The organism is Serratia sp. BIGb0163 (assembly GCF_024809935.1).
Taxonomy (GTDB): Bacteria; Pseudomonadota; Gammaproteobacteria; order Enterobacterales; family Enterobacteriaceae; genus Serratia; species Serratia quinivorans.
In genome coordinates, this window is record NZ_JANUDZ010000005.1 from 286,374 (window position 1) to 343,625 (window position 57,252).

General features: G+C 56.8%; 51 protein-coding genes, 6 tRNA genes and 1 other RNA gene (2 of these 58 running past the window's edge). 24 read left to right on the forward strand and 34 right to left on the reverse strand.

What is annotated here, in order from left to right; all coding sequences use genetic code 11:
- Window positions 1–520, reverse strand: partial view of an Nramp family divalent metal transporter gene (locus M2406_RS18545; protein ID WP_259190991.1) — the beginning only. It extends 713 nt beyond the left edge of the window; 520 of the gene's 1,233 nt are visible here — the first part of the coding sequence; its start codon is at window positions 518–520; its stop codon lies off the left edge, out of view.
- 378 nt (window positions 521–898) lie between these two features.
- Between M2406_RS18545 and M2406_RS18550 the strand changes: the two genes are divergently transcribed.
- Window positions 899–2,086, forward strand: coding sequence for a NupC/NupG family nucleoside CNT transporter (locus M2406_RS18550; protein WP_012146129.1), 1,188 nt, complete (start codon window positions 899–901; stop codon window positions 2,084–2,086).
- A 133-nt stretch (window positions 2,087–2,219) separates the two neighbouring features.
- On the opposite strand, the gene M2406_RS18555 is transcribed toward M2406_RS18550, so the two are convergent.
- The 3 genes from M2406_RS18555 to gltX form a co-directional block, all read right to left on the reverse strand.
- A tRNA-Ala gene (locus tag M2406_RS18555) sits at window positions 2,220–2,295 on the reverse strand.
- Window positions 2,296–2,355: 60 nt separating this feature from the next.
- Window positions 2,356–2,431 (reverse strand) — tRNA-Ala (locus M2406_RS18560).
- 260 nt (window positions 2,432–2,691) lie between these two features.
- Window positions 2,692–4,101, reverse strand: coding sequence for a glutamate--tRNA ligase (gene gltX, locus M2406_RS18565; protein ID WP_017893563.1), 1,410 nt, complete (start codon window positions 4,099–4,101; stop codon window positions 2,692–2,694).
- 292 nt (window positions 4,102–4,393) lie between these two features.
- Here gltX and M2406_RS18570 point away from each other — a divergent pair.
- The 5 genes from M2406_RS18570 to M2406_RS18590 all read left to right on the forward strand — a co-directional run bounded on the left by M2406_RS18570 (window position 4,394) and on the right by M2406_RS18590 (window position 4,986).
- Window positions 4,394–4,469: transfer RNA gene (locus M2406_RS18570), tRNA-Val, on the forward strand.
- Between the two features lie 40 nt (window positions 4,470–4,509).
- Window positions 4,510–4,585, forward strand: a tRNA-Val gene (locus M2406_RS18575).
- A 39-nt stretch (window positions 4,586–4,624) separates the two neighbouring features.
- Window positions 4,625–4,700 (forward strand) — tRNA-Val (locus M2406_RS18580).
- 7 nt (window positions 4,701–4,707) lie between these two features.
- Window positions 4,708–4,783: transfer RNA gene (locus M2406_RS18585), tRNA-Lys, on the forward strand.
- A 74-nt stretch (window positions 4,784–4,857) separates the two neighbouring features.
- Window positions 4,858–4,986, forward strand: a non-coding RNA gene (locus M2406_RS18590) — RtT sRNA.
- 267 nt (window positions 4,987–5,253) lie between these two features.
- On the opposite strand, the gene dhbA is transcribed toward M2406_RS18590, so the two are convergent.
- From dhbA to M2406_RS18610, 4 genes are read right to left on the reverse strand one after another with little or no spacing between them, the layout of a single operon-like run.
- Window positions 5,254–6,012: a 2,3-dihydro-2,3-dihydroxybenzoate dehydrogenase gene (gene dhbA / locus M2406_RS18595; protein ID WP_259190992.1), complete on the reverse strand. Its 759-nt coding sequence runs from the start codon at window positions 6,010–6,012 to the stop codon at window positions 5,254–5,256.
- The gene (locus M2406_RS18600) at window positions 6,012–6,866 is read right to left on the reverse strand and encodes an isochorismatase (protein ID WP_012146132.1); all 855 of its coding nucleotides are present in this window, start codon (window positions 6,864–6,866) and stop codon (window positions 6,012–6,014) included. Before M2406_RS18600 ends, dhbA begins: the two co-directional genes overlap by 1 nt.
- Before the next feature lie 3 nt (window positions 6,867–6,869).
- Window positions 6,870–8,498, reverse strand: coding sequence for a (2,3-dihydroxybenzoyl)adenylate synthase (locus M2406_RS18605; RefSeq protein ID WP_218216864.1), 1,629 nt, complete (start codon window positions 8,496–8,498; stop codon window positions 6,870–6,872).
- Window positions 8,499–8,506: 8 nt separating this feature from the next.
- A complete protein-coding gene (locus M2406_RS18610) occupies window positions 8,507–9,715 on the reverse strand; it encodes an isochorismate synthase (protein ID WP_259190993.1) in 1,209 nt (402 codons plus the stop codon).
- A 198-nt stretch (window positions 9,716–9,913) separates the two neighbouring features.
- Here M2406_RS18610 and fepB point away from each other — a divergent pair, with 198 nt between their 5' ends.
- Window positions 9,914–10,873, forward strand: coding sequence for a Fe2+-enterobactin ABC transporter substrate-binding protein (gene fepB, locus M2406_RS18615; RefSeq protein ID WP_259190994.1), 960 nt, complete (start codon window positions 9,914–9,916; stop codon window positions 10,871–10,873).
- On the opposite strand, the gene entS is transcribed toward fepB, so the two are convergent.
- On the reverse strand, window positions 10,860–12,128 hold the full coding sequence (entS, locus tag M2406_RS18620; protein WP_012146136.1) for an enterobactin transporter EntS: 1,269 nt from the start codon (window positions 12,126–12,128) through the stop codon (window positions 10,860–10,862). The genes fepB and entS overlap by 14 nt on opposite strands.
- 135 nt (window positions 12,129–12,263) lie before the next feature.
- Between entS and fepD the strand changes: the two genes are divergently transcribed.
- Genes fepD through M2406_RS18635 form a run of 3 tightly spaced genes read left to right on the forward strand, consistent with a single transcriptional unit; the run spans window position 12,264 to window position 15,162 of the window.
- Entirely contained in the window at window positions 12,264–13,337 is a 1,074-nt protein-coding gene (gene fepD, locus M2406_RS18625; protein ID WP_012146137.1) for a Fe(3+)-siderophore ABC transporter permease, read from the forward strand.
- A complete protein-coding gene (gene fepG, locus M2406_RS18630) occupies window positions 13,337–14,362 on the forward strand; it encodes an iron-enterobactin ABC transporter permease (RefSeq protein ID WP_012146138.1) in 1,026 nt (341 codons plus the stop codon). Before fepD ends, fepG begins: the two co-directional genes overlap by 1 nt.
- Window positions 14,359–15,162, forward strand: a complete 804-nt coding sequence (locus M2406_RS18635) for an ATP-binding cassette domain-containing protein (protein WP_218216869.1) — start codon at window positions 14,359–14,361, stop codon at window positions 15,160–15,162. The genes fepG and M2406_RS18635 overlap by 4 nt, the downstream gene beginning before the upstream one ends.
- Before the next feature lie 75 nt (window positions 15,163–15,237).
- Here M2406_RS18635 and M2406_RS18640 read toward each other — a convergent pair whose 3' ends face one another.
- The 3 genes from M2406_RS18640 to fes are packed head-to-tail and all read right to left on the reverse strand — an operon-like array spanning window position 15,238 to window position 20,766.
- Window positions 15,238–19,182: an enterobactin synthase subunit F gene (locus M2406_RS18640; RefSeq protein ID WP_259190995.1), complete on the reverse strand. Its 3,945-nt coding sequence runs from the start codon at window positions 19,180–19,182 to the stop codon at window positions 15,238–15,240.
- A 32-nt stretch (window positions 19,183–19,214) separates the two neighbouring features.
- Window positions 19,215–19,421, reverse strand: a complete 207-nt coding sequence (locus M2406_RS18645; protein WP_017893570.1) for an MbtH family NRPS accessory protein — start codon at window positions 19,419–19,421, stop codon at window positions 19,215–19,217.
- Window positions 19,396–20,766, reverse strand: coding sequence for an enterochelin esterase (fes, locus tag M2406_RS18650; RefSeq protein ID WP_037410468.1), 1,371 nt, complete (start codon window positions 20,764–20,766; stop codon window positions 19,396–19,398). Before fes ends, M2406_RS18645 begins: the two co-directional genes overlap by 26 nt.
- 327 nt (window positions 20,767–21,093) lie before the next feature.
- Here fes and M2406_RS18655 point away from each other — a divergent pair, with 327 nt between their 5' ends.
- On the forward strand, window positions 21,094–23,373 hold the full coding sequence (locus M2406_RS18655) for a TonB-dependent siderophore receptor (RefSeq protein ID WP_115184121.1): 2,280 nt from the start codon (window positions 21,094–21,096) through the stop codon (window positions 23,371–23,373).
- 52 nt (window positions 23,374–23,425) lie between these two features.
- Here M2406_RS18655 and M2406_RS18660 read toward each other — a convergent pair whose 3' ends face one another.
- The 3 genes from M2406_RS18660 to budA all read right to left on the reverse strand — a co-directional run bounded on the left by M2406_RS18660 (window position 23,426) and on the right by budA (window position 27,665).
- A complete protein-coding gene (locus M2406_RS18660) occupies window positions 23,426–25,021 on the reverse strand; it encodes an ABC transporter substrate-binding protein (RefSeq protein ID WP_012146144.1) in 1,596 nt (531 codons plus the stop codon).
- A gap of 139 nt (window positions 25,022–25,160) precedes the next feature.
- A complete protein-coding gene (gene alsS / locus M2406_RS18665) occupies window positions 25,161–26,846 on the reverse strand; it encodes an acetolactate synthase AlsS (RefSeq protein ID WP_115184119.1) in 1,686 nt (561 codons plus the stop codon).
- 39 nt (window positions 26,847–26,885) lie between these two features.
- Window positions 26,886–27,665, reverse strand: coding sequence for an acetolactate decarboxylase (budA, locus tag M2406_RS18670; RefSeq protein WP_012146146.1), 780 nt, complete (start codon window positions 27,663–27,665; stop codon window positions 26,886–26,888).
- Window positions 27,666–28,044: 379 nt separating this feature from the next.
- On the opposite strand from budA, the gene M2406_RS18675 reads away from it, so the two are divergent.
- Window positions 28,045–29,004: a LysR family transcriptional regulator gene (locus tag M2406_RS18675; RefSeq protein WP_259190996.1), complete on the forward strand. Its 960-nt coding sequence runs from the start codon at window positions 28,045–28,047 to the stop codon at window positions 29,002–29,004.
- Here the strand turns inward: M2406_RS18675 and eutC are convergent.
- Together eutC and M2406_RS18685 are read right to left on the reverse strand one after the other, a co-directional pair.
- The gene (gene eutC, locus M2406_RS18680) at window positions 28,983–29,774 is read right to left on the reverse strand and encodes an ethanolamine ammonia-lyase subunit EutC (protein WP_259190997.1); all 792 of its coding nucleotides are present in this window, start codon (window positions 29,772–29,774) and stop codon (window positions 28,983–28,985) included. The two genes, M2406_RS18675 and eutC, sit on opposite strands and share 22 nt — an antisense overlap.
- Window positions 29,771–31,156 carry an ethanolamine ammonia-lyase subunit EutB gene (locus tag M2406_RS18685; RefSeq protein WP_259190998.1) on the reverse strand — a complete coding sequence of 462 codons (1,386 nt, stop codon included), beginning with the start codon at window positions 31,154–31,156 and terminating at the stop codon, window positions 29,771–29,773. Before M2406_RS18685 ends, eutC begins: the two co-directional genes overlap by 4 nt.
- 140 nt (window positions 31,157–31,296) lie before the next feature.
- On the opposite strand from M2406_RS18685, the gene M2406_RS18690 reads away from it, so the two are divergent.
- Together M2406_RS18690 and M2406_RS18695 are read left to right on the forward strand one after the other, a co-directional pair.
- On the forward strand, window positions 31,297–31,845 hold the full coding sequence (locus tag M2406_RS18690; RefSeq protein WP_259190999.1) for a nucleotidyltransferase family protein: 549 nt from the start codon (window positions 31,297–31,299) through the stop codon (window positions 31,843–31,845).
- A gap of 59 nt (window positions 31,846–31,904) precedes the next feature.
- The gene (locus tag M2406_RS18695) at window positions 31,905–32,381 is read left to right on the forward strand and encodes a FlxA-like family protein (RefSeq protein ID WP_012146151.1); all 477 of its coding nucleotides are present in this window, start codon (window positions 31,905–31,907) and stop codon (window positions 32,379–32,381) included.
- 21 nt (window positions 32,382–32,402) lie between these two features.
- Here the strand turns inward: M2406_RS18695 and M2406_RS18700 are convergent, their stop codons facing one another.
- The 3 genes from M2406_RS18700 to M2406_RS18710 all read right to left on the reverse strand — a co-directional run bounded on the left by M2406_RS18700 (window position 32,403) and on the right by M2406_RS18710 (window position 34,899).
- Window positions 32,403–33,104, reverse strand: coding sequence for an RES family NAD+ phosphorylase (locus M2406_RS18700; RefSeq protein ID WP_017893579.1), 702 nt, complete (start codon window positions 33,102–33,104; stop codon window positions 32,403–32,405).
- Window positions 33,097–33,858 carry a hypothetical protein gene (locus tag M2406_RS18705; protein ID WP_017893580.1) on the reverse strand — a complete coding sequence of 254 codons (762 nt, stop codon included), beginning with the start codon at window positions 33,856–33,858 and terminating at the stop codon, window positions 33,097–33,099. Before M2406_RS18705 ends, M2406_RS18700 begins: the two co-directional genes overlap by 8 nt.
- 120 nt (window positions 33,859–33,978) lie before the next feature.
- Complete coding sequence (locus M2406_RS18710; protein ID WP_259191000.1) at window positions 33,979–34,899, reverse strand: LysR family transcriptional regulator; 921 nt, start codon at window positions 34,897–34,899, stop codon at window positions 33,979–33,981.
- Window positions 34,900–34,994: 95 nt separating this feature from the next.
- Here M2406_RS18710 and M2406_RS18715 point away from each other — a divergent pair, with 95 nt between their 5' ends.
- Complete coding sequence (locus M2406_RS18715; RefSeq protein WP_115184115.1) at window positions 34,995–35,987, forward strand: bile acid:sodium symporter family protein; 993 nt, start codon at window positions 34,995–34,997, stop codon at window positions 35,985–35,987.
- A gap of 34 nt (window positions 35,988–36,021) precedes the next feature.
- Here the strand turns inward: M2406_RS18715 and M2406_RS18720 are convergent, their stop codons facing one another.
- From M2406_RS18720 to zipA, 3 genes are all read right to left on the reverse strand, one after another.
- Window positions 36,022–36,237: a DUF3820 family protein gene (locus tag M2406_RS18720; protein ID WP_012146156.1), complete on the reverse strand. Its 216-nt coding sequence runs from the start codon at window positions 36,235–36,237 to the stop codon at window positions 36,022–36,024.
- Window positions 36,237–38,258, reverse strand: a complete 2,022-nt coding sequence (ligA, locus tag M2406_RS18725) for an NAD-dependent DNA ligase LigA (protein WP_259191001.1) — start codon at window positions 38,256–38,258, stop codon at window positions 36,237–36,239. Before ligA ends, M2406_RS18720 begins: the two co-directional genes overlap by 1 nt.
- Before the next feature lie 78 nt (window positions 38,259–38,336).
- Window positions 38,337–39,335, reverse strand: coding sequence for a cell division protein ZipA (zipA, locus tag M2406_RS18730; protein ID WP_012146158.1), 999 nt, complete (start codon window positions 39,333–39,335; stop codon window positions 38,337–38,339).
- A 221-nt stretch (window positions 39,336–39,556) separates the two neighbouring features.
- Between zipA and cysZ the strand changes: the two genes are divergently transcribed.
- The 5 genes from cysZ (at window position 39,557) to crr (ending at window position 44,457) form a co-directional block, all read left to right on the forward strand.
- Entirely contained in the window at window positions 39,557–40,318 is a 762-nt protein-coding gene (gene cysZ, locus M2406_RS18735) for a sulfate transporter CysZ (RefSeq protein WP_135345096.1), read from the forward strand.
- A gap of 184 nt (window positions 40,319–40,502) precedes the next feature.
- Window positions 40,503–41,471: a cysteine synthase A gene (gene cysK, locus M2406_RS18740; protein WP_259191002.1), complete on the forward strand. Its 969-nt coding sequence runs from the start codon at window positions 40,503–40,505 to the stop codon at window positions 41,469–41,471.
- A 395-nt stretch (window positions 41,472–41,866) separates the two neighbouring features.
- Entirely contained in the window at window positions 41,867–42,124 is a 258-nt protein-coding gene (gene ptsH, locus M2406_RS18745; protein ID WP_004936458.1) for a phosphocarrier protein Hpr, read from the forward strand.
- A 46-nt stretch (window positions 42,125–42,170) separates the two neighbouring features.
- A complete protein-coding gene (gene ptsI / locus M2406_RS18750) occupies window positions 42,171–43,898 on the forward strand; it encodes a phosphoenolpyruvate-protein phosphotransferase PtsI (RefSeq protein WP_012146161.1) in 1,728 nt (575 codons plus the stop codon).
- Between the two features lie 49 nt (window positions 43,899–43,947).
- Window positions 43,948–44,457: a PTS glucose transporter subunit IIA gene (gene crr, locus M2406_RS18755; protein ID WP_012146162.1), complete on the forward strand. Its 510-nt coding sequence runs from the start codon at window positions 43,948–43,950 to the stop codon at window positions 44,455–44,457.
- 75 nt (window positions 44,458–44,532) lie between these two features.
- On the opposite strand, the gene M2406_RS18760 is transcribed toward crr, so the two are convergent.
- The 10 genes from M2406_RS18760 to M2406_RS18805 form a co-directional block, all read right to left on the reverse strand.
- Window positions 44,533–45,855 carry an ATP-binding protein gene (locus M2406_RS18760; RefSeq protein ID WP_259191003.1) on the reverse strand — a complete coding sequence of 441 codons (1,323 nt, stop codon included), beginning with the start codon at window positions 45,853–45,855 and terminating at the stop codon, window positions 44,533–44,535.
- A 5-nt stretch (window positions 45,856–45,860) separates the two neighbouring features.
- A complete protein-coding gene (locus tag M2406_RS18765) occupies window positions 45,861–46,541 on the reverse strand; it encodes a response regulator transcription factor (RefSeq protein ID WP_012146164.1) in 681 nt (226 codons plus the stop codon).
- Window positions 46,542–46,750: 209 nt separating this feature from the next.
- Window positions 46,751–47,632: a cysteine synthase CysM gene (cysM, locus tag M2406_RS18770; RefSeq protein WP_259191004.1), complete on the reverse strand. Its 882-nt coding sequence runs from the start codon at window positions 47,630–47,632 to the stop codon at window positions 46,751–46,753.
- 82 nt (window positions 47,633–47,714) lie between these two features.
- Entirely contained in the window at window positions 47,715–48,803 is a 1,089-nt protein-coding gene (cysA, locus tag M2406_RS18775) for a sulfate/thiosulfate ABC transporter ATP-binding protein CysA (RefSeq protein WP_012146166.1), read from the reverse strand.
- Window positions 48,793–49,668 carry a sulfate/thiosulfate ABC transporter permease CysW gene (cysW, locus tag M2406_RS18780; protein ID WP_259191005.1) on the reverse strand — a complete coding sequence of 292 codons (876 nt, stop codon included), beginning with the start codon at window positions 49,666–49,668 and terminating at the stop codon, window positions 48,793–48,795. Before cysW ends, cysA begins: the two co-directional genes overlap by 11 nt.
- On the reverse strand, window positions 49,668–50,501 hold the full coding sequence (gene cysT / locus M2406_RS18785) for a sulfate/thiosulfate ABC transporter permease CysT (RefSeq protein ID WP_012146168.1): 834 nt from the start codon (window positions 50,499–50,501) through the stop codon (window positions 49,668–49,670). Before cysT ends, cysW begins: the two co-directional genes overlap by 1 nt.
- Window positions 50,501–51,523: a sulfate ABC transporter substrate-binding protein gene (locus M2406_RS18790; protein ID WP_112362323.1), complete on the reverse strand. Its 1,023-nt coding sequence runs from the start codon at window positions 51,521–51,523 to the stop codon at window positions 50,501–50,503. Before M2406_RS18790 ends, cysT begins: the two co-directional genes overlap by 1 nt.
- A 201-nt stretch (window positions 51,524–51,724) precedes the next feature.
- Window positions 51,725–52,624 carry a Dyp-type peroxidase gene (locus M2406_RS18795; RefSeq protein WP_012146170.1) on the reverse strand — a complete coding sequence of 300 codons (900 nt, stop codon included), beginning with the start codon at window positions 52,622–52,624 and terminating at the stop codon, window positions 51,725–51,727.
- A gap of 167 nt (window positions 52,625–52,791) precedes the next feature.
- Window positions 52,792–53,376 (reverse strand): RpoE-regulated lipoprotein, encoded by a 585-nt coding sequence (locus M2406_RS18800; RefSeq protein WP_012146171.1) that lies wholly within the window; start codon window positions 53,374–53,376, stop codon window positions 52,792–52,794.
- Window positions 53,377–53,509: 133 nt separating this feature from the next.
- Window positions 53,510–53,974, reverse strand: coding sequence for a DUF2919 domain-containing protein (locus M2406_RS18805; RefSeq protein ID WP_012146172.1), 465 nt, complete (start codon window positions 53,972–53,974; stop codon window positions 53,510–53,512).
- Between the two features lie 175 nt (window positions 53,975–54,149).
- Here M2406_RS18805 and M2406_RS18810 point away from each other — a divergent pair, with 175 nt between their 5' ends.
- Window positions 54,150–54,548, forward strand: a complete 399-nt coding sequence (locus M2406_RS18810; RefSeq protein ID WP_012146173.1) for a YgiW/YdeI family stress tolerance OB fold protein — start codon at window positions 54,150–54,152, stop codon at window positions 54,546–54,548.
- 43 nt (window positions 54,549–54,591) lie between these two features.
- Here the strand turns inward: M2406_RS18810 and M2406_RS18815 are convergent, their stop codons facing one another.
- On the reverse strand, window positions 54,592–55,017 hold the full coding sequence (locus M2406_RS18815; protein ID WP_012146174.1) for a GNAT family acetyltransferase: 426 nt from the start codon (window positions 55,015–55,017) through the stop codon (window positions 54,592–54,594).
- A 205-nt stretch (window positions 55,018–55,222) separates the two neighbouring features.
- Here M2406_RS18815 and amiA point away from each other — a divergent pair, with 205 nt between their 5' ends.
- The 3 genes from amiA to M2406_RS18830 form a co-directional block, all read left to right on the forward strand.
- Entirely contained in the window at window positions 55,223–56,122 is a 900-nt protein-coding gene (gene amiA, locus M2406_RS18820) for an N-acetylmuramoyl-L-alanine amidase AmiA (protein ID WP_112362325.1), read from the forward strand.
- A gap of 69 nt (window positions 56,123–56,191) precedes the next feature.
- Window positions 56,192–57,112 carry an oxygen-dependent coproporphyrinogen oxidase gene (gene hemF, locus M2406_RS18825; RefSeq protein WP_115184108.1) on the forward strand — a complete coding sequence of 307 codons (921 nt, stop codon included), beginning with the start codon at window positions 56,192–56,194 and terminating at the stop codon, window positions 57,110–57,112.
- On the forward strand, window positions 57,112–57,252 hold the 5' end (the start) of the coding sequence (locus M2406_RS18830; protein WP_004947732.1) for a YaiI/YqxD family protein. It continues 315 nt past the right edge of the window; only the first 141 of its 456 coding nucleotides appear in the window; it begins with the start codon at window positions 57,112–57,114; the stop codon falls past the right edge of the window. Before hemF ends, M2406_RS18830 begins: the two co-directional genes overlap by 1 nt.

Consider the following 57,252-nt stretch of genomic DNA (forward strand, 5'->3'; position numbering starts at 1 on the left):
ACACCAGTTCCACCATATAAGCCAAAGCGACAAACAGCAGCAGGCTGCCAATCACCCATTCCAAAGATTTTTGCCCACGTTGTTGCAACATCAGGATCAGGAAAGTCGCGATGCCGGTCAGGATCGCTCCCTCCAGCAAAGTCACGCCCAACAGCAGTTTGAAACCTATAGCCGCGCCGATAAATTCGGCCAGATCTGTGGCCATCGCAATAATTTCTGCCTGAACCCAATAAGCCCACACCGCCGGACGCGGGAAACGATCGCGAATATGCTCCGCCAGGTTTTTACCCGTGGCAATGCCCAGTTTGGCAGACAACAGTTGGATCAACATCGCCATCACATTGGCCCACACCACCACCCACAGCAGGGTATAACCAAAAGAGGCACCGGACTGGATATTGGTAGCGAAATTACCGGGGTCAATGTAGCCGATAGCCGCGATAAATGCGGGGCCCATCAGGGAAAGTTTGATCTTCCTGGATGAGCGCGGGGTGGTCTCAACCACGCGACTGTTCAGCATGTTCTGAACCCTTACTTCTAATAAGCCTGGGGTTATCTTATGTAAATGATAATAATTATCAAGTGCATTTATGGCGGTAATACTTATCTCTGCAATAGGGAAAAAACACGGATTTAACGAAAGGTTTAGCAGGTAGATGAACATTTTCCGCACTCTTCCGGGCCAGATTCAGAGCACAATCCGTCTTATAATCAAATTAGTGGAGGAATAGGAATTTCATATGACTTCATTAAGCTATTGATTTTTTATGCTTTACCGTAATAATTTAAGACGTTTCCCAGTATGAATTTCCATATTTGCAATAGACCTCTCGTTTTTAAACGTGGCGTTACATAAAATGACATCCGAAATTCAGCCTGCCTCAAGTTTGGAGCAAACATGTCCCATATTGCGCACTTCGCGTTGGCGTTGGTGGTGGTCACGATCCTGGCACTTTTAGTATGCCGCGATCGTAAAAGCATCCGCATTCGCTACGTTATTCAACTGTTGGTTATTGAAGTACTGCTGGCCTATTTTTTCCTGCATTCGGAAGCGGGTTTAGGCTTTGTAAAAGGATTCGCAGCGCTGTTTGACAAGCTGCTCGGGTTTGCTGGGCAAGGGACTGAGTTTGTATTCGGCGGTATGGGTGATAAAGGTTTGGCCTTCTTCTTCCTGAAGGTACTGTGCCCGATCGTCTTCATCTCCGCGCTGATCGGTATTCTGCAATACATTAAAGTACTGCCGTTTGTCATCCGCATCATTGGTACCGTGCTGTCAAAAGTTAACGGTATGGGCAAGCTGGAATCGTTCAACGCCGTCAGCTCGCTGATCCTGGGCCAGTCTGAAAACTTCATTGCCTATAAAGATATTCTGGGCAAGATGTCTGAAAAGCGCATGTACACCATGGCGGCGACCGCGATGTCTACGGTTTCCATGTCCATCGTCGGCGCTTACATGACCATGCTGGACGCCAAATTTGTGGTCGCGGCACTGGTACTGAACATGTTCAGCACCTTTATCGTGCTGTCATTGGTCAACCCGTATGACACCAGTAAAGAAGAAGAACTGCACCTGGGCAATCTGCACGAAGGCCAGAGCTTCTTCGAAATGCTGGGTGAATACATTCTGGCTGGTTTTAAAGTAGCTATTATCGTTGCTGCGATGCTGATCGGCTTTATCGCCCTGATCGCCGCGCTCAACGGCCTGTTCAGCGCCATCTTCGGCCTGAGCTTCCAGGAAATTCTGGGCTACTTCTTCTATCCATTCGCCTGGATTATGGGTATTCCTAAGCACGAAGCGTTGCAGGTGGGTAGCATCATGGCAACCAAACTGGTATCCAACGAGTTCGTGGCGATGATGGAACTGCAGAAAATCTCTGCTGAACTATCTCCTCGCAGCATGGGTATTCTGTCGGTGTTCCTGGTTTCCTTCGCCAACTTCTCTTCCATCGGTATCGTTGCCGGTGCGATTAAAGGGCTGAACGAGCATCAGGGCAACGTGGTTTCTCGCTTTGGTCTGAAGCTGGTTTACGGTTCAACGCTGGTCAGCATCCTGTCTGCGTCCATCGCAGGCCTGGTTCTGGGCTAAGCCGAAACGTCAGTAAGATAAAGGTCGCTTCGGCGGCCTTTTTTAATGCCAGCAATTCGGTGCATGGGAAAGGGAAGGCAGTAAGGAAAGACAGAAAGCAAAAAGCCGACCCTAAGGTCGGCTTTTTAAATGGTGGTGGAGCTAGACGGGATCGAACCGTCGACCTCTTGCATGCCATGCAAGCGCTCTCCCAGCTGAGCTATAGCCCCACAAAAGTGGTACGCTTTAACCGGCGTTACGGTATTCCCCAACCCTTCTGAGATAAAGGTTGGTGGAGCTAGACGGGATCGAACCGTCGACCTCTTGCATGCCATGCAAGCGCTCTCCCAGCTGAGCTATAGCCCCAATCCACAATCACAAAATCCTGTGAACGGGGCGCATAATATGAAACCCACTCTAAGCTGTCAACGGCTAAATTGCATTCCTGCTTCAAGCGCTGAAAAAGCCGCCAAATCAGCGCGTTTGCTGCTAAAAATTGAGCATTATGCCCCAAACCATGACCCTGCCGCGGCGTACCAGGAATTCGCCATCAAGTAGCAGATACAAAAAAACCCCGGGATTGCTCCACGGGGCTTTGTCATTAACTGGCAGGGAAACGCTCAGCCTTAAGCTTCACGCCCGGCAATATAAGCCAGCGCCAGGTCGATACGCTGCAGAGAACGGCTCTGACCGATGGCATGAACGGTGACATCCATACCCGGTGACTGACCGGCACCGGTAACCGCCACGCGCAGCGGCATACCTACCTTGCCCATACCTACGCCCAGCTCATCTGCCGTGCCCTGAATGGCGTCATGCACGTTTTCCGGCGTCCAGGCAGTGATAGCAGCCAGTTTGGCGCGCACCGCTTCCAGTGGCTGACGAGCAACCGGACGCAGGTGTTTCTTGGCAGCGTCAGCGTCGAACTCGCTGAAGTCTTCGTAGAAGTAACGGCAAGACTCGGCCATTTCCTTGAGCGTTTTGCAGCGCTCGCCCAGCAGCTTAACGATATCTTTCAGCTCAGGGCCATTACGGGTCTCGATACCCAGTTGCTCAACATGCCACGCCAGGTGCACTGCCACTTCTTCAGCCGGCATATGGTTAATGTAATGGTGGTTCAGCCACTGCAACTTCTCGGTATTGAAGGCACTGGCGGATTTGTTGATCGCTTCCAGGGTAAAGAACTCTTTCATCTCATCAATAGAGAAGATTTCCTGGTCACCATGAGACCAGCCCAAACGCACCAGATAGTTCAGCAGCGCCTGCGGCAGGTAGCCGTCGTCACGGTACTGCATCACCCCTACCGCACCGTGGCGTTTCGACAGTTTTTTACCGTCGTCACCGAGGATCATCGAAACATGCGCGTATTCCGGTACCGGCGCACCCAGCGCTTTCAGGATGTTGATCTGGCGCGGGGTGTTGTTGATGTGGTCTTCGCCGCGGATCACGTGGCTGATTTCCATATCCCAGTCATCTACCACTACGCAGAAGTTATAGGTTGGTGAACCGTCGGTGCGGCGGATGATCAGGTCATCCAGCTCCTGGTTGCTAAATTCGATCGGGCCGCGGATCTTGTCGTCGAAGATCACCGAGCCTTCCTGCGGGTTACGGAAACGCACCACGTGTGGCTCGTCATCGGTATGGCTGCACTGGCTGTCGCGGCAGTGGCCGTCGTAACGCGGTTTTTCGCCGTTTTCCATCTGCTTTTCACGCAGCGCTTCCAGACGTTCCTTCGAGCAATAGCATTTATAGGCGGTATCCTGCACCAGCATGTCGTCAATCACCGCGTTATAGCGGTCAAAACGCTTGGTCTGGAAGTACGGGCCTTCATTCCAATCCAGGTTTAACCAGTTCATGCCATCCATAATTGCGTCGATCGCGTCCTGGGTTGAGCGTTCCAGATCGGTATCTTCGATACGCAGAACGAACTCACCGCCCGCATGGCGGCTGAACAACCAGGAGTAAAGCGCAGTACGGGCGCCACCGACGTGAAGATAGCCGGTTGGGCTCGGTGCAAAACGGGTTTTGATTTTCATTGGTTTCACTGCCTTATTACGCAACGCGTGTCGGCGGTTGCCGACGATTGCTCGGAATTTAAAAAAGTGGGCAACATTGTACCACCACGCGCTAATTCCTCAACGCTGACACGATATTGCCAAGGCTGATTTCATCATCTCTGCGGCGCTTTACGCATAACAATGTGCAAAGATTCGACATTGCAGGCGATAAATATCGCATCCTGTTTAAATTTGCGGCGAACGATTGAAATCATTTTAAAAACCGTTGACTCACTTTCAACTATCCCTATAATGCGACTCCAACAAGACGGGGCGATTAGCTCAGTTGGTAGAGCATCTCCTTTACACGGAGGGGGTCGGCGGTTCGAGCCCGTCATCGCCCACCATCTTGTTGAGTAGTAAAGCAGTAAGAAATGAGAAGAATGAGGGTGATTAGCTCAGTTGGTAGAGCATCTCCTTTACACGGAGGGGGTCGGCGGTTCGAGCCCGTCATCACCCACCACTCATTCTCTTGTTTGGCAGTACCCGGAAGTTCTGAAGTGGGTGATTAGCTCAGTTGGTAGAGCATCTCCTTTACACGGAGGGGGTCGGCGGTTCGAGCCCGTCATCACCCACCACTTCTGCGGGTCGTTAGCTCAGTTGGTAGAGCAGTTGACTTTTAATCAATTGGTCGCAGGTTCGAATCCCGCACGACCCACCAATACAGAAAAAAGCGCCTTTTGGCGCTTTTTTCGCATCTGCAGCACAGTAATCATCTCAAACACCTTTCTAACATAGTGCAGAGTGTCGTGCTGGATGAGAACCTGTGCAGGTTCGACAAAATTGCCCCGGCAATTTTGAACAGCGCTTGCGCTGGCCCGAAGGGTGAGGCCAAAGGCCGAGTTAATCCCGCACGACCCACCAATACAGAAAAAAGCGCCTTTTGGCGCTTTTTTCGCATCTGACGTCCGGAAGCGCTCAAAACTTCAGTAATCCTCCCAGTATCTCCATACAACTAACAATACTCGTTATTAGGGAGAGCGTGCCGAAGGGGTCGTAGCGGCTTGCCCGCCGGAGCGCCCCTCGGTGCGCTAGGCCCGAGTATCTCGGGATTAAAGACAACTATTTCACTACAAAATAAAGGCGCTGCTTGCAGCGCCTTGTGGCTATTGCGAAGATAGAACCTGATTATCAGGCCGCCAGCGTCGCCCCGCCGTCAATCACAATATCCTGCATGGTGATATGGCTGGCGCGATCGGAAGCCAGAAACAAAATGGCATCGGCGATTTCCTGCGGCTGAGCAATTTTACCCAGCGGAATACCCAATTTGAACTGTTCCGGGAAACCGTTAATGGTGTTCTGCTCACCGGTTTCATCCTGCCACATGCCGCGCTGCATAGGCGTATTGGTCGATCCTGGCGAAACCAGGTTGCAACGTACGCCATAAGGGGCCATCTCCAGCCCTACGGTGTTGCACAGGCTGCGTAATGCCGCCTTGGAAGCACAATAGGCCGCCATACCGACGCGCGGCACATGCGCGGCGTTAGATGCCACGCTGACAATCGCACCGCGTCGTTGGCGACGGAATACCGGCAAAGCGTGGCGGAACATATTAAATGCCCCACCGGCATTGACGGCCAGGCAAGCCAGCCAGTCTGCGGTGCTGGTTTCATCCGCCAGCCCCATACGCAGAATACCGGCGCCGTTGACCAGCACGTCCAACGCCCCCGGCTCCGCCAGCAAACGTCCGCAAACCCGATCTACCGCATCACTGTCGGCGATATCCAGCACTTCGGTGCGGAATGCGTATTCCGGCTCGCCAAAATGTTTATCAAAGCCAATCACTTCGGCACCGGCCTGCACAAACGCCAATGCCGTTGCCAGACCAATCCCGGCCCCAGCACCAGTGACCCAGACTCGCTTACCGGCGAAATCGCCCCGTTGTTCCATCAGGCTTTTCCCTCCGACAGCAGCGTCCACCAGCCATCGATGGTCGGGTTCTTGGCCAGTGCGATAAAATCAATATCGCCACGAATTTTACGCCAGCGTGCCGCCAACTCCATGATGCGCACTGAATCCAGACCGTAGTCGATCAGGTTTTCATCGTCGCCCATATCTTCACTGTCTTCATCGAGGAAAGGCATGATTTGCTGGCGTAAGGCAGCCTTACTGGCAATGCCCGGCAACAGTTCGGCAGTGGTCACCACGCGGCCACAACGGCCGGCGGTATAACGCAGCGCCATCAGATGCTCTTCGCGGGAGAAATCGGCCAGGCCGTCAGCCACCATAAACGGCTGAATATTGCGCATGAAGGCGTCGATCGCCGTAGTCATACAGCCGATATGGGCGTAGACACCACAGATGATCAACTGATCGCGCCCCGACTCCTGCAGAATTTCCTGCAGCGGTGAGCGGTGGAAGGCACTGTAGCGCCACTTCACTAACACCGTATCGTCTTCTTCCGGGGCCAGAGCGGCGACCACCGCCTGCTGTTCCGGGTGCTTATTCAGGCCCGGCCCCCACATGTCATTGAGTAATGCACGGTCTTCATCGCTCTGCTGATTAGGCTGCGCGGTGTAAAACACCGGGATCCCCTGTGATTTGCAGTAACGACGCAGGTTGGCAATATTCTCCACCACCTGCTTGATCAACGGGCTGTCTTCACCCCAGAAATTCAGGAAATACTGCTGCATATCATGGATCAACAGTGCAGCGCGCTGCGGTTCCACCGTCCAGCTCACTTTGTTGGTCGGCAGTTCAGCCTGAGTCGGCAACGCGTAATCATTCAGTTTTGGAATGGCCATGACTTATTCTCCCTGGACCAGAGTCAGTTGTTGCGCCTCCAGGCGTTGGCGCAACAGTTTTTTATCCACTTTGCCAACCGGGGTGAGCGGCAGCGTATCAACCTGTATAAAACGGTCGGGTAATTTAAATTCGGCCACGCCCTCGCCGCGTAAATGGCGGCGCAACACCACCGGCTTCAACGCGCTGGTCGCGATGATATAGGCGCAGCTTTTTTCACCCATCAGTTCGTCCGGCATCGACACCAACGCCGCATTGATCACTTCCGGATGGCGCAATAACAGGTTTTCGATTTCTTCCGCAGCGATCTTTTCCCCACCGCGGTTAATCTGATCTTTTTGTCGCCCTTCAACTTTCACATAGCCATCTTCGGTCAGGCTGATCAAATCGCCGGAACAGTAGAAACCGTCCTTATCAAAGGCGGCGGCGTTGTGCTCCGGACTTTGGTAATAGCCGCGGAAGGTATAAGGGCCACGGGTCATCAGACGCCCGGTTTCCCCCACCGGTAGCGGGTTGCCATCTTCGTCAGCCACCCACAGCTCGTCATCCGGCGACATCGGGCAGCCCTGAGTGGTCAGAATATGCTGGTCGTCATCGTCCAGACGGGTGTAGTTCACCAGGCCTTCCGCCATGCCGAACACCTGCTGCAACTGGCAGCCGATCTCGGCCGGAATACGTGCCGCCAGGGTTTCGCCCAGCTTGGCGCCGCCCACCTGCAACAGCTTAAGGCTGGCCAGTTGCTGGCAACCGCCCCACTCTTCAATCGCCTGCAGCCACAGCGTCACCGCCGGTGGCACCAGCGCCGTCACGTTAATCTGATGCTGCTCGATCAAACGGAAGCATTGTCCGGCATCCGGGTCGCTGGCAAACACCACCAGCCCGGCACCATAAAACACGCCCAGGACGCCCGGAGAACTCATCGGATAGTTATGGGCCACCGGCAGCGCGCACAGGTAGCGGGTATCGACATCGAAATGGCAAATTTCCACGCTGCGGCGAATGCTGTAGTAGTAATCGTTGTGAGTCCGCGGGATCAGCTTTGGCGTTCCGGTGCTGCCACCGGAAAGCTGGAAAAACGCCACCTGGTCGGCCGGGCTTGGCGTCGCAACAAAACCACTGCTGTCCTCTTCCAGCCAGGCCGCCAGCGACTGCTCGCCCCCGTCCTGATTGCGCAATGCCACCACGCGCAATGAAGGATGCTCGGCGCGAAACGCCGTCAGAAACTCGTCGTTGCCAAACAGGCCATGCTGACGATCGGCAATCAGCAATGCTGGTTTGATCTGTACGGCGTAGGCGTTCAGCTCATTGCGTTGATGACTGAACAGCGCGTTCACCGGTACCACGCCAATTTTCAACAACGCGAAGAAGGTTACATAGAACTCGACCACGTTGCCCAACTGCACCAGAGCAGTATCTCCGCTCTGAATGCCGCGGCGCTGCAGGGCGGCAGCCAACCGATCGGAGAGCTGATTAAGCCGGCGGTAACTCAGGCTGCGCTCCGGGTCGATCAGCGCGATAGCGTCATTTTTGGCCTGGCGAGTGATGATGTCGGTCAGGGGCCGGTCGGTCCAATAGCCGCGTTCGCGATAGCGATGGGCTAACGCCTCAGGCCAGGGGGTAAAAGCAATGGTCATCAGAATGTCTATCCTTGGTTCAGGCCAAACGCCCGCGAAATGGTACTGAGTTTGGTGCCGGTTTCATGCCATTCGGATTCCGGCGAAGAGTCTTGCACAATGCCGGCACCGGCAAACAGTCGCACCTGATTGCCCTGCACCGTGCCGCAGCGGATGGTCACTACCCACTCACCGTTGCCTTCGGCGTCACACCAGCCGACGATGCCGCCAAACAGGCCGCGATCGAACGGCTCCAACTGCTTGATCACCTGATGCGCCAACGCGGTCGGGGTACCGCACAGCGCCGGTGTCGGGTGCAGCAGGCAGGCCAGCGACAGCGCATTTTCAGCGCGGCTGGCGGCTTCACCGTCTATAGGCGTGGACAGGTGCCACAGCGTGGTGGTGCTCAATAATTCAGGCACGGTGGGAATATTCAGATAGCGGCAGCGCTCGGCCAGTACCTGCCGCATGCCTTCGGTGACAAACTGGTGCTCATAGCGATCTTTTTCGGACACCAACAGCTGCTGGCTGACTTCCAGATCCCGCTGCGGATCGGCATCACGACGGGCAGAACCGGCCAGCGGATTGGAGTAGAACTGCGCGCCGGATTTACGTAGCAGCAATTCCGGGCTGGCCCCCAGCAATGCCCCCTGTTCCAGCGGGACATGGAAGTGGAAACCATGAGGATTCTGGGCGATGATCCGCGCCATCAACGCCTGGCGGTCTACCGGCTCACGCGTTTCAATCTCCAGCAGGCGCGACAACACCACTTTATCCAACTGGTCGCCGCGGGTCGCTTCCACCGCATCCGCCACCATCTGCATAAAGGGTTGTTGGGCAGGCACTTCATTTTGGCGGATAATTTCCGGCAACGTGTCCTGCGGGGAAGTTACGCCGGCCAGAAAGGCATCGCGCTCAAACCATTGGGTTTGCTGGGGAATAAACAGAGCGGAGGGTTGATGAGTATCAAACGGGATCGCGCCGCACAGAACCGGGTTTTTAACCCCCGCCAGTTTCGCTTCGGCAAAAGCATGTTGTACCGCCTGCTGGAACTCACCGTTAAGCTGGTCCCCGTTATGGGCCGGCATCGTGATTTTGGCAAAGCAGCCTTGGGTGCTCAGGCTACGGAAAGGAGAGGTAAAGAAAAAGCCGGAGGTCGGCGACACATTTGCAGCAGCTTGTTCGCTATCCTTTCTTTGCGGCTTCTTCTGCCCGGTACTGTTTAGTGTAACGCTCATCGGTGCTCCCTTTCGTATCATGAACAATAACCTGTATAATAATGATTATCATTTGTATTGAATCGCGTTAAATTACCCTCGTGAATATGCTATGTCAATAAATGTAAACAGTTCTTCCATTCATAATCGTGATATAAAACCAGCAGTTTTAATTATATAAATGATAAGTATTACTATTTAACTTCTAAGGAATGCTTTATGAAGAAGAACCCCGTCTTCAGCCTGATGCTGTTTGGGCTGATGCTGATTGGCACGGCCCATGCCGCAGACGCCGGTTGGCCGCGTAAAATCGAAACCTCACACGGCGTCGTAACCCTCACGCAAGCCCCTGCCCGCATCGTTTCTACCAGCGTTACCGTTACCGGAACCCTGCTGGCGATTGATGCCCCGGTGATCGCCAGTGGCGCAACTACCCCCAACAACCGGGTGGCAGACTCACAAGGGTTCTTCCATCAATGGAGCGCTGTCGCGACGCAGCGCGGCGTTAAACGCCTGTATATCGGCGAACCCAACGCAGAAACCATTGCCGGTGAGGCGCCCGATCTGATTATCATCTCGGCGACCGGTGCCGATTCCGCCCTGCGCCTGTACGATCAGCTCTCCGCCATTGCCCCGGTGCTGGTGGTCAATTACGACGACAAAAGCTGGCAGGCACTGGCACTCGAACTGGGCCAGGCCACCGGCCATGAAGCCCAGGCGCAGAAAGTCGTCAGTGATTTCGACGCACGTGAACAATCGCTGAAGCAGCGTATGAAACTGCCGGAACAACCGGTTTCCGCCCTGGTCTTCAACGCCGATGGCAAATCCGCCAACCTGTGGACCGCCGCATCCTCCCAGGGGCAAATGCTCAAACAGTTGGGTTTTACGCTGGCGACGCTACCGGCCAAGCTGAACAACAGCCGCAGCATGGGGATGCGTAAGGACATTATTCAACTGGCCGGTGAGAACCTGGCGGAAGGGCTGAATGGCCAAACGCTAATGCTGTTCGCCAACAATGACAGCGACGCCGAGCGGCTGATGGCCAATCCTTTCCTGGCGGACCTGCCGGCGGTGCAGCACAAGCGGGTTTACGCATTGGGCAGCGACACCTTCCGACTCGATTACTACAGCGCCAGCAACCTGCTGACGCTGTTGGAAAAGCAGTTTACTTCTCAGTAGATCCCGCGGCGGGCTGGAGATCGCTTTCTTGCCCGCCACTGCCCACCTGACGCAAACCGCGCATCGCAAATGCCAGCACCACACCGAGTAGCGCCACGCCAAAACCAAAGCTGGTGGAGGTCATCGCCGGCAGCATAAACGCCCCCATGGCCCCCAGCAGCAGCGCGCCCAGTGCATCACCCACCACGTTTTGCGCCGTCCACAGACCATTGATACGGCCGAGGAACGCATCCGGCGTCAGGTTCTGGATCAACCCGTACTGCAGCAATGAGTTCAACGCGCTCAGGTAGCCGAAAACCACCAGGAAGAACAGCGCCAGGCCGTACCACGGCATCAGACCAAACAGGCCGATAGCGACGAAAGCGCCAATCGCCGTCATCAGCATCATCCAGCCCGGACGCGCGACATGAGCCACCCGGCCGCTGGTAAAGGCACCGATGGCTGCTCCCAGTGGCACCGCGGAATACATAAAGCCCAGTTGAGCCGCACTGACCTGCCACATACCGGACATGGCCGGATACAGCACCCGCACCGCACTGGCCATGGTCAACAGCGCGCCGATCAGCGCCACCATGCCAATCACCCGGTTGCGAAACAGGAAACCAAAGCCACCGGCCAGCGCACGTAGCGGGTGCTCACGCGGCTGCGGCGGCGGCAGCAACTGTGGCAGACGCAGTAACGGGATCAGCGTCAGCAAGGTGCCAAATGCGGCCAGACCGTAGTTCCATGCCACACCGGCGTTGGCGATCACCAACCCGCCGATCGCCGGAGAGAGGATCGAACCAAAGCGCACCGTCAGCATGCTGATGGCCCCGGCCTGCACAATATTTTCACGCCCCACCAACGCCGGTGTCGCCGCCAGCAGCGCCGTGACGCCAACCGCACCGAAAAAGCCGTCCCATACTGCCAGCAGGTAAATCAGCGTTAATGAAGGCGTGGGCAGTGCGGCGTTCAGGCACAGGCCGACAAAACCAATGCCGCAGGTGGAGCGGGCAAACAATATCAACCGACGGCGTTCGTAGCGGTCGGCCAGCACGCCCCCCATCAGCAAACCGGCAAACATGCCGCTACCCGCCAGCGTTACGGATAGCCCGACCAGCAACGTCGACCCGGTCAAGGCCTGGATCTGCACCGGGATCGCAATGGCCATCAACCCCAGCGCTAAAATGGAAATAAAGCGCGCGCAAAAAACGGCACGAAAAGCGCCATTGGTCTTAAGCAGGCCAAAATCAAGCAAAATAGAGGGCTTACTCATGAGCTTTCTCACCAAAACTAAAGAAAAAGGGGCAGCGTCTGGGCTGCAATAGCGAAGGGACTCATGGTACCATAGATGAAAGCAATCAATAATGATAATAAAACTCATTTATATTCAATTGAATAATGGATTGGTATGTTACGGATTACACGCCCAGGCACACAGCCCGTCCCCGCTCCCCAGGAGCGTCTTATTGGCGGCACTTCCCGTTCATTTCGTCGCAGGCTTTTTGGCCTGCTGATTGCCGTTGGTGCGCTGCTGATCGTTATGCTGCTCAGCCTGTCACTCGGCGCTAAATCTATTCCCTTCGACACGGTGATCCAGGCGCTGAAAGGCCAGTGCAGCGGTGCTGACTGCACCATCATCACCAACGCCCGGCTGCCGCGTACGCTGGTTGGCATTCTGGCTGGCATCGCGCTGGGCCTGTCCGGCGTGCTGATGCAAACCCTCACCCGCAACCCACTGGCCGATCCGGGCATTCTCGGGGTTAACGCCGGAGCAGGCTTTGCCGTGGTGCTGGGGATCACTTTCTTTGGTGCCGTCGACGTCAGCCAATATCTGTGGTTCGCCTTTGCCGGCGCGATGTTCGCCGCACTGCTGGTGGCGCTAATCGGCGCTCTGGGTGGCAGCAGCCTCAACCCGGTGCGTCTGACGCTGGCCGGTGTCGCGCTGGCGGCGGTGCTGGAAGGCATGACCTCCGGGATTTCCCTGTTGAATCCACTGGTTTTCGACCAGCTCCGTTTTTGGCAGGCCGGTTCGCTGGATATTCAAAATATGCAGGTAGTGCGCACCGTCGCCCTGCCGATCCTGTTGGGCACGCTGATTACGCTGTGGATGAGCAAGTCGCTGAACAGCCTGAGCATGGGTAATGAATTGGCTACCGCGCTGGGTACCGGCATTGTTCGTACTCAGTTGCTGGGCCTGCTGGCGATTACTCTGCTGTGCGGCGGGGCTACCGCGGCCGTCGGCCCGATAGCCTTTGTCGGCCTGATGATGCCGCACATCGCCCGGCGGCTGGGCGGTTCCGAACTGCATTGGATGCTGCCATGGACGCTGGTACTGACCCCTATCCTGCTGTTGAGCGCCGATTTGATCGGTCGCTTCCTGGTGGCCGGTGAACTGCGCGTGTCCATCGTCACCGCCCTGATTGGCGCCCCACTGCTGATCATGCTGGTGCGACAACGTCATATGTTCAGGAGGCAGCGCTAATGTCGACGTCCGCGGCCCGTCTGATGACCATTCACAAAATGCGCGCCCTGTCGCGCCCGACGCTAACCGCCCTGCTGCTGCTGTTGGCTGCTTTGGCGCTGGCGATTTACGCTCTGGGTTCAGGTGCCTTGTCACTGACGGCTACCCAGGTGATCGACGCCTTGCGCGGCGAAGGCCCGGCCAATCTGGCGGTGATAGTCACCCAGTGGCGTTTGCCACGCGTGGTGATGGCGCTGTTACTGGGGGCGGCACTGGGCCTCAGCGGGGCCATTTTCCAGTCGATACTACGCAACCCGCTCGGCAGCCCGGACGTGATTGGCTTTAATACCGGTGCCTACAGCGGCGTGCTGGTGGCCATAGTGCTGTTTAACGGTGGCGTTATCGGCATTACCGCCGGGGCGCTGGCCGGCGGCCTGTTAACCGCCGCGTTGATTTATCTGCTGGCATGGCGCAACGGCGTCGAGTCATTCCGTTTGATTATCGTCGGCATCGCCGTGCGCGCCCTGCTGGTGGCCGGCAATACCTGGCTTATTATCAGCGCCTCACTGGAGTCGGCCATGACCGCCGGGTTGTGGAGCGCCGGTTCACTTAATGGCATCAACTGGGCGAAAAGCCTGCCGGTGTTGGCGGTGATTGCGCTGTGCTGTCTGCTGTTACTGACCCTGACCCGCCGCATGCGCCTGCTGGAGATGGGTGACGATACCGCCTGCGCGCTGGGCGTCCCGGTTGAACGTTCGCGCGTCATGCTGCTGTTGATCGGCGTAACGCTAACGGCAGCAGCCACCGCCGTCGCCGGGCCAATCTCCTTTATTGCGCTGGTGGCCCCGCAGATTGCGCGACGCCTGTGTGCCAACCGCAGCGTGCTGCTGCTGACGGCCCTGATCGGTGCCCTGCTGTTGCTGCTCGCCGATGTCGCTGCGCAGCGCCTGTTTATGCCTTATCAGTTGCCGGTCGGAGTGTTGACCGTCAGCCTGGGCGGCATTTATCTGATTTGGCTATTAATCCGTGAGTCACGTAAAAAATGAATGCTGAACCCCTGCAGTCCGCGCCGTTGCGCGCCGAACACCTGACGCTGGGCTACGACAAAAAGATTGTCGCCAGCGACCTTTCCGTCGCTATCCCGCACGGCGAACTGACGGTGATTATCGGGCCGAACGCCTGCGGTAAATCGACTCTGCTGCGCACCCTCAGTCGCCTGATGCAGCCGCAGGCCGGGGCTGTCTGGCTGAACGGCAAACACATCAGCGAATACGCCACTAAAGAGGTGGCGCGCCAGTTGGGGCTGCTGCCGCAAAGCTCCACCGCGCCGGGTGATATCACCGTGTTTGATCTGGTGGCGCGTGGCCGTTATCCGCATCAGCGCCTGTTCAGTCGTTGGGGCGAAGCGGATCAGCAGGCTGTGGAACAGGCAATGCGCTCCACCGGCGTATTCGAACTAGCCGAACAGCCGGTCGATACCCTCTCCGGTGGGCAAAGGCAACGAGTGTGGATTGCGATGGTGCTGGCGCAGCAAACGCCGCTGCTGCTGCTGGATGAGCCAACCACCTGGCTGGACATCAGCCATCAGATCGATCTACTGGAGCTGATGCGTCAGCTAAACCGTGAAAACGGCCATACGCTGGTGGTGGTGCTGCACGACCTCAACCATGCCTGTCGTTACGCCACGCATCTGATTGCCATGCGCGACGGTAAGGTGGTGGCCGAAGGGGCGCCGAAGGATATTGTGACCGCGGAACTGATCGAAGAGGTGTACGGCCTGCGCTGCATGATCATTGACGATCCGGTCTCGCATACGCCGTTGGTGGTACCACTGGGTAAGTCATAAATATTGTAGGGGCCCAGCATGCTGGGCCCGCGTTAATCGGGGCGAATCTATTCGCCCCCTACCCGTCACTGGGTATTACAGCGCTCTTAGAATACGGTTCAGCAACGGTCCCAACACCTTGAACGATGCTGGTGAAACGATATCTACGTGCGCACAATCCAGCTCATGCACCTGTAAGGCATCGACGTATTGCGACCAGGTTTGCTGCACGTCCATCCCTTCCTGCAACGTCTGACGCGCGACAAACAGCGTCGCCTGCCCTTTGAAGTTCGCCGTATGGGTGGCTGAAAGCAGGCGCACTGAGTCGGCATAGTTGGCTTCGATATTATCGAACATCGCCACCCGGGTTTCGCCCAATGCAGGATCAAGCGCATCTTCGGAAACGGCCAGGAACTGCTCGCGCTCGCGCTGGACTTCTTTAAGCACGTTGTCATCGAGCATCACGTCCCAGTTCTGGGTTTCCGGCGGATAGGTATCCAGCAGCCCCAGGAAGGCCACTTCTTCCCCCCGCGCCTGCAATCTGGCGGCGATACCCTGCGCCAGGGTGCCACCCAGTGAATAACCGATAAAGTGATACGGACCCTGCGGCTGTACCTGCAATACCTGCTCCAGATGCGCGTCGCATACCTGATCCATATTCTCGCTCAGCGCCAGCGGGCCGTCGGGGCGCGGTGACTGAATACCCACCAGCGACCAATGCTGGTCGATATAGCGCGGCAGCACGCTGAACTGCCAGGAGAACCCGGAAGCCGGATGCAGGCAAAACAGCGTCGGACCTTCGGTGGTGCGCAGCGGCAATACGCTGTCGAAACCGGTCCGATCGGCCTCTTCCTGCGTGCGATCTTCTGCCAGCAGTTGCGCCAGCTGTTCCACGCGGGAAGCCACCATCACCTGCCCGACCGAAACCGCTTTACCCAGTTCACGGCGCAGCTCCGCCGCCAGGCGCATCGCCAGCAGCGAGTGCCCCCCAAGGGCAAAGAAATCATCATCGGCAAACACTGTTTCACGCTGTAGCAAACGGGCGAATACCGCCGCGATCGCCGTTTCCAGTCCTGCTTCAGGCTCGCGCCCTGCGGCCCTGACCCCGCTTTGCGGTTGCGGCAGCGCTTTGCGATCCAGCTTGCCATTGGCACTCAGCGGCAAGGCGTCCATTTCGACTAACGCCACCGGCACCATATGTGGCGGCAGGCGATCGGCCAGCGCGGCACGCAGCACCTCCAGATCTAGGCGTACACCCGGCTGCGCTACCAGATACCCCACCAGTTGGCGGGCATCACCACCGGCCGGATCTGTCGGCGTATTGTCCAGCACCAGCGCATGGGTTACCGCCTGCTTGATGCCCGGCAATGACAACAACGCATGATCGATTTCACTCAGTTCGATGCGTTGTCCACGAATTTTTAGCTGATCGTCGCTGCGACCGAGATACTCCACTTCGCCGCCCGGTAACCAGCGCGCGACGTCACCCGTGCGATACATCCGCCCACCGTCGCCCGCCGGGTCAGCCACAAAGCGGCTGGCGGTCAGTTCAGGTCGCCCCAGATAACCGTGTGCGAGCTGTACACCGGTGAGATACAAATCCCCGGCGACACCCGGCGGCACCGGCCGTAAGCGCGCGTCAAGAATACGCAATCCGGTATTCCATACCGGCAGACCGATGGGAACGTTGGCACCGGTGACGGCGGCCAACGCCTCACCCCAGGCAGGGTGCCAGCTGACGTCCACCGCCGCTTCGGTCGGGCCATAAAGGTTGTGCAGTCGCACCCCGGTGCGGCTTTGCCACAGGCGGCACAGCTCGGCCGGTAGCGCTTCGCCGCTGCAGAACACCTGTTGTAATGGCGCGCAGCACGCCACCGCCTGCCGATTGTCCAGCGCACCGACAAAGGCGGCCAGCATTGAAGGCACAAAGTGCATCGTGGTGACGCGGTGTCGATCAATCAGTTGCAGCAGCTGTTCCGGATCGCGATGCGCCTCCGGCGGTGCCATCACCAACTGGGCGCCGACCATCAACGGCCAGAAAAACTCCCATACCGATACGTCAAAACTGCAGGGGGTTTTCTGCAACACCACATCGCCCGCCGCCATTGGATACTGATGCTGCATCCACAGCAGACGGTTGACGATTGCCTGGTGCCCCACCAGCACGCCTTTCGGTCGCCCGGTCGAACCTGAGGTAAAGATAATGTAGGCCGGATGGTGCGGCGTGGGTCCGCTTAGCACCACGTCCGCCGCGCTGTCTGCCGCCAGCGGCGCGTCATACAGAAAAATGTCACCCTTGCCGACAAAACGTGCCTGCTGGCTGGCTTCGGTGATAATCAGACGCGGCGTAGCGTCCTCCAGCATCATGCTGAGGCGTTCGTCCGGGTAACCGGTGTCCAACGGTAAATAAGCCGCCCCCGCCTCGACAATGGCCATTAACGCCAGCGACAGAAACACCGAGCGCGGCAAGGCGACGGCAACGATATCGCCGGGTTGCACGCCCTGAGCGACCAGTTGGCGCGCCAACGCGCTGACCTGTTCGCGGGTCTCGCGGTAGTTAAATTGATACTGCGCATCGGCCAGCGCCGGTGCATCCGGGGTTTTCTGCGCCTGTTGCGCCAGCAAGCTGCTGAGGGTTTGCGGCGCCACAGGATAAGCAGTGTCGTTGACCCGAGCCAATAATTGGTGATCCTGCCCGGTAAGCAAGTCGGCGTCCCCGATCGGCATTTGCGGCTGAGCGGCGAACTGACGCAGCAACAGCGGCAGGCGTTGCAGATGCGCCGCCAACTCATCCCGCTGATAACGCTCGGCATTGGCCAGCAGATCGACCTTCAGCGTTCCGGCCTCATCGAGATACAGCGCAATCTCCAGGTCACGCACCGGCCCGGAGGCCAGCTCATGGGTAATGCCTTCGATATCGCCAAAGTCCAACTGGAAATCGAACATCTTAAAGTTGAAAACGGTGCCATACAGCGGCTGGGCATCACCGATCCGCCCCAGATCACGCTGCACCTGTTCCGCCTCGTAACGCTGATGGCGACGGACGCTTTTCAGCTCACGGCCGATATTGCCGGCAACCTCGCTCAGCGTCGCCTGAGGATCGAGGTGCATTTCGATCGGCAGTACGTTAATCACCGGGCCGTTGGCGCACAGTGCAGCCGAGCCGGTGCGACGCATAAAGATAAAGCCGGCGCTGAAGCTGGCGTGACCGCTCAGGCGAGACACCCACAGCGCCACCAGCGCCAACGCCATATCTGCCACGCTGAACTGCTGCTGACCGGCGTTCACCAGTTGGCTAAAGTCCTGGCGGTCGCACAGCTGTGATAACCGATGAATGCGGGTGGTCGGCGTCTGGCCGGCCAGTGGCTGCGGACAGAGTGTGGCTGGCGCAGGCAACTGCTTTGCCTTGTTCAGCCAAAAGGCCGCGTCACGCTGGCAAGTCGCCGATTGTGCATAGCGTTGATATTCTTCAACCACTTCACTGAAGGCACTAAACGGCGTCGGGTCCGGCTGCTCATTGCGCGACATCCGGGTGTAAATATGGGAAATTCTGCGGGCAATGGCGGTGAAACTGAAGCCATCCACCAGAATATGGTGATAACGCTGATACCAGAACCAACGCTGATCCGACAGACGGATCAACATATGGCGATACAGTGCATTGCCGCTGCCGATGCGTAAGTCACCGGACATATCCAGCTGCATCAAGGCACGCGCTGCCGCTGCTGCATCAGGGGAGTCTCGCAGATCAATCAGCTCAACCGGCAGGATCGCCAGTTGCGGGTCATGCCACTGCATCGGCACCCCGTCACGCTCTTCAAAACGGAACTGCAGGGTATCCACTTCGGACAGCCCCTGCGCGATCGCCTGCAGCAGGCAATCCTGGTCCAGCGCCCCGCAGAGCTCGATATAGTGGGAAACCGCATAGGCGTTGGCGTGCGGTGAAATTTGATCGGCAACCCAGATCCCGGGTTGCGCGGCGACCAACGGCAACTCAGTGGCGAGTGACTGTTCGGTCGATAATAAAGTGCTGTCTGACAAGGGACTGACTCCTGTTCTCGGTATTATTGCCATCACGCCTTACGCAGTGATGCGGGCCGCATATCCTGCCAATGTTGTTCCAGCCACAGCACGCACAGCGGCCGCGCCGCCGGGCCGAATACCGGCGTCCACCCCGCCGGTACTGCGCTAAATTCGGGCCACAGGCTGTACTGCAGTTGGTCATTGCACACAATCAGGCAAATTTGTTGTTCGTCATCGAACGGGTTCTGAGTTTCCATCACGGACTCCCTGGACGGTGAAGGTGAGTTTGGCCGCAGAGGCAGGAAGGCTATCCGACCACAGCGCCTGCAGCCCGTCGATCAGGCCGCCACGCCAGCACAGGTAGTCATGGCCGCCCGCCACCGTCCGGTATTGCACCCGATGCCCGGCGTCACGCAGCAACTCTGCCATTCGGTCATTCACCCGGTGCGCCACTTTTTCGTGCACGCCGGCTTCCATAAATACCTTCAATTTACCCTGACCGACGCCCTGCTCTACCTGATGCAGCAGCCAGCCGGCATCGGCCGGTATTGCTTCACGCTGATACATATCACGGCGCGGCCACCAGAATGAACCGGACTGGCTGATCACTCCACCGAAGCACTGTGGCCAGTGCAACCCGGCATACAGCGACGACAGGCCGCCAAAACTCTGGCCGCATACCAACGTCGTGGCAGGGTCACGGCTGTGAGGTGCCCATTCGGCCACCTGCGGCAGCAGTTCTTCTTGCACCGCCAGCCAGAAATCTTCATTGCAGGCCAGCTCCTGGCTGCGGTGTTTGAGACTGATAATGTCGATCAGCAGATAAACCGCTTCCGGCAATTGGCCTTCACGGGTCAACTGCATCAGCGGATCCCAGACCGGCATGTTGCTCGACCAGAACTGGCCGTCCAGCAATACCGCCAGCGGTCGCTGCGCCGGGTTGCTGTCGCCGGTGGTGTAAACCCAGACGTCGCGGGTATTACCCAACCGCTCGCTGTGCCAACTGTGGCGCTGTAGTCTGGCCGGTGGCGCTGGCGTACAGCGTCCACTGGCCACGGCGTAGCGATCAAAATCCTGCCAGGCCGCTTGCGCTGGGGCTTCCGGCATATGCAGCCCGGACAGCACGTTGCCGCCAACACCGGTCCATGAACGATGGGGATTCAGCAGATCCTGAGTGGCACCGGCAAACACCTGATGCCACCAGTGACGAATCGAATGCATATTGGCGTGTGCATCGTCGCCGCTGTGTTCCAGCGGTCGGTCGTCCATACAGGGGATAAAGCAGTAGCTGCCACGCCAGTCGGCGCTCAGTTCGGTTTGCCAGTACCAGACGTCGGTCCCTTCCAGCCGTTGCAGGCTCTGCGGCGGCGACGACTGGTGGTGGTCGGTCAGGCAATTGATATGGATCCAGACGCGTTGATAGGCTGAAGTGAGTTCACATCCCTGCGGATCGCGCCATAAAAATGTGACCTTCCCTCGCCCATCCCCCTGCAGTTCCACCAGCGGCGTGCCGCGTTTGGCGATAGTCAGCCACCATCCATGGCGCCCTGCGTGCTTGCTCGATAATAATCTGCTGCTTTCTGACTCGGATTTTGTTTTCAAAACGCCTATTCACTATTTAGCTGGCAGCTTCAGGAAAGCCGGTAAATTCGCGGCGCGAGGCGCTGCCCAAGAAAACGGTAAACCGAATACTATTGATAATTATTTGCGTTTGCAATAGTGTGTGTAGGCTCGCAAACCGGGCAGGTATGTTCAACAGGGATGGATACCGAATTTTATAGGGTATAGCGCTGGATCCAATGTCGGTGATGTCGCATCCGACCGGTTGGATTTTTATTTCCGAAAACACAAAAACTACAACCGCCCTTCTCTACTGCCGGAGGCCTGCTTTCGGTACTCCGGGAAAGGCAGCAAGGTAGGAACTCTCACATGAACCGCAAATTATCTCGTTATTCCTTAGCCACACTCATCGGGTTAGGATTAGGCGCGTCCGCCTTTGCGCACGCCGCACAGCAAACAGAAACCACCGCAGAAACAGACTCCGTCGCCAAAAATAAAAAAGAAGCCGCCGAGGACACCATTGTTGTCACCGCCGCCAAGCAGAACCTGCAGGCGCCCGGGGTTTCGACCATTACCGCCGACGAAATCAAAAAACGCCCACCGGCGCGCGATATTAGCGAACTGATCCGCACCATGCCGGGCGTTAACCTGACCGGTAACTCCACCAGCGGCCAGCGCGGCAACAACCGCCAGATCGATATTCGCGGCATGGGCCCGGAAAATACCCTGATCCTGATCGACGGCAAACCGGCCACCAGCCGCAACTCTGTACGTCAGGGTTGGCGTGGCGAACGTGATACCCGTGGCGATACCGCCTGGGTGCCACCGGAGATGATTGAACGCATCGAAGTGCTGCGCGGCCCGGCAGCGGCACGCTATGGCAACGGCGCCGCCGGCGGCGTAGTCAATATCATCACCAAAAAGAACACCAAAGAGCTGCACGGCTCGCTGAATGCCTACTTCAACGTGCCGCAGCACAAGCAGGAAGGCTCTACCAAGCGCACCGACTTCAGCCTGTCCGGCCCGTTGACCGACGAGTTGAGCTTCCGCCTGTTCGGTGGCTACAGCAAAACTCAGGCCGACGCCTGGGATATCAACGAAGCGCACAAATCTTACCGTGCACCGGCTTACGCCAACAGCACCCCCTCCGGGCGTGAGGGCGTGGAAGACAAAAACATCGATGCCATGCTGCATTGGGATTTTGCTCACCTGCAGTCACTGGAGTTTGAGTATGCCTACGGTCGTCAGGGCAACCTGTATGCCGGGGATACTCAAAACACCAACTCCAACCCGCTGGTGCAAAGCAACTACGGCAAAGAGACTAACCGTATTTACCGTGAAACCTTCGGTCTTAACCACCGGGGCGCCTGGGATAGTGGCGTCAGTACCAACAACTATATTCAGTTCGAACGCACCCGTAATACCCGTTTGAACGAAGGCCTGGCCGGCGGTACCGAAGGCATCTTCGATACCAAAAACGAAGGGTTTGGCACCACCAAACTGGACGATTTCCTGGCTCACAGCGAAATCAGCGTTCCCTTTGAACTGGGCGTGACACAAACCGCGACGCTGGGCACCGAATGGAACCAGCAGAAGATGAAAGACGGCTCCTCCACCAGCCAAACCCTGATGGGTGGCACCATTCCTGGTCAGGCAAACGGTACCCGCAGCCCTTATGCCTCCGCGCATATCTTCTCGCTGTTTGCTGAAGACAATATGGAGCTGACCGACAGCACCATGCTGACGCCAGGCCTGCGTTACGACCTGCACTCCGAGGCCGGCAACAACTGGAGCCCGTCGCTGAATCTGTCACAGGAACTGGGCGACTTCTTCACCCTGAAGATGGGCATCGCCCGCGCCTACAAGGCACCGAACCTGTACCAGACCAACCCAAACTATTTGCTCTACAGCAAAGGCCAGGGTTGCTCGTCCAGCGATGTCAAAAATGGCTGTTACCTGCTGGGTAACGACGATCTGAAGGCGGAAACCAGCGTCAACAAAGAGGTGGGTCTGGAGTTCCATAACGACGGCTGGCTGGCCGGCGTGACTTATTTCCGCAACGACTACCACAACAAAATCGAAGCGGGTAACTCCCGAATCGGTACCAGCAGCACCGGTACCGCCATTTACCAGTGGGAAAACGTGCCTAAAGCGGTAGTACAGGGATTGGAAGGCACGTTGAACGTGCCGGTCAGCGAGACCGTTTCCTGGACCAACAATGCCACCTATATGATTGAAAACAAGAATAAGACTACCGGTGATTACCTGTCGATTATTCCTGAATTCACCATCAACTCGACCCTGAGCTGGCAGGCCACCGAGGAGCTGTCGATGCAGTCGACCCTGACCTGGTACGGCCGCCAGAAGCCGAAGAAGTACAACTATCAGGGCAAACCGGTTAGCGGAACCGAAACCAAGGAAGTCAGCCCTTACGCCGTCGTGGGCGCCAGCGCCACCTATGATGTGACCAAGAACGTCAGCCTGACGGCCGGTATCGACAACCTGTTCGACAAACGCCAGTTCCGTGAAGGTAACTCGCAGAACGTGGGTGACCCGACCACCGGCGCGATTAATATCGCCGGTGCAGGCGCAGCCACCTACAACGAACCGGGCCGGACTTACTATATGAGCGTGAATACCCATTTCTAATCGTGGGATAAACCGGTAATGAAACGGGGGCTGCCATGCAGCCCCCGTTTATTTATTTCTCCAGCGAAACCTGTTTGAAGATGTGCTTGCCGAACGGGTCAATCTCGTAGCCTTTCACTTCCTTGCGTACCGGCTCAAAAATGGTTGAGTGGGCAATCATCATCGCCGGCATTTGGTCATGCATCATCACCTGCGCCTGCTGATACATCGCCACCCGTTTGGCGTGATCGTTCTCTTCACGCGCCTGCTGGATCAGCTTATCGAACGGCGGATAGCACCATTTGGCCGAGTTTGAACCGCCGTTGGCCGAAACGCAGGTAAACAGCGGGCCGAAGAAGTTATCCGGATCGCCGTTGGCGGTGGTCCAGCCCATCAACGCGGCCTGATGCTCTCCATTTTTTATCCGCTGCAAATATTCGCCCCACTCGAAGGTAACAATCTTGGCCTTCACGCCGATTTTCGCCCAGTCGGCCTGGATCATCTCCGCCATGCGCTTGGCATTCGGATTGTACGGCCGCTGTACCGGCATCGCCCACAGATCGATGGCGAACCCCTGCCCCAGCCCGGCCTCCTGCAACAACCGTTTGGCTTTTTCCGGGGAGTACGGATAGTCCTCAATCTGGTCATTGCTGCCCCACTGGGTTGGTGGCAACAGGTTCTTCGCCGGCTGGCCTGCGCCGTGGAATACCGCCTCGAGGATCGCCGGCTTGTTCACCGCCAGCGCCAGCGCCTGCCGCACCTTGAGGTTATCCAGCGGTTTTTTCTGGGTATTGAACGCCAGGAACCCGATGTTCAGCCCGGATTTCTCCATCACCTGGATATTTTTGTCCTCGCGCATGCGCTTGAGATCCGCCGGGTTGGGGAACGGCATCACCTGACATTCATTCTTTTGCAGTTTGGCAAAGCGTACCGCCGCATCCGGGGTGATCGAGAACACCAGCCGGTCTATCTTCGGTTTGCCCTCCCAATACTGGTCGAACGCCTTGTAGAGGATCTTCGCATCCTTCTGATACTGCACCAGTTGGAATGGCCCAGTGCCGACAGGATCGTTATCCACCCGCTGTGGCGTGCCGGCCTTCAGCATCGCATCGGCATATTCGGCAGAGAGAATGGTGGCGAAATACATGCCGAGATCGGCCACAAACGGCGCTTCGGCACGCGAAAGCTCAAAACGCACGGTGTTGTCGTCCACTTTGACAATATTGTTGATCAGCGTGCCAAACTCCATCGACTCAAAGTTGGTGTAAGCACCGTTGGAGACCTTGTGATAGGGGTTGTTGGCGTCTTTTTGCCGCATAAAGGAGAAGATAACGTCGTCGGCGTTGAAGTCGCGGGTGGGGGTAAAGTATTTATTGCTCTGGAATTTCACCCCTTTGCGCAGATGAAAAGTGTATTGCTTTCCGTCTTCGCTCACCTGCCAACTTTCCGCCAGGCTCCGTTGCAGCTCGACGGTACCGACTTTAAAGTCCACCAGCCGGTTGTAAATCGTCGCCGAACTGGCATCTACCGTCGGGCCGGAGGTAAACAACTGCGGATTAAACCCTTCCGGCGAGCTTTCGGAACAATAAACCAGCGTGCTGGCGCGAGCGCCGCCCATCACCGTTAGAGCCAATAGTCCCAACGTCATTGTTATTGCTTTTTTATTCATTGTGCCATCCCCAGAGTAGAAAACAGACTCGAGGGATACCAATAAATCATGCAGTTAGGGATGTAAAGCACAAATTCTGAGCATGAAAAACGGGGAGTGCCTCATGCGGCATTTCCCGTGGTTTAGCGACTTGCTGAAATTAAATCATCTGGCTGAAGTTCATCTGCGCCATCAGTTTGTAGTTGTCGGCGTAATCCACCGGAATAGCCACCACCACCGGCCCCTGAATTTCCATTGCCTTACGCAGCATCGGCCGCAAGTCTTCTACCGACTGCACGGCAAACCCGACCGCGCCGCAGGCTTCAGCATAGGCTTTAAAATCAATCGGGCCGAATTCCACCCCGGATTTGCGCCGGTATTTGTTCACCTCCTGCATTTCCACCATGTTGTAGGCGTTATCCACCCAAATGACGTGCACGATGTTATTTTTCAGGCGTACTGCGGTTTCCAGCTCCATGCTCGACTGCATAAAACCGCCGTCGCCGGAGATAGAGACCACTTTGTCCCCCGGGCGCACCAGCGCCGCACCGATCGCCCACGGCAACGCCACCCCCATGGTCTGTTGGCCGTTGGAAATCAGTAACTGGCGCGCGCGGAAACTGTAAAGATAACGTGCAATCCAGATGTGGAAACTGCCCATGTCCACGCACAGCGTCACGTCGTCGCTGACGATATCCTGCAGCTCTTTCACTATGCGCAACGGGTGAATTGGCATGCCGCCGCGCCGGGCAGCCCGTTCCGCCAGTTCATGGCGCTGACGGCCCAGATCGCTGAGGATCAATTCCACCTCCGTCGGCACGCTCACCGCTCCGCTAAAGGCTTCGGTCATCATGTCGAGAGTGGCGCTAATATTGCCCACCAGCTCAATGTCCGGGCGATAGCAGGTGTCGATATCCGCCGGCAGCACGTCGATATGTACCAGTTTCAACCGGCCCTGGCTATTCCACATGCAGGGATCGTATTCAATTGGGCCATAACCGACGCTGACCACCAGATCGGCCTTTTGCAATAGCTGGTCGGCGGGTTGGTTATTGAACAAGCCAACGCGCCCGGCAAAGCGCGCAAAGTGGTTAACGTCTATCACCCCCGCCGCCTGATAAGTGCCCACCACCGGCATATGGGTGCGATGCAGCAACTGACGTACCGACTCGCTGTTTTCCGGACGGCTGGCTTGCAAACCCAACAGCAGCACCGGGCATTTTGCCTGCTGGATCAATTTGACCGCGGCGCGAATATCCTCGGCCGCCGCCGCCCCCATGCGTGGCAACCGGCACCCCGCCAGCACCGGCGCACTGACCGGCTCATTGACGATATCCATTGGCAGACTGATAAAAGAGGCCCCCGGACGGCCGAACTCGGCGTGGCGGAAGGCGTTGGCGATCACTTCTGAAATCGCCGAACCGGCATGCACCTCGGCACAGTATTTGGTCACTGGCCGGAACATGCTGACGGTGTCCATGCTCTGGTGAGTCTGTTTCAGGTTATCGGCACGTTTCACCGCGCCGCCAAAAGCCACTACCGCATCCCCTTCCGAGGTCGCCGTCGCCAGCCCGGTGATCAGGTTGGAACTGCCCGGTCCGGAGGTCACCAGCGCCACCCCGGCCTTGCCGGTCAGGCGCCCGACCGCCGCCGCCATAAATGCCGCGTTGGCTTCGTGACGCACCACCACCGTTTCTATCGACGGCGCATCCTCCAGAGAATCAAATACCCGGTCAATCTTGGCCCCCGGAATGCCGAATACGTGCTTAACCCCCTGCGCCTCCAGATTTTTCACCACTAAATCTGCGCCACATGCCCAGTTATTGTCTGTTTTTGCCTTGTTCATGGAATACCTCCTGAAAACTAACCCAAGACTGTCGCGGAATTAACCCTCGGCAGAACGAATTGCGCGATCCAAATCCTCTGGACAGAGGTCGGCGCGCAGAAAATCCGCGTCATGCGGCAACTGAAGATTGAGACGGGTGATCACACCAAATTGCAGACGGCCATGGTCGAGCTGGTAATCCAGCACGTGCCCACCGCCGTTGCGGTCTTCGGTGACAAAATGCTCGTGATAACCGGCCACGCCAACGCCCTGCATATAGTCAGGCGAGCGAAAACCGACCAGCGTGCCCTGGCAATGATGAAAGGCAAAGGTGGGCTGTTCTTCAATCGCCTCCAGCATTGGGCGATAGGGGCGTTCCTGACGGGGCACAGTCCGGGTTTCCACGTGGCTGAACTCGCCGTCGACGCGCACCGCACAGAACAGATTCGGCGAAGCCACCTGTTCATCAATGCATTGGTGCAGCTGCGCCTTGGTGATCGGACGATCGAAATGTTGGGTGACGCTGGGTTGGAAAAAGGTGACGACGGCAAATGGGGTTTTCTGCTGCAGACTGGCCGGCCGCGCGCTACCGTCGGCACGCAACTGGTGTATTTCCTTGTCGAAGGCGATCAGTTCACCGTCCAGATGGTTGAAAGTCCCCAGGCCAAAATTACCGTGCCTGAGCAACTCGGCAATGGTGACCTCCCCTTCGTAAACACCGCTGATTAACGCGCTCATCAGCGAGATTTGGTAGATCTCGCCCTCCCCAACGCTCAGCGACTGCCTGGCAAAGCCCTGCGCCAAATGCTGCGCACAGGCACACCCGTGATCTTCGTTCATAACCTACTCCTCCACCAGCACGGAGTGAAATGCCCCGTGCGTTCAAAATGCTCACCAGAGAGTGAGCAAAGATGTCGCCGGCAACCCGTTCTGTTGGAACGATTCAGCCATCGGCGACAAAAAAACCGGCACGGCAGGCCGGCGGCGCCCAATGTCAACAACGGTTTAGTTTCACTAACCATTGTTGTTAAACAGGACGCCAAATTGAACGGTTAATCTGGTGTTGAAGCAGCGATCAATACCGCAGGCACACAGCAAGGCCTGGGAAAAACAAGTGTTCTAACGTTCTAAAAACCGCGTGCTTTATGCATTATTGCTCTGCGCGGTGAGATCACGGCACGTTGTTACTCGCCGTAAGCTCCCAAAAAGAGTAGCCGTAATGCGCCAGACGGAGAACCTGGTATTCATAAGAAACGCTTTTGCATATAATGCAAAAATGAATGACGCCCGTTATGTTGAACATCTGCCGATATTTCTCGAGGTGGCCCTGTTGGGCAGCTTCTCCGCCGCCGCCCGCAAACTGGGAATGGTGCCTTCTTCACTGGTGCGCCACGTCGATGCGCTGGAAAGTGCCCTGGACGCAACGCTGTTTATCCGTTCAACCCGTGGCCTGATGCTGACGGACGCCGGAGAAATGCTGCAGGCGCGCGCGGCAACGCTGCTGTCGGACATCAGCGATATCCGCGCCGAGCTGGCTTCACTTAGCGACAGGCCGCAAGGCACGCTACGCATCAGTTGTCTGCCGACCTTCGGCAAAACCTATATCCTGCCGCTGTTGCCTCTGCTTGCCGAACGTTATCCGCAGCTGTTTGTTGAACTGGATTTGACGGAGCGCCAGACCGATCCGACGCAGGAATTGCTGGATGCCGCCATTCGCATCGGCGAGCAGAAAGACAGTGGGTTGTACGCCAGCCGGATAGCCACCCAGCGCTGGGTGATGTGCGCCAGCCCGGCTTATCTCGCCCGTTATGGCAGGCCTGCCGATCTGAACGCGTTGCCGGAGCATCGGCTGATTGCCCGCTACCACAAGCAACAGCCGGCCTGCTGGGCGCAAATTCTCAGCGCCCCTTTGATGGACCGCTGCAATCTGGTATTGCGCTGTGACGACTTTACCGCTCAACGCGAGGCGGCGCTGTTGGGGTTGGGGATCACCTTTTTACCCAACTGGGTGGTCGGGCCGGATATACAGGCCGGTCGGTTGCTGCCGGTGCTCGAGGATCCGCGTCAAGAGCAACAGGGGATTTATCTGCTGCGCCCGGTGGCAAAGGTGTCGGCACGGCTTAACCTGTTCATCACGTTGCTCAAGCAAAGTATCGGTCAGCCCCCGAGCTGGGAGTGAAGCGGTGATAGCCGGCTATACAACGCCGGGTTGTCGCTTTCGTCTTTCAGGTCTATTCCGGTCAGGCGACGCTGGAAAGCCTGTTCCAGCAGCCACGCCAGTTTGAACGCCGCCTGCGGGTAATTCAGCCCTTCCGGACGCACGTTGGAGATGCAATTGCGTTCCGACTCACGCCGCTGGGTGTTCGGCCCCCAGGTGAGATAAATCCCCAGGCTGTCCGGGGATGACAGGCCCGGTCGCTCACCAATCAACATCGCCACAGCTCTGGCCCCTAAACATTCGCCAATATCATCCCCCAACGCCACCCGTGACTGATGCGCCAACACCACCGGTGCGACTGAAAGCCCCAATAATTCGAGATAAGGCCGCAGCGCCTGCAACAACGGCAGTGCCTGCCGATGTATCGCCTTGGAGGACAAACCGTCCGCCACCACCAGCAATAAATCCACCGGCTTGTCAGGCAAGTCCAACAGCAGGCTACGGCTGTCCGCGGCCAACCGACGCCCCAGGTCCGGTCGACTGAGATAAGCGGTACGGTCAGCAGCCTGGCTGTGCACCGTCAAGGTTGGCCAGCCCTGATCCTGCAACGCCCCGCCCAGCGTATCGCTGTCGAACGGCTGGTGCACCGCATCACGCGCCTGCGCATGCGCCAGGCCAAATTTAAGCAACTCCTCGGTTGGCAGGCTGGAGCCGGTGCGCCCCAGCGCAATGCGCGCATCGGTAAAGGCACGCAGCGCATCCCAGCGGTTAACGTGAACCGGCTTGCTCATGGTTGCTCTCCCTGTAACGCCAGCAACAACGGGTGATTGGCCGCGGTGTCGCGCAGCCGGCCCAGATCGTCGGTGATCTGCATTTTCGTCAGCCAGTCGGCGAACTCCGGCGCGTGCTTCAAGCCCAGCAGTTCGCGGATGTACAGTGCATCATGGAATGAAGTGCTTTGGTAATTGAGCATGATGTCGTCCGCTCCCGGCACGCCAATCAGGAAGGTCAGCCCGGCGGTGGCCAACAGCGTCAACAGCGTGTCCATGTCGTCCTGATCCGCCTCTGCATGATTGGTGTAACACACATCGCAACCCAGCGGCAGGCCGAGCAGCTTGCCGCAGAAGTGATCCTCCAACCCGGCACGGATAATCTGCTTACCGTCATACAAATACTCAGGGCCGATAAACCCGACCACGGTGTTGATCAGCAACGGGGAGAAATGTCGCGCCACCGCGTAAGCACGTGCTTCGCAGGTTTGCTGATCGACGCCATGGTGCGCATTGGACGACAAACAGCTGCCCTGCCCGGTTTCAAAGTACATGACGTTATTGCCCAGGGTGCCGCGATTGAGGCTCAGCGCCGCTTGCTGAGCCTCCGCCAGCAACGCCAGATTAATGCCGAAACCGCTATTGGCCGCCTCGGTTCCGGCTATCGACTGGAACACCAAATCCACCGGTGCACCGCGTTCGATCAGGCGTAGCGTATTGGTGACGTGCGTCAGCACGCAGGATTGGGTCGGTATGGCAAAACGCTGGATCACGTCGCCCAGCATATGATTGAGTTTTTCCAGCAGCGGCAGGCTGTCGCTGGCCGGGTTGATGCCCACCACCGCGTCACCGCTGCCGTACAGCAGGCCGTCGAGCATGCTGGCCGCAATGCCCTGTAAGCTGTCGGTGGGATGGTTCGGTTGCAGCCGCACGCTCAGGTGGCCCGGCAGGCCAATAGTGTTACGAAAACGCGTGATCACCCGGCATTTTTTGGCCACCAGGATCAGATCCTGATTGCGCATCAACTTACTCACTGCCGCCGCCATTTCCGGCGTAATGCCGGGGGCTACCTGCGCCAACATCGCACTGTCCGCCTGTTCACTCAGCAGCCAGTCACGAAAATCCCCCACCGTCAGGTGCGAAATTGGCGCAAAGGCCAATGCATCGTGGCTGTCGATAATCAGCCGAGTGACCTCATCCTGTTCGTAGGGCACCAGTAACTGCTGAAGGAAAGTCTTCAGTGGCACCTCCGCCAGCGCGATGCGTGCCGCCATGCGTTCCTCTGCGCTATCCGCCGCCACTTCCGCCAGATAGTCGCCGGAACGGGCCGGTGATGCCTTGGCCATCAACTGACGTAAATCGCTGAAACGATAGCTGCGCCGGCTAAGCGTTGCCTGATACATAGCGTCCCCTGTTCTGCCTGAATGTTTACCTGAAGTTGCAAACCCTGTACCAAGTGTAGTCAGTCGACCGGCGAATATATTCTCCTGCGGTTTCGCCCACGGCCGCTTCAGGTTACAGTAGCCGCAACAAAGGAGAGGTAATGACCCGGCAACAAAAAATTATCCAATGGTTACAACAAGATAATGAAAGAATGACGATATTGCGCACCGCCCGTCGACTCGGTCTGAATGACTGGTGCCTGGGTGCCGGCTTTGTGCGTAATCTGGTATGGGATCGGCTGCACGATTACGCCATGCCAACGCCGCTCAACGACATCGACGTGATCCATTTTGACGCACAGCGCCCGGAGGCGGAGCGTGACCAGATGCTGGAAGCACGGTTACAAGAATGGTTGTCGCAGCCCTGGTCAGTGAAAAATCAGGCGCGCATGCACCTGCGCAGCGGTCGGGTGCCCTACCTTAACAGCGAAGACGCCATCAGCTATTGGACCGAGCTGGAAACGGCGGTGGGCGTGCGGCTGAATGCGGATGACAGCCTACAGCTGGTGGCTCCCTTTGGCCTCGACGGGCTGTTCGATAACACCATCACCTTCAATGCCAAAAATGGCGACCTCGACGCTTATGAACAACGGGTGGCCAGCAAAGGCTGGTTGCAGCGCTGGCCACGCCTGCGGCAAATCCGCGGGTAAAGTTTTACCCCATTCTGCCGATACCCTGAGCAGCGAAATCCAAACTCAGGGAGAGTGTTATGTCGACCAGCATTACCATGATTGTCCCGGTGAAAAACACCGTACCCGGCATCAGCAACGTTTTTAGCGCCCCCGGTAACCAAGGGCAGTTGCTGATGGCCAAGCCGGTCAACCAGCAGCCGGAAGGCGGCAAGATGAAAGAAGCCAGGGAGGCTGAGGGTAACGATCAGATGAACGTGGCCGACAGCAGCGCTTCAGCGCGTATCAAGTCGCTGAACAAGCAAATCCAGGGGCTGCAACAGAAACTGGCAGACCTGAAAGACTCGGACGCCGATCCCAAAGAAATTGAAAAACAGAAACAGCTGATTCAAGCGCAGATCAAAATGCTGCAGGCCGAGATCGCGCGCATTCAGAAAGAAGAGATGGAAAAACAGCAGGCAGAGCAAACGGCTAAAGCTGCCGCTAGTATCGCGCCGGCCAAGGGCGATGGCATCAACCGCCCCACCGCGCACAACGCTGTGGATGTGTATATTTGACAGGCTTTTTACACTGATAAATCACTTGATTGAGCCTGCCATATCAGGCTCATCACCGTCATTTATAAGTACAATACCGAGTTGATCCGCCTCCTCGTCAATCACTTCCAGCACGGTGTCCGAATCAATAATCACTTCAGATTCGACGATGACATCCAACTGATCCCCCTTAATCCGATCGCCAAACAGCATTAAGGCACTGTCGCCATGCTGCTTGGATGACCATTTCAACCCATGTGCTGCGGGATGAGCCGCATGAATTGCAGAGGCATATTCCTGAGTATAAATATACTGATCGGCAGTCGAGTCCAGGAGCTGAGCTCTATTGACGCCCATTTTTTTCATGGTCTTAGGATTGAGATCGACCAGATTTAAATCAACTTTTGGCGCAATAACCGAATGTGCCAACCCTTGAAGATTGCCCATATCATAAGCCACCCCGTCAGTATGTTCCGGGAGGTCATGAAATAGGGTTTCCATCACCGCAACTCCGGTACTGACACCACCATAAATCGTGGGAACTCGTCGCCTCAGGCTGTCGTACACAGGGCTAAATCTGGCACTTCCCCGCGTTCCAGGATTGAACTGTATGGCGGTATAGCAGATAGAATGTACGCGATAAATATGTTGTCCTGCCGGCCAGGTGAAAAAGTTTACCTGCAGATCGCTAATTGGCGGCGGGATCCGACGTTCAACGTCATTTTCGCCCTTACTGTCATCCATGAGTTCCCCTCAACGTTTCCTCTCTGGCCGCAAGCAACACCTGTTCCGGCGCGCTGATCAACATGTCTTTGGGCTTACGGCCACCCAACCAGCTATTGTCAGCCCCAAACCAGGTGGCCAGCCCCCATGATGTTTTCCTTTCACCAAACATCAGGATTATTTTTTTAATGATCGGCAGCGGGCGATACCCTTCATCCAAAGCATATTCCGGATAAAAATCCTTCCCCTGCAACTGAATGGCAAAAATTTTACCTGATGATTTCCAACGATGCGGGCCCGCGCTAGGATTTGCTGATGTAAAACCCGTTTTTTGCGACAAATCATGCGCTGTTAACCACACCGAATCTTCTATGATGGCGGCATTGTGCTTCGCCAAGCGTTCCGCATGACGACGTTGACGTTCAGTTTTTTCATCTTGGCGGGTTCTTGCTTGAACAGTCGGCGTTTTATCTTTCGCCACTGTTGTTAATTTGGCTGTTTTATCGGTGCTATTCTCCGCTTTTCGGGGCGTTAGAGAAGATGATGTATCATCTGCACAGCCAGAGAATGCCGTCGCCAGGGAAGTAATAGCCGCTTTCATCGCCGCTTTGATGGCGTCAGCAAAATGCGGAATATGTCCTGTTAAATCGCCAAGCTCTACCACCAAATACTCAGCATTTGATTTGGTTTCAAGCTTGCGAAGCTCAGCCCCGCTAATCGTCTGAATGTTCAATGACGTTTGTACTTCGTGACGTGTCCGCTGTTTAATGACCATATTACCGCCTGAATATCGTGATATCGCTTATATTCGTTATAGTACGCCGATTAACTCGACCGTCAATGCTGTTCAATAAACAGGCTACCGCGCACAACGCCGTGGATGTGTATATTTGACTCAGTAATCTGCCTGCCGCTGACGCTGTTGTTGCAGCAAGGCCGCCTGCTGCCCCACCACCTGCCAGATGACCTCTGCTGCCGGTGTCAGCGAGCGGTTTTTACGCCGTACCAGCATCAGCGCACGGTTGATTTCCGGCACCAGTCGGCGAACCTTCAATTGGCCACCCTCCGGTAAGGGTAAGGCCAGCGCGGGGAAAATACTGATGCCGATACCCGCCGCCACCATAGGAAACAGCGTGGCCGGGTGGCCAATCTCCTGCACTACCGTCGCTTCCACCCCTTGTTGGCGCAGCGCGCTGTCAATCAGTGGCCGACTACCTGAAGCATAATCCTGCAACACCAAACGGCTGCCGTTCAGCGCTGACCAGCGCACTTCAGGCAGTTCGGCAAACGGATGATCGTTGCGGCACAACAACAGGAAAGGTTCGTGCAGGATCGGTTCACAGTCCAGATCCAACGCCTGCACCGGATCGACCACGATGCCAAAATCGACCTCGGCGTTGCGAATGCTGTGCAGCACCTGCTGTTGCGCCTGGTCACGCAGCATGATGCGGATATCCGGATACTGCTTTTCCCCGGCGGCAATGCACTGCGGCATCAGGTGCGCGGAGATGGTCTGGCTCGATGCCACCCGCACCGTACCACTGCGTAGCACGCCAAAGCTGCGCGCATCCAACAATGACGACTGCAACTCATCCAGTAAACGTTCAACCCGGTTGGCCAGCCGTTGCCCGGCGTCGGTCAGCAGCACTTCACGGGTGGTGCGATCGAGCAGGCGAACGCCGACCTCCGCCTCCAGCTCTTTCACGCTGTGGCTGACCGCCGACTGCGTCAGCCCAATGGCCTCGCCCGCCCGGCTGAAACTGCGGTGCCGGGCAATAGCGACAAAGACTTTGAGTTGTTTAAGCGAGTAATTCATGTTTTTTATTCATATATGAATTAAATAAATCAATTTAATTATTATATCCGGTCGCGCGACAATGGGCGCATTGATTTTTCTTCGAGTACGCCGCCATGAGATTTTTGCCCGATCGCTTTACCCTGACGCTGATCGCCACCGTGCTGCTGGCTTCGTTTCTGCCGGCGCGCGGCGAGTTCGTCGGCTGGCTGAACGCGCTGACCATCGCCGCCATCGCCCTGCTGTTCTTTATGCACGGTGCCAAGCTGTCGCGCGAAGCCATTCTGGCCGGCAGCAATAACTGGCGGCTGCACCTGTGGGTGATGTTCAGCACCTTTATTATTTTCCCGACGCTTGGCGTGCTGTTTAAATGGTGGTCGCCGGTCAACGTCAGCCCCGAGCTGTATTCCGGCTTTATCTACCTGTGCATTCTGCCCGCCACCGTGCAGTCGGCCATCGCCTTTACTTCGCTGGCGGGCGGCAACGTGGCCGCTGCGGTGTGCAGCGCTTCGGCTTCAAGCCTGCTGGGGATTTTCGTCTCGCCACTGCTGGTGGGGCTATTGATGAATGTGCACGGGGAAACCGGCAGCCTGCAACAGGTAGGCTCCATCGTGCTGCAACTGCTGGTGCCGTTTGTCGCCGGTCATCTGTCACGACCGTTGATCGGCAAATGGATTGAACGCAACCGCAAGCTGATCGGCAAGACCGACCAGACCTCAATTCTGCTGGTGGTGTATGCCGCCTTTAGCGAAGCGGTGACGCATGGCATCTGGCATCAGGTCGGCATCGGTTCGCTGGTATTTATTGTGGTGGGAAGCCTGGTGCTTTTGACAATTGTGCTGGTGGTGAACACTTATATGGCTCGCTGGCTGGGCTTTAGCAAAGCCGACGAAATCACCATCGTGTTCTGCGGTTCGAAGAAAAGCCTGGCGAACGGTATCCCGATGGCCAATATCCTGTTTCCGGCCTCAACCGTGGGAATTATGGTGCTGCCGCTGATGGTGTTCCATCAGGTGCAACTGATGACCTGCGCGGTATTGGCACGACGCTATCAGAAAAAACAGCAGGAACAACAGGCGGCGCCCAACGTGGAAACCGCGCGAGGATAGGAAAATGGGTGCGGCGGATACCGCACCCGGCAACTCAACTTTTCTTCAGCGGCTTGACCAGGTGGTCGAGCCCTTCAATTTTAATCGCCAACGTCATTTCCATCAGCATACCAAGCTTGCCCTGGGGAAACTCCCCCTTACGGGCAAACCACAACAGGTATTCTTCGGGCAGGTCAATCAGCACCCGCCCCTGATACTTGCCGAATGGCATTACCGTATTGGCAATTTCCAACAGATTCTCTTTTTCCATCAGGCCCCCAGCAGGCGGATCATTTCCGCTTCGTCGATGACCTCAATGCCCAGTTCCTGCGCCTTCACCAGTTTGGAACCGGCGGCTTCACCTGCAATCACCAGATCGGTTTTCTTCGATACGCTGCCACTGACCTTGGCGCCCAGCGCCGTCAGACGATCTTTGGCCTCGTCACGTGATAGCTGGCTCAACGAGCCGGTCAGCACCACGGTTTTTCCGGCAAACGGGCTGTCGATCTCTTCCGCTACTATCACCACCGGGGCCGGCCAGTTAATACCGATTTCGTCGCTGACCAGTTCCTGGATCACCTGTTGGTTGAGCTCTTCGTCAAGGAAATGACGCGTGTGCTTCGCCACGATTTCACCGACCTCGGGCACTTCTTTCAACGCCTCGATATCAGCGGCTAACAGTTTATCCAGCGTACCGAAGTGTGCAGCCAGATTGGCCGCTGTGGCTTCGCCGACTTCACGGATGCCAAGCGCATACAGGAAACGGGCAAAGGTGGTCTGCTTGGATTTTTCCAGCGCGTTGACCAGATTCTGCGCCGATTTCGGCCCCATGCGATCCAGCCCGGTCAGAATGCCGGCGGACAGACGGAACAGATCGGCCGGATTCTTCACGTACTCTTTTTCCACCAACTGCTCGATGATTTTGTCACCCATGCCGTCGACGTCCAACGCCCGACGGGAAACAAAGTGCTTCAGCGCTTCTTTGCGTTGTGCAGCGCAGATCAGCCCGCCGGTGCAACGTGCCACCGCTTCGCCTTCCACTCTCTCAACGTCGGAACCGCATACCGGACAATGCTGCGGGAACAAAATTTCACGCGCGTCCGCTGGACGACGTTCGGCTATCACCCCCACCACCTGTGGGATCACGTCGCCGGCACGGCGCACAATCACCGTATCACCGATGCGCAGGCCCAAACGTTCAATTTCATCGGCGTTATGCAGCGTGGCGTTGCTGACGATCACCCCGGCAACCAGCACGGGCTCCAGTCTTGCCACCGGCGTGATCGCACCGGTACGGCCAACCTGGAATTCCACCTCGCGCACCTGGGTAATTTGTTCCTGCGCCGGAAATTTGAATGCCGTCGCCCAGCGTGGCGCTCGCGCCACAAAGCCCAGCGTTTCCTGCAGGTCGATATCGTCAATTTTTACTACCACGCCGTCGATATCAAACCCGAGTTGCGTGCGGTCCTGCTCCACCTGGCGGTAGAACGCCAGCACTTCGTCGCTGCCGGTACAACGTTTGGCGCGATCGCTGACCGGTAACCCCCAGTCTTTGAACTGCATCAGGCGCTGCCAGTGGCTACGAGGCAATTCGCCGCCTTCCAGCAGGCCAACGCCATAACAGAAAAAGGTCAGTGGGCGTTTGGCGGTAATACGCGGGTCGAGCTGACGAATCGAACCGGCGGCGGCGTTACGCGGATTGGCGAAGATCTTGCCGTCCTTGCGACGCGCCTCTTCGTTCATCTGCTCGAAACCGGCCTGCGGCATAAACACTTCGCCGCGCACTTCCAGCCAGCGTGGGATATTGTCACCGGTCAGTCGCAGTGGAATGGCGCGGATGGTGCGCACGTTAGAGGTAATGTTTTCACCGGTGGTGCCGTCGCCACGGGTAGCCGCGCGAACCAGTTCGCCATCTTCGTACAGCAGGCTGACCGCCAGACCGTCCAGCTTCAGCTCGCAGCAGAAGGTCAGCGGATCGCTGCTCTTCAGGCGATCCTGCACTCGTTTGTAGAATGCCAGGAAGCTTTCTTCGTCGAAAACGTTGTCCAGTGACAACATAGGCACTTCATGACGCACCTGATCGAACGCCGCCAGCGGGGCGGCACCCACGCGCTGGGTCGGAGAATCGGCGGTGATCAGCTCCGGATGTGCGCTTTCCAGGGCACGCAGTTCACCCATCAGGCGATCGTATTCCGCATCCGGTACTTCCGGCGCGTCCAGCACATGGTATTGATATTCGTGATGGCGCAGTGAGGTTCGTAGTTGATTGATTTGTTGGATTATCGATTCCATGGCTCACCATCAAAGATAAAAAACCCCCGGCAGGCGGGGGCTTTGTTGTTACGGATGTTCAGTGCGCGTGGCCGTCGGTCAGGCGTTGTTTTCCAACACTTCACGAAGGCGCGCTTTGTAGGTTTCCAGCTTCTGCGGGGTCATCATGCGGCGCTCATCGTCCAGCACCACACCGCCCACATCGTCGGCGATTCGCTGTGCCGACTGCAGCATCAGCTTGAAGTTCTGATTAGCGTCGCCATAAGACGGCACCATCATGAACATCGACACGCCCGGCGTAGAGAAATCGGACATCATCTCAGGATCAAAGGACCCTGGCTTAACCATATTCGCCAGGCTGAACAGCACAGGACCGCTGCCCGCAGGGCTGATATGGCGATGGAAGATACCCATTTCACCAAACTGGAAGCCCGCCTGCAGCACGCTCTGCAGCAGAATTTCGCCGCCGATCACGCCACCCTGATGTGCGGTAACGTGCAGCACCAGTACGGTTTCTTTCAGTTTTGCCGGTTTGATGGCAGCTGGAGCAGGCTGAGGCTCGTGCGCCACCGCTGGTTTCACTTCCGGCTGCGGCTGATGAGCAGGTTCGGCATGGAATGCCGGTTCCGCTGCAGGTGCCACAGGCGGGAGATCGTCAACGCGCGGTTCACGGCGCGGCGCAGGCTGCTGCGGCTCGTCGTCTTCTTCCTGCGCGTAGTTGTCCAACAGGATGTCATCATAATCCGGCCGCTGAGACAGCGGTGGCGGAGTCTGATGGGCAGCCGGTTGAACGGCACGCGGTGCTGGCTCAGCCGCCGGAGCGGGCTTGGGCGCAACCACGGGTTCTTCGCGAGCGGCATCGAAATGACCAAAGGACGGCTCGTCTTCCGGGTGAGCGGAGCGTACACGCACCTCCCCCACACCTTCATCGAGTTCGTCGATCGGGGATTGTTCACGTTCCTTTTTGGAACGTTTGGCTGGGCGATCGCGAAAAAGCGATGAGCGTTCCTTACGACTGGTCCAAAGACCGTGCAATAACAACGCTATTATGGCGATCGCGCCAACAACGATTAATATCAGACGCAAATCCTGCATCATTGCTATCTCTGTTGTTCCAATACATTGCCACCGCGGCAAACATTCACTCTTTAACTCTATTTGCCCGAGCACACAAGTGCAAGTCCGTGCTGAACTTTATGCCAATAAAGATGATTATACTGCCTTTTTTTGCTGTTTTTTCAGCCAATGTCACCCTAGCCAGTAGAAAATCATCCCGATATGATAGCTAAGCCTGTTCAGACAAAGAGATAACTTAAGATATGTCCTATACGCAGTCACCTTCTCACTCCACCAGCGGCCTGCATTATTTTGCCGAAGGCTGGCGCCTGATTTCGCGCCCGGGGATTAAACGCTATGTCGTATTGCCGTTACTGGTCAACGTACTGCTGATGGGGTCCGCCTTCTGGTGGCTGTTCAGCCAGCTCGGCGATTGGATCCCCAGCATGATGAGCCATGTGCCCACCTGGCTGCAGTGGCTTAGCTATTTGCTGTGGCCACTGGCGGTCATTTCCGTACTGCTGGTGTTCAGCTATCTGTTCAGCACCATTACCAACCTGATTGCCGCCCCCTTCTGCGGCCTGCTGGCCGAACACCTCGAGGGCAGCCTGACCGGCAAGCCGCTGCCGGACACCGGTATCTTTGGCATTGTGAAAGATTTGCCGCGCATTATGGCGCGTGAATGGCGCAAGTTGGCCTACTACCTGCCGCGCGCGCTACTGCTGCTGATACTCTATTTCATTCCGGGTATTGGCCAGACGGTGGCACCGGTGTTGTGGTTCCTGTTCAGCGCCTGGATGTTGGCCATCCAGTATTGCGACTATCCGTTCGATAACCACAAGGTAAGCTTCGCCGATATGCGCCGCGCACTGCGCCAGCATAAGACCGACAATCTGCAGTTTGGCGCGATGGTCAGCCTGTTCACCATGATCCCGATCCTCAATCTGGTGATCCTGCCGGTCGCGGTTTGCGGTGCCACGGCGATGTGGGTTGATCGTTATCGCCCACAATTCGTTCGTTCCTGAGCCGTTTTATCGGCCACATTACGATTAATTCTTCGACAGGGCGCGCAATTTGCGCCCTTATCCTTGTGCTTAAAACTTATTTCCTAATAACATATAGATATACCAATTCTTTACTTCCCTGCCGGTACTGTTAGCGTATGCTTTCGACGTTCCCCACATTTTTCATAGAGTTAAAGGACGGGCTATGAGCAAGATATATGAAGACAACTCATTAACGATCGGCCATACGCCGCTGGTTCGTCTGAACCGTATCGGCAACGGACGCATTCTGGCCAAGGTTGAATCACGCAACCCGAGCTTTAGCGTCAAGTGCCGCATCGGTGCCAATATGATTTGGGACGCAGAAAAACGCGGCGTCCTGGTCGCCGGCAAAGAACTGGTGGAGCCAACCAGCGGCAACACTGGTATCGCACTGGCGTTCGTCGCCGCCGCACGCGGCTATAAGCTGACGCTGACCATGCCGGAAACCATGAGCATCGAACGCCGCAAACTGCTCAAGGCGCTGGGCGCCAACCTGGTGCTGACCGAAGGCGCTAAAGGCATGAAAGGCGCGATCGCCAAGGCGGAAGAAATTGTCGCCACCGATCCCAACCGCTACCTCATCCTGCAGCAATTCAGCAACCCGGCCAACCCGGCGATCCACGAACAAACCACCGGCCCGGAAATCTGGGAAGATACCGATGGCGAAGTTGACGTTTTCATCTCTGGCGTCGGTACCGGCGGTACGCTGACCGGTGTCAGCCGCTATATCAAGAACACCAAAGGCAAGGCAATTACCACCGTGGCGGTCGAACCTACCGACTCACCGGTGATCACCCAGGCGCTGAATGGTGAAGAAATCAAACCGGGCCCGCACAAGATTCAGGGCATCGGCGCAGGTTTTATCCCTGGCAACCTGGATCTCGACCTGGTTGATCGCGTCGAGCAAATCACCAACGACGAAGCCATCAGCATGGCACGCCGCCTGATGGACGAAGAAGGGATTCTGGCAGGCATTTCCTCCGGGGCTGCCGTAGCCGCAGCGGTGAAACTGGCTGAAGAATCAGAGTTCGCCGACAAAACCATCGTGGTGATATTACCTTCCTCCGGCGAGCGCTATTTGAGCACCGCCTTGTTCGCCGATTTGTTCACCGAACAAGAATTGCAACAGTAGTGCCAGCCGCGCACTAATCGCTAAAAAAGCACCTTACGGGGTGCTTTTTTGTGGACTGGATCAAAGTTTATAGCAGTCGAAGATTGATTTTACCCGCCAGCTTTAGTATTTAACGGTGCATTATTTCGATGCGCGAAATTAATCACCCTCCATTCGTTGTTTAGGCTGAATCGATTTACTCGTTTGTCGCGGATGCGGTAAACACGGCATAATGGAGAGCGGATTTAAACGACGGAAGAAGCCGGTTTTTTTGATCTGAAGTGCCAAACTCGTCGTTTTCTGTTGCATCAATGCTCGCCCCTGTACCATAGTCAGGCGCTAACCAGACAAGCTAAAGTCATACCCTTGGGCTAAACTTTAGCTCCACAACACACCAATAAGTTGGGGAAACATCAATGTTCCAGCAAGAAGTTACTATTACCGCTCCGAATGGTCTGCACACTCGCCCTGCCGCTCAGTTCGTGAAAGAAGCCAAAGGCTTCACGTCTGACATCACCGTGACTTCTAACGGTAAAAGCGCCAGCGCCAAAAGCCTGTTCAAACTGCAAACTCTGGGGCTGACTCAAGGGACCGTAGTGACCATCTCCGCTGAAGGTGAAGACGAGCAGAAAGCCGTTGAACACTTGGTAAAACTGATGGCAGAGCTTGAGTAATCGGCCCGTCTTCTTAGTTAACACCAGTCAAGAGTAAGGTAGGGTTATGATTTCAGGCATTTTAGTATCACCGGGTATCGCTTTTGGTAAGGCTCTCCTACTGAAAGAAGATGAAATTGTCATCAACCGGAAGAAAATCTCTGCAGACGCTGTAGAGCAGGAAGTCCAACGTTTTCTTGATGGCCGCGCCAAGGCATCCGTGCAGTTGGAAGCGATCAAGACCAAAGCTGGCGAAACCTTCGGCGAAGAGAAAGAAGCTATCTTCGAAGGCCATATCATGCTGTTGGAAGACGAAGAGCTTGAGCAGGAAATCATAGCCCTAATCAAAGACGATCTGGCTTCTGCGGACGCGGCTGCCTACACCATCATCGAAGGCCAGGCGAAAGCGCTGGAAGAACTCGACGATGAGTACCTGAAAGAGCGTGCGGCCGACGTGCGTGACATCGGTAAACGCCTGCTGCAGAACATTCTGGGCCTGGCAATCGTCGATCTGAGCTCAATCCAGGACGAAGTGATCCTGGTTGCTACCGATTTGACCCCGTCTGAGACCGCGCAGTTGAACCTGGACAAGGTTCTGGGCTTCATCACCGATCTCGGCGGCCGTACTTCACACACCTCCATCATGGCGCGCTCCCTGGAATTGCCGGCAATCGTGGGCACCAGCGACGTGACCAAGCAGGTGAAGAATGACGATTACCTGATTCTGGACGCGGTTAACAATAAAATTTACGTTAACCCAACCGCTGACGTTATCGATCAGTTGAAAGCCGAACAGAACCAGTACGTGACCGAGAAAAACGATCTGGCCAAGCTGAAAGACCTGCCGGCGATTACGCTGGACGGTCATCAGGTTGAAGTCTGTGCCAACATCGGCACCGTGCGCGACGTCGCAGGTGCAGAGCGCAACGGCGCTGAAGGTGTCGGCCTGTATCGTACCGAATTCCTGTTCATGGACCGCGACTCACTGCCGACCGAAGACGAGCAGTTCCAGGCCTATAAAGCCGTTGCGGAAGCCGTGGGCTCACAGGCAGTAATCGTACGCACCATGGACATCGGCGGCGACAAAGACCTGCCGTACATGAACCTGCCGAAAGAAGAGAACCCGTTCCTCGGCTGGCGCGCCATCCGTATCGCCATGGATCGCAGAGAAATCCTGCACGCCCAGCTGCGTGCCATCCTGCGCGCCTCCGCGTTCGGTAAATTGCGCATCATGTTCCCGATGATCATTTCGGTAGAAGAAGTTCGCGATCTGAAAGGCGAAATCGAGACGCTGAAAGCGCAATTGCGTGAAGAAGCCAAGGCGTTTGACGAAACAATTGAAGTGGGCGTGATGGTGGAAACACCGGCCGCGGCGGTGATTGCTCATCACCTGGCGAAAGAAGTCGACTTCTTTAGTATTGGGACAAACGATCTAACCCAGTATACTCTGGCGGTAGATCGCGGCAACGAGCTGATTTCTCATCTCTATAACCCGATGTCCCCATCAGTGCTTGGCCTGATCAAACAGGTTATTGATGCATCTCATGCAGAAGGCAAGTGGACCGGTATGTGCGGTGAACTGGCTGGCGATGAGCGTGCTACACTGTTGTTATTGGGCATGGGGCTGGATGAGTTCAGCATGAGTGCGATTTCAATCCCGCGCATCAAGAAAATTATACGTAATACTAATTTCGAAGATGTGAAGGCGTTGGCAGCGCAAGCCTTGGCACAGCCAACGGCGCAAGATCTGATGAATTGCGTGAATAAATTCATCGAAGAAAAGACGCTCTGCTAAACTTCCACGACACTGGAACGCCGCCCAATTTAATGCTTAGGAGAAGATCATGGGTTTGTTCGATAAATTGAAATCTCTGGTTTCTGATGACAAGAAAGACACGGGCACTATCGAGATCGTAGCTCCACTTTCTGGCGAAATCGTTAATATCGAAGATGTACCTGACGTAGTATTCGCTGAAAAAATCGTTGGCGACGGTATTGCCATCAAACCAACGGGCAACAAAATGGTTGCTCCGGTTGACGGCACCATCGGTAAAATTTTCGAAACCAACCATGCTTTCTCTATCGAATCCGACAGCGGCATCGAGCTGTTTGTCCACTTCGGTATCGACACCGTTGAACTCAAAGGCGAAGGCTTCAAACGCATCGCTGAAGAAGGCCAACGCGTCAAGAAAGGTGATGTGGTTATAGAGTTCAATCTGGCCCTGCTGGAAGAGAAAGCCAAGTCTATCCTGACGCCGGTGGTTATCTCCAACATGGACGAGATCAAAGAACTGATCAAACTGACCGGTAACGTCACGGTTGGTGAGACCCCGATCATCCGCATCAAGAAGTAATAGCGGATGAACGCAAGAACGGCGCCCTCGGCGCCGTTTTTTTATGTCTGTCATTCAAGCCAATCGCAACGGCAATTAACTCCAGCGTGGAATTCGCAGGGTAATCACCAGCCCTTCCCTTTCGCCGTTACGCGCCTCAACCTGGCCACCGTGCGCCAGGACCACCTTGCGGGTGATCGCCAGGCCCAGCCCGTAGCCCTTGCCTGACATTGCCGATTTCACCCTGACGAACGGATCAAAAATGCTGGAAATTTTTGACTCTTCCACACCCGGCCCCTGATCGCTGACCTCAATCTGGAACAACTGCTCGATACGCGTCAGCACCACCGTCACCCGCTGCCCGTGGCTGGAGAAACGCAACGCATTACGCACGATATTATCCACCGCACGCCGCATCAGTTCGGCATTGCCTTTGACGGTGTAATCCACGTCCGAGCTGGCCTGCAGCACGATGTCTACGCCGGGTATCTGTGCTTCGTAGCGCGCATCGCTCACCACCGCATCCACCAGCCCGTACAGGTCGAAATACTCTTCATCCGGCAGGCTGTTGCTCTCGGCACGCGACAGCGCCAACAGTTCGCCGATCATTTTATCCAGCCGCCCCGCTTCGTGCTCAATGCGCTGCAGCGAATTCTCTACGTTACCCGCATTCTGCCGCGCCAGGCCAATCGCCAATTGCAAGCGGGCCAGCGGCGAACGCAGTTCGTGCGAAACGTCATGCAGCAACTGCTCGCGGGCGCTGACTAACAGCTCCAGCCTTTCCGCCATGCTGTCAAAGTCACGTGCCACCTCAGAAAGCTCGTCATGCCGCCGACGCATCGCCGGGAACAGGCGCACCGACAAGTCGCCCTGTGCCACGCGATCAAAACCATCACGCAGTTTGCGCATCGGCCGGGTCAGGTTCCAGGCCAGTACCGCACTGAACAACAGCCCGGCTAACCCGCCCACCCAAATCATTGGTTCGGGAATATTGAAAAAATGCGAGCGTTTTTTGGGGCGATACTCGTCCCGCAGGCTGCGCATGTCATAACTCAGCAAATAGCCCTTGCCGCCCTCACCTGCCACCCATATGGTAATTGCTTTCGGCATCCGACGGCCTTCAAACGCCGGCTCCTCAGTTACCGGTGCCGGTGGCTGAGCCAGCGGGGTCACGGAAAGCAAGCGCCGGTCATCATCCGACCAGTCTTTCAGCATCGCGTCCAACGCCGGTATCCCTCCGCTGCGCAGCTGCGTGGCGGCCGACGTCAGTTGCAGCCCAATCACCCGTCGGGCCATCGAACTTTCCGGCGGTTCGTAGCGATCGCCATACAAGGAAAAAGCGACCCACAACGCCTGGGTCATGATGATAAAGGTCAGCCAGAAGCCGAGCAGGATTTTCCAGAACAGTCTTCCACGCATAGGCATTATCGGATGCGATAGCCGATGCTGCGCACCGTCTCAATGCTGAGCGCGTTGTCCGTCAACGCCCCCAGCTTCTGGCGGATATTGCTGATATGCACGTCGACGCTGCGGTCATAGGCTTCTCGTGGGCGGCCTAAACCTTTTTCTGACAGCTCGTCTTTTGATACCACCCGCTCCGGCGCGCGCAGCAGTAACTCCAACAGGTTGAATTCGGAAGCAGTCAGATCAAACGCCTTGCCGCGCCATTCACTGCTGCGGGTCGACGGGTTAAGGGTCAGTTCGCCGAAATTAATCGCAATCTCATCGTCCACCTCATCCGGACGCTCGTCGAAGCGGCGCAGTACCGCACGCAGGCGCGCCACCAGTTCGCGGGGATAGCACGGCTTGGGCATATAGTCGTCGGCGCCCATTTCCAGACCGATAACCCGATCGATGTTATCGCCCTTGGCCGTCAGCATGATGATCGGCATGCGGCTTTTTTTACGCACGTCGCGCAGCACGTCGATGCCGCTCATGTCCGGCAGCATGATGTCGAGGATCATTGCGGTGTAATCACCTGAAAGCGCGCCTTCCACCCCGGCCTTGCCGGTCAGCACCAGCGTGGCGTTAAAGCCTTCGCCGGTCAGGTATTCGCTCAGCATGGTGCCAAGTTCGAGGTCATCATCGACCAATAAAATTTTCATGCCTTGCTCCTTCGCGGATTTTCGTCATTTTCACGCCTATTTGTCTGCTTCGCAGCCGGTTTTACTCAATCCTTACATATTCCTGAACGCCAGTTAACCACAGCCCGGCCGACGGCGCGTTAAAGAAGAGATATTGGGGGGATGATTTCTTCCCGGCGAAACGCGCCGCCGGGATGGATCTGATACAGGCGTTGAAAAGGGGATAACCCTTAAGCAAAAACACCGGTGGAGAGATAACGATCGCCGCGATCGCAGATGATAGCCACGATCACGCTGCCCGGATTGGCCGCCGCAATCTGTAGCGCACCGGCTACTGCCCCGCCGGAGCTGACGCCGCAGAATATACCTTCGCGCTGCGCCAACTGACGCATGGTCTGTTCAGCGTCGGTTTGCTCAATGTCCAGCACCTGATCCACCAGGTCCGGCCGGAAGATCCCCGGCATATAAGCCGGTGCCCAGCGACGAATGCCGGGAATACTGCTGCCTTCTGCCGGCTGCAGGCCGATAATCTGCACCTGCGGGTTTTGGCTCTTCAGGTAGCCTCCCACTCCGGTAATGGTGCCGGTGGTGCCCATGCTGGAAACGAAATGGGTCACCCGTTGATGGCTCTGCTGCCAGATTTCCGGACCGGTGGTGGTGAAGTGGGCGTAAGGGTTGTCCAGATTATTGAACTGATCCAGCACCTTGCCCCGTCCCTGATTTTGCATTTCCAGCGCCAGATCGCGCGCGCCTTCCATTCCCACTTCGCGGCTGACCAGGATCAACTCTGCGCCATAGGCACGCATCGCCGCCTGACGTTCCAGGCTCATGTTTTCCGGCATCAGCAGGGTCATCGAATAGCCCTTGAGCGCCGCTATCATCGCCAGTGCAATGCCGGTGTTGCCGCTGGTGGCCTCGATCAACCGATCGCCGGGCTTTATCTCACCGCGCAGCTCCGCCTGCTGGATCATCGCCAGCGCGGCGCGATCCTTTACCGAACCCGCCGGGTTATTGCCTTCCAGTTTGAGCCAAACCTCGCTGCCCAGGCCTGCAGCCAGTCGTTGTAATTTTACCAGCGGGGTATTACCGATGCATTGTTCAAGCGTTGTCACGATCTTTGCCTGTGTTGAAGTGCGAAAAGTAAAAAGGCAACCCCAGGGTTGCCTTTAAAATGCTGTTGGGGACTAAAAACTATCAGGCGCTTTTAGCTAACGCAACAGGTTGTAGCAGTTGATCACCGGCGTACAGGCGCGCATTCAGGCTGCCAACGTAGTAGCGGCCACCTCGTACCGGCGGTTCGTTACCCTCCGGCAGCACCACGCTGATCGGTTCCTGATGCCAGCCAATCGGCTGCACGGTCATCTGCCAGAAATGGCCGCGTGGGCTGACTTCCAGCACCTGCACCGGCAGCGGGCAGCGGTCGCTGCTCTCGGTACCGACTTCCATTTCCCACGGGCGCAGGAACAAGTCCACGCGGCCCTGGTGCATTGGCTGGAACGACAACGGCCACTGGTGCGCACCGACGAACAGCTGCGAACCGCGGATCTCGCCGCTCAGGCGGTTCACTTCGCCCATAAATTCCAGCACGAAGCGGCTGGCCGGTTCACGAACAATCTCTTCCGGCGAACCGACCTGCTCAATATTGCCCTGGCTCATCACCACGATACGATCGGCGACTTCCATTGCCTCTTCCTGATCGTGGGTGACAAACACGCTGGTAAATTTCAGTTCTTCATGCAGCTGACGCAGCCAACGGCGCAGTTCTTTACGCACCTGCGCATCCAGCGCGCCGAAGGGTTCATCCAGCAGCAGAATTTGCGGTTCGACCGCCAGTGCACGCGCCAGGGCCACGCGCTGCTTCTGACCACCGGAAAGCTGTGACGGATAACGGTTAGCCAAATGGGCCAACTGCACCATTTCCAGCAACTGGGTCACTTTTTGTTTGATCGCCGCGGCATTCGGGCGCTCACGGCGCGGCAGCACGCTCAGGCCAAAGGCGATGTTGTCGAACACCGTCATGTGGCGGAACAGCGCGTAATGCTGGAACACGAATCCCACTCGACGATCGCGGGCATGCACGTGGCTGACGTCGGTGCCGTGGAAGCCCAGCTTGCCGCCGCTCTGGCTTTCCAGCCCGGCGATAATACGCAGCAGCGTGGTTTTACCGGAGCCGGACGGCCCCAGCAGCGCCACCATCTCACCGGAGGCAATGTCGAGCGAGATATCGTTCAATACCTTGGTACGACCGAAAAACTTATTGATACCGTTAATCTCAATGCTCATGATTTTCCTCCCGCTCGAGACGTGCATTCTGACGTTCCAGACGCCATTGCAGGCCACTCTTCAAAAATAGGGTCACTATCGCCATCAGGGTCAGCAAACCGGCGGCGGTAAAGGAACCGACCGCGTTGTAATCCTGTTGCAACAACTCAACCTGCAGCGGCAAGCTGAAAGTCTCGCCGCGAATAGAACCGGACACTACCGATACCGCGCCGAACTCACCGATGGCGCGCGCGTTGGTCAAGACCACGCCGTACAACAGCGCCCAGCGAATGTTTGGCAAGGTCACCCGGCGGAACATCTGCCAACCGGAAGCCCCCAGCAAAATGGCGGCCTCGTCTTCCTGACTGCCCTGGCTGAGCATCATCGGCACCAGCTCACGTACCACGAACGGGCAGGTCACGAAAATGGTCACCAGCACCATGCCCGGCCAGGAGAACATCAGCTGGATATTATGCGCATCCAGCCAACCGCCCAGCAGGCCATTGCTGCCGTAGAACAACAGGTAAATCAGCCCCGCTACCACCGGCGAAACGGCGAACGGGATGTCGATCAGCGTCAGTAACAGTTGACGCCCCGGAAAGGTAAAACGCGTCACCAGCCAGGCCAACAGCGTGCCGAAAATCAGGTTGAACGGCACGGTAATCAAGGCGATCAGCACCGTCAGCCAGATAGCGTGCAACATGTCGTGATCGACCAGGTTGCCCCACATCGCGCCAATACCTTTGGAAAAGGCCTCGGCGAAAATCGAAATGATCGGCACTACCAGCAGCAGTACCGAAAACAGCACGCCGATACCGATCAGCGTCCACTTGCCCCAGTTGACGCGCGGGCGTTCGACGCCGTTGAACTCAGAGATATCCGCCATCAGTGCCCCCCGATACGTCGGCCAAAGCGGCTCTGCAGAACGTTAATGCTGAACAGCAACAGCAGCGAGGCCGCCAGGATCACCGAAGCAATCGCACTGGCCGCCGGATAATCAAATTCCTGCAAACGAACAAAAATCATCAGCGAGGTCACTTCCGTCTTCCAGGCGATGTTGCCGGCGATAAAGATCACCGCGCCGAACTCGCCCAGGCTGCGGGTAAAAGAGATTGCCGTACCGGCCAACAGCGCCGGTGCCAGCTCAGGGATCACCACGCGACGAAAACTCTGCCAGCGAGTCGCGCCCAGGGTTTCTGCCGCCTCTTCGTATTCCGGCCCCAGCTCTTCCAGAACCGGCTGTACGGTGCGTACCACGAACGGCAAGCTGGTAAAGGCCATCGCCACAGCAATGCCGAGCCAGGTAAACGTCACCTTAATGTCAAAATGCGCCAGCCATTGGCCGTACCAGCCGGTGGTGGAAAACAGCCCCGCCAACGTCAGGCCGGCTACCGCGGTCGGCAGTGCAAACGGCAGATCGATCAGACCGTCCAGCAGCGTGCGACCGGGAAAACGATAGCGGGTCAGGATCCAGGCCATCAGCATGCCGAACACCGCGTTAAACAGGCTGGCAACGCCCGCCGCCAGCAGCGTGACCTTATAAGCCGCCACCACCTGCGGGTTGGAAATCACTTCCCAATACTGCGCCAGGCTCATCTGCGCCAACTGCATCACCAACGCGCTGAGCGGCAACAGCAGGATCAGGCAGGTATAAAACAGGCTGCTCCCCAGGCTGAGGCCAAACCCAGGTAAAACCCGCTTGCTGGTCAACGACAACATTACTTATGCCCTGCGGCTAACAGCTGATCCAACTCGCCACCGGTGGAGAAATGCGTTTTCATCACCTGCGGCCAGCCACCAAACTGATCTTCCACCCGGAACAACTTGGTCTCCGGGAACTGACCTTTGGCCGCGGCCATCGCCTGTTTGTCGTAAACGCGATAGTAGTAGCTGGTGATCACCTGCTGTGCTGCCGGGCTGTAGAGATAATTCAGGTAGTCTTTGGCCGCCTGTTCGGTGCCGTTTCTTGCCACGTTTTTATCAACCCAGGCCACCGGGAACTCCGCCAGAATATCGACCGGCGGCACGATCACCTCGTATTTGTCTTCGCCATACTGCTTGCGAATATTGTTCACTTCCGACTCAAAACTGATCAGCACGTCGCCCAGGCCACGCTCGACGAAGGTGGTGGTCGCGCCACGGCCACCGGTGTCAAACACCAGAACGTTTTTCAAGAAACGGGTCATAAAGGCGCGGGTTTTGGCCTGATCATTGCCATCCGCCTGATTGGCAGCCCCCCAGGCGGCCAGATAGGTATAACGGCCGTTACCGGAGGTTTTCGGGTTCGGGAACACCAGCTTCACGTCGTCACGCACCAAATCATTCCAGTTATGAATGCCCTTTGGATTGTCCTTACGCACCAGGAAAGCCATGGTGGAATAGAAAGGTGAGCTGTTGTTCGGTAAACGGGTCTGCCAGTCAGCCGGGATCAGTTGGCCGCGATCGTGCAGGATCTGCACGTCGGTCACCTGGTTGTAGGTCACTACGTCGGCGCGCAACCCCTGCAGGATCGCCAACGCCTGCTTGGAGGAGCCGGCGTGGGATTGTTTGATGGTCAGCTTGTCGCCCGGATGCTGTTGGTTCCATTGCTGCTCAAAACCTGGGTTCAGCGCGGTAAACAATTCACGGGAAACGTCATAGGAGCTGTTCAGCAATTCGGTTGCCGACAGCGGGCCGCTGGCTAACAGCGCCGCCGCCAAGCATCCTTTCAGTACGATATTTTTAACCCGCGTTTGTTTCATTGTGCACCTTATCACTGAGTCAATCCGTCGGGCTTTCGCCCTGATGTTGACCAGTGTATTTATAACTAGGTGCGGAGCTGTAACGCTTTTATATACCGTTTAGTGATTTTCAAGCATCAAACGCTATAAGGCAGGAACGGAGCGGCATGGCAGAGGGGGGAAGTAAAACCGGAGCCGACGTAGCCAGCCCCGGTAGAGGTGTTACAGCGACAGCAGGCGCGTCAGTGATGGCGCAAAGTAATAACTGCCGGTCACCGCACGGCTGAAACGCAGCATCGCGTCGCGTTTGCCGTCCAGATCGCCAAACATGCTCAGTAGTTGCTTTTCGATGTTATGCAGACGTGCGCAGTAGGCGATGAAATACAGTCCGTGCTTGCCGCTGGCGGTGCCATAAGGCAGGCTTTGGCGCAGGATCTTCAGCCCCTTGCCGTCTTCTTTCAGATCAACGCGGCTGACGTGCGAGGTGTCCGGGCGTTGCTCCGGAGGCAGTTCTTCGCTGTCATGTTTGGTACGGCCGATAATCTGCTCCTGCTGTTCAGTGGTGAAACGCTGCCACTGACGCAGGTTGTGTTCGTAACGCTGCACCAGCACGTAGCTGCCGCCTGCGTCTTCTTCGCCTTCGGCAATCACCGCCACTTCCGGACGTTGGTCGCCCTGCGGGTTTTCCGTGCCGTCGATAAAGCCGCTCAGGTCACGCTCTTCCACCCAGCGGAAACCGTGGGTTTCTTCTTCAATTTTGATGGCGTTGCCGAACGCCGCCAGCGCGGCCTGGGCCAGCGTGAAGTTAACATCATGACGCAGGGATTGAATATGGATCAGCAGGTCGCGCTGGGTGGCCGGTGCCAGCCCTTTGCCGAGCGGGGTGAATGGCTTCAGCTCTTTGGCGCCCTGACCGCTGGACAGGTCATGCCAAACGTCATAGCCAAAGGCAACCACCGCGCCCAAATGCGCATCGGGGAACTGCTGTTGCAGCTCGGTCAACGTCTGGCAAAACTGCTTGCAGCCCTGACGGAGTTCGGCAAATTCGCCCTGTACCGTGGCTTCCATAAAAATGGCGAAACGGCAGTGTTCCAGCAAAATGCCGCTCTGAACCTGTGTCATTGTCGTTATCCTCAATAGCAGAATCGGGTAACAGTAGCCTGTTACGAATGCGCAGCATCATACCGCAAGCAGGGGTATTTGCCTTGCCCGAACGCAAAGAAAATAAGGATATCCGTCAAGATGAAGGAAGCTGGGGCGCCGCAGATCGGACGCCCCAAAAGAAGGGTTTACTGAGGTTTGGCGTGCCAGATGATCTTGCTGACCGTCCAGCTTTTCAGCGTGTCATCCGGTGGGATGATATCCTGCGGGCCGGCCCACTTGCCGTTGAAAATGTAAGTCACGTACTTGCTCTGCTCCGCCACACACTCCACCTTGCCGGCATCGTCGCCATCGGCCGGTTTACAGGCACCGAACGCCTTGCTGTACAGGTCGCTGAACGGCGTGCCAAGTTTGCTGCCCCACTCGGTCGCCACCTTGCTGTCCATCACGTCCACACGCTGCACGTGGCCCTTGGGTTCACCGGTGATCACCAGTTTCACGTCATTGCCGTCCATCGCCTGATAGTAAGAAACTATCTGGCCCTGGCTGGTAGCCATGCCGCCGCGCAGGCGGTAATCGCCTTTCAACCCGTCGTTGATGGCGCTTTCCGACATCGGGGTGCCGGCGTTCAAATCGCCAACGCCCTTGGCGCTGACCTCAAGGCTACTGCCAAACCAGTTAAGCGGCGACAGGCTCGACCAGGAGAAGTTCGACATCGTCGAACAGCCGGTCAGTAACAGCGGGAGCCCTAACAATAGTGGGCGAATATTCATCTCTAGCTCCTTAACATCAAAGGCATGGGCCCGGCGTTTTGCTGCGTGCCAGCCTCTCACAACTGCCCACGCTTCGCCATCGGTTGCGAGCTTGGAGTGCAGAAAATAGGAAAAGTGCCGCCACAGGCGGCAATTACCCCGCTTCGTTCTGTACGGTAAAGCAGGCTTTCAGCCGCTGATTCAGCAACAGATAGGCCAGGGCCAGCGCATCAAGCAGTATCAGGACAGCATCCAGCGGTGGCTGATTGTCGGCCTGCTGCCACAGGCTGAACAGCGAACCGCCCAGTGCCGCCAGTAGCGAGAGACAAAGCACCCAACGCCAGGCGCGCCACAATCGTGGCCATTGGTGACGCCGTGGAGCCAACAGAAATGCCAGCGCCGCCGGCAGCCCCAGCATGATGCCGTACCAGAACCTTTGGGTGTCAGGGTAAAACAGCTGCAGCAGCCCTTCACCCTGCTGGCGCGAAGCACCGGCCATCACGAACAAAATCCAGGTCCGGGCCTGTAAAACCAGCACGCCCCAAAACCACAGCGGCAAACGCAGCGCGCCATGATGATCGTAATCGTCGGGGGAAAAACGGTGTGGGAGTGGCTTCAACGTCGATTCCTTGCCAATTTCATTATTATTACTCCTTCAAATGGGAGCCAGATTTATTGTTTTCAATGTGCTCGCTTAAGAACCCCTTAAGATTTTCATGCTTTACTTAACCCCATCAAACCAGCAGTCCTGATTGGCAGGGCTTTAATTCGCGATTGAGATAAGGAAGCTTAAGATGAAAAAATATACCCTGGCCGCATTAATCGCTCTGTGCAGCGCACCGGTTCTGGCACAGCAAGGCGGGTTCCTCGACCCTGCCGCGCCGCAGACACAAACGCAAAATACCCAACAGGGTGGCTTCTCCGGCCCAAGCGCGGCACTGACCACGGTAGACAAGGTGAAGTCGATGAGCGATGACACCTGGGTGATGCTGCAGGGAAACATTGAGCAGCGCGTCGGTGACGACACCTATACCTTCCGTGACGCCAGCGGCACCCTGACGGTGGAGATCGACAGAAAACGCTGGAACGGCCAGACCATCACCCCGAAAGATAAAGTGCAGTTGGAAGGGAAAGTGGATAAAGACTGGAGCAGTGTGGAAGTGGATGTGAAGAACATCAAAAAACTGCCTTAACACGCAGCAACGGGCGGTGAAGCTTCACCGCCCGAATGACGACTCAATATTCCTGATCTTCGATCAGGCGTTTACCCAGGTTGGTCACGTTCTGGATCTCGTAACCGAGTTTTTCGTACATCTCGATCACCGTGTCGTTGTCTTCACGTACCACCAGCTGGATCTTCGGGCATCCACGCGCGATCAGCTTCTTCTCCAGACGGTTAATTAACGCATTGGCAATACCGCGCCCGCGATAATCCGGATGTACCCCCAGGTAATACGCCGAACCGCGATGGCCATCGTAACCGCCCATCACCGACCCTACGACTTCGCCGCCCACTTCGGCGACCAGAAACAGGCCCGGATCGTGATTCAGTTTGCGCTCGATATCCATCTCAGGATCGTTCCACGGTCGCAGCAGATCGCAGCGCTCCCACAGAGTAATGACTTCTTCAAAGTCGTCTTGCCGAAATACGCGAATTTCCATCGATGTTCGCCGCTGTTAATTAAGATGTTTATCTGATTATCGCGTGAATATTCACTTACGCAATATCAAACTGCGATTTACCCCAGCAATTATCCAGAAATGATCGGTTACCCGCGTAATAAATGGACATAGTTATCAGGTCGATTAATGATTATCAATACGATATAACGTCGCAAAATAGAATTTGTCGACGGAGCGTAGCGTTATGAAAAAGCAGGTTAAACAATTCCTCAATTTTAAGCCGCTCTCCGTTTCCCCCACGCGACGTCAATTACTGCTCTCCGGCCTGGCGTTGGTACTGCTCGGCAGCAAAAGCCAAAGCGCCGAAGCCGAGTCCGGTGGCATGCTGCGCAACCAACATCCCAAACCGACCGCTAAACCAGCGCCTAAACCCTCCGGCAGCAAAAGGCTGGTGATGATCGACCCTGGCCATGGCGGTATCGACTCCGGCGCGGTTGGCAGCGAAGGCTCACAGGAAAAGCACGTCGTGTTGGAGATTGCCAACCACGTCCGCCGCATCCTGCACGAACAGGAACACGTCGAAGTCCGTCTGACGCGGGAAGAAGACGAATTTATCCCGCTGTTCCAACGGGTGGAGATTGCCCACCAGCATCAGGCCGATCTGTTTATCTCGATTCACGCCGACGGTTTTACCAGCCCGGAAGCCTCAGGCGCTTCGGTGTTTGCCCTGTCCAATCGCGGGGCCAGCAGCGCCATGGCGCGTTACCTGTCCAACCGTGAAAACGCCGCCGATGATGTGGCCGGTGGCAAGTACAAAAACCAGGACAACTATCTGCAACAGGTGCTGTTTGATCTGGTGCAGACCGATACCATCAACAACAGCCTGACGCTCGGCCGCCACGTGCTCGGCCAAATCCGGCCGGTTCACCACCTGCACAGCAACAGTACGGAACAGGCGGCATTTGCGGTGCTGAAATCCCCGTCTATCCCGTCGGTGCTGGTCGAAACCTCGTTCATTACCAACCCGGCAGAAGAGCGTCTGCTGGGCACCACCGCATTCCGCGAGAAAATCGCCCGCGCCATTGCCGACGGGGTGATCAGTTTCTTCAGCTATTACGATTCACACCAACGAAAACCCGGCTGATACTGCCAGCCGCGGTGAATAAAGGTATACTCTGCGCCTTGTTCAGTCAGACGCTGTGAATTATCCCGTATGAGTTTATCGACCATCGCAGAAGTAAAATCCTTCCTGCTGGCGCTGCAAGACCGCATCTGCACGCAGTTGGCCCAGGCCGACGGCAGCGCCGTTTTCAACGAAGACCGCTGGACGCGTGAAGAAGGCGGCGGTGGCCGCAGCCGGGTGTTGACCGAGGGTGCGGTGTTCGAACAGGCGGGCGTCAACTTCTCACACGTCTCCGGCGCTACCCTGCCCGCTTCCGCTACCGCGCATCGCCCCGAACTGGCCGGACGCAGTTTCCAGGCGATGGGCGTGTCGCTGGTGATCCATCCGCGCAGCCCTTACATTCCTACCAGCCACGCCAACGTGCGTTTTTTCATTGCGGAAAAGCCGGGCGAAGAGCCGGTGTGGTGGTTTGGCGGCGGCTTTGACCTGACGCCGTTTTATGGCTTTGAAGAAGATGCCGTTCACTGGCACCGCACCGCCGAACGGCTGTGTGCGCCCTTCGGTGAACAGGTTTACCCCAAATACAAAAAGTGGTGCGACGACTATTTCTTTATCAAACACCGTAACGAAGCACGCGGCATCGGCGGCCTGTTCTTTGATGACCTGAACACCCCGGACTTCGCCACCTGCTTCGCGTTTACCCAGGCGGTGGGCGAAGGCTTCCTCGAGGCCTATCTGCCGATCGTAGAGAAACGCAAAACGCTGAGCTGGGGCGATCACGAGCGCCAGTTCCAACTGTATCGTCGCGGCCGCTACGTGGAATTCAATTTGGTCTGGGACCGGGGCACGCTGTTCGGCCTGCAAACCGGTGGCCGCACCGAATCCATCCTGATGTCGATGCCGCCGCTGGTGCGTTGGGAATACAATTATCAACCGGCGGAAGACAGCCCGGAAGCGGCGCTGTACCGTGATTTCCTGCCGGTACGCGATTGGCTGAAGGAGCCGGAATGATGCAGATTTGGGTTGATGCGGACGCCTGTCCCAACGTAATTAAAGAAGTGCTGTTTCGGGCGGCGGAGCGCACCGCAATGTCGGTGACGCTGGTGGCGAACCAGCCGCTGAGAACGCCGCCGTCAAAGCACATCCACACC

Bases quoted from the DNA above. Each gene is read 5' to 3' on its own strand.
- M2406_RS18550 (WP_012146129.1), top strand. From the start codon at position 899: ATGTCCCATATTGCGCACTTCGCGTTGGCGTTGGTGGTGGTCACGATC.
- gltX (WP_017893563.1), bottom strand. From the start codon at position 4,101: ATGAAAATCAAAACCCGTTTTGCACCGAGCCCAACCGGCTATCTTCAC.
- dhbA (WP_259190992.1), bottom strand. From the start codon at position 6,012: ATGGAACAACGGGGCGATTTCGCCGGTAAGCGAGTCTGGGTCACTGGT.
- M2406_RS18600 (WP_012146132.1), bottom strand. From the start codon at position 6,866: ATGGCCATTCCAAAACTGAATGATTACGCGTTGCCGACTCAGGCTGAA.
- M2406_RS18605 (WP_218216864.1), bottom strand. From the start codon at position 8,498: ATGACCATTGCTTTTACCCCCTGGCCTGAGGCGTTAGCCCATCGCTAT.
- M2406_RS18610 (WP_259190993.1), bottom strand. From the start codon at position 9,715: ATGAGCGTTACACTAAACAGTACCGGGCAGAAGAAGCCGCAAAGAAAG.
- fepB (WP_259190994.1), top strand. From the start codon at position 9,914: ATGAAGAAGAACCCCGTCTTCAGCCTGATGCTGTTTGGGCTGATGCTG.
- entS (WP_012146136.1), bottom strand. From the start codon at position 12,128: ATGAGTAAGCCCTCTATTTTGCTTGATTTTGGCCTGCTTAAGACCAAT.
- fepD (WP_012146137.1), top strand. From the start codon at position 12,264: ATGTTACGGATTACACGCCCAGGCACACAGCCCGTCCCCGCTCCCCAG.
- fepG (WP_012146138.1), top strand. From the start codon at position 13,337: ATGTCGACGTCCGCGGCCCGTCTGATGACCATTCACAAAATGCGCGCC.
- M2406_RS18635 (WP_218216869.1), top strand. From the start codon at position 14,359: ATGAATGCTGAACCCCTGCAGTCCGCGCCGTTGCGCGCCGAACACCTG.
- M2406_RS18645 (WP_017893570.1), bottom strand. From the start codon at position 19,421: ATGGAAACTCAGAACCCGTTCGATGACGAACAACAAATTTGCCTGATT.
- M2406_RS18655 (WP_115184121.1), top strand. From the start codon at position 21,094: ATGAACCGCAAATTATCTCGTTATTCCTTAGCCACACTCATCGGGTTA.
- M2406_RS18660 (WP_012146144.1), bottom strand. From the start codon at position 25,021: ATGAATAAAAAAGCAATAACAATGACGTTGGGACTATTGGCTCTAACG.
- alsS (WP_115184119.1), bottom strand. From the start codon at position 26,846: ATGAACAAGGCAAAAACAGACAATAACTGGGCATGTGGCGCAGATTTA.
- budA (WP_012146146.1), bottom strand. From the start codon at position 27,665: ATGAACGAAGATCACGGGTGTGCCTGTGCGCAGCATTTGGCGCAGGGC.
- M2406_RS18675 (WP_259190996.1), top strand. From the start codon at position 28,045: ATGCGCCAGACGGAGAACCTGGTATTCATAAGAAACGCTTTTGCATAT.
- eutC (WP_259190997.1), bottom strand. From the start codon at position 29,774: ATGAGCAAGCCGGTTCACGTTAACCGCTGGGATGCGCTGCGTGCCTTT.
- M2406_RS18685 (WP_259190998.1), bottom strand. From the start codon at position 31,156: ATGTATCAGGCAACGCTTAGCCGGCGCAGCTATCGTTTCAGCGATTTA.
- M2406_RS18690 (WP_259190999.1), top strand. From the start codon at position 31,297: ATGACCCGGCAACAAAAAATTATCCAATGGTTACAACAAGATAATGAA.
- M2406_RS18695 (WP_012146151.1), top strand. From the start codon at position 31,905: ATGTCGACCAGCATTACCATGATTGTCCCGGTGAAAAACACCGTACCC.
- M2406_RS18700 (WP_017893579.1), bottom strand. From the start codon at position 33,104: ATGGATGACAGTAAGGGCGAAAATGACGTTGAACGTCGGATCCCGCCG.
- M2406_RS18705 (WP_017893580.1), bottom strand. From the start codon at position 33,858: ATGGTCATTAAACAGCGGACACGTCACGAAGTACAAACGTCATTGAAC.
- M2406_RS18710 (WP_259191000.1), bottom strand. From the start codon at position 34,899: ATGAATTACTCGCTTAAACAACTCAAAGTCTTTGTCGCTATTGCCCGG.
- M2406_RS18715 (WP_115184115.1), top strand. From the start codon at position 34,995: ATGAGATTTTTGCCCGATCGCTTTACCCTGACGCTGATCGCCACCGTG.
- M2406_RS18720 (WP_012146156.1), bottom strand. From the start codon at position 36,237: ATGGAAAAAGAGAATCTGTTGGAAATTGCCAATACGGTAATGCCATTC.
- ligA (WP_259191001.1), bottom strand. From the start codon at position 38,258: ATGGAATCGATAATCCAACAAATCAATCAACTACGAACCTCACTGCGC.
- zipA (WP_012146158.1), bottom strand. From the start codon at position 39,335: ATGATGCAGGATTTGCGTCTGATATTAATCGTTGTTGGCGCGATCGCC.
- cysZ (WP_135345096.1), top strand. From the start codon at position 39,557: ATGTCCTATACGCAGTCACCTTCTCACTCCACCAGCGGCCTGCATTAT.
- cysK (WP_259191002.1), top strand. From the start codon at position 40,503: ATGAGCAAGATATATGAAGACAACTCATTAACGATCGGCCATACGCCG.
- ptsH (WP_004936458.1), top strand. From the start codon at position 41,867: ATGTTCCAGCAAGAAGTTACTATTACCGCTCCGAATGGTCTGCACACT.
- ptsI (WP_012146161.1), top strand. From the start codon at position 42,171: ATGATTTCAGGCATTTTAGTATCACCGGGTATCGCTTTTGGTAAGGCT.
- crr (WP_012146162.1), top strand. From the start codon at position 43,948: ATGGGTTTGTTCGATAAATTGAAATCTCTGGTTTCTGATGACAAGAAA.
- M2406_RS18760 (WP_259191003.1), bottom strand. From the start codon at position 45,855: ATGCGTGGAAGACTGTTCTGGAAAATCCTGCTCGGCTTCTGGCTGACC.
- M2406_RS18765 (WP_012146164.1), bottom strand. From the start codon at position 46,541: ATGAAAATTTTATTGGTCGATGATGACCTCGAACTTGGCACCATGCTG.
- cysA (WP_012146166.1), bottom strand. From the start codon at position 48,803: ATGAGCATTGAGATTAACGGTATCAATAAGTTTTTCGGTCGTACCAAG.
- cysW (WP_259191005.1), bottom strand. From the start codon at position 49,668: ATGGCGGATATCTCTGAGTTCAACGGCGTCGAACGCCCGCGCGTCAAC.
- cysT (WP_012146168.1), bottom strand. From the start codon at position 50,501: ATGTTGTCGTTGACCAGCAAGCGGGTTTTACCTGGGTTTGGCCTCAGC.
- M2406_RS18790 (WP_112362323.1), bottom strand. From the start codon at position 51,523: ATGAAACAAACGCGGGTTAAAAATATCGTACTGAAAGGATGCTTGGCG.
- M2406_RS18795 (WP_012146170.1), bottom strand. From the start codon at position 52,624: ATGACACAGGTTCAGAGCGGCATTTTGCTGGAACACTGCCGTTTCGCC.
- M2406_RS18800 (WP_012146171.1), bottom strand. From the start codon at position 53,376: ATGAATATTCGCCCACTATTGTTAGGGCTCCCGCTGTTACTGACCGGC.
- M2406_RS18810 (WP_012146173.1), top strand. From the start codon at position 54,150: ATGAAAAAATATACCCTGGCCGCATTAATCGCTCTGTGCAGCGCACCG.
- M2406_RS18815 (WP_012146174.1), bottom strand. From the start codon at position 55,017: ATGGAAATTCGCGTATTTCGGCAAGACGACTTTGAAGAAGTCATTACT.
- amiA (WP_112362325.1), top strand. From the start codon at position 55,223: ATGAAAAAGCAGGTTAAACAATTCCTCAATTTTAAGCCGCTCTCCGTT.
- hemF (WP_115184108.1), top strand. From the start codon at position 56,192: ATGAGTTTATCGACCATCGCAGAAGTAAAATCCTTCCTGCTGGCGCTG.